Annotated in this window: 50 protein-coding genes and 3 pseudogenes; 31 read left to right on the top strand and 22 right to left on the bottom strand. The window is 67.1% G+C overall.

Features of this window, described 5'->3' with window-relative positions; genetic code table 11:
• Positions 1-95: 95 nt before the first annotated feature.
• Positions 96-1,010 (bottom strand): non-homologous end joining protein Ku, encoded by a 915-nt coding sequence (gene ku, locus CRM90_RS22335; RefSeq protein WP_102809120.1) that lies wholly within the window; start codon positions 1,008-1,010, stop codon positions 96-98.
• Positions 1,011-1,046: 36 nt separating this feature from the next.
• Positions 1,047-1,262, bottom strand: coding sequence for a hypothetical protein (locus tag CRM90_RS22330; protein WP_102809149.1), 216 nt, complete (start codon positions 1,260-1,262; stop codon positions 1,047-1,049).
• 44 nt (positions 1,263-1,306) lie between these two features.
• Here CRM90_RS22330 and CRM90_RS22325 point away from each other — a divergent pair, with 44 nt between their 5' ends.
• Entirely contained in the window at positions 1,307-3,595 is a 2,289-nt protein-coding gene (locus tag CRM90_RS22325; protein ID WP_502693302.1) for an ATP-dependent DNA ligase, read from the top strand.
• On the opposite strand, the gene CRM90_RS22320 is transcribed toward CRM90_RS22325, so the two are convergent.
• The 5 genes from CRM90_RS22320 to CRM90_RS22300 all read right to left on the bottom strand — a co-directional run bounded on the left by CRM90_RS22320 (position 3,592) and on the right by CRM90_RS22300 (position 8,547).
• Positions 3,592-4,959, bottom strand: a complete 1,368-nt coding sequence (locus tag CRM90_RS22320; RefSeq protein WP_102809118.1) for an HNH endonuclease signature motif containing protein — start codon at positions 4,957-4,959, stop codon at positions 3,592-3,594. The two genes, CRM90_RS22325 and CRM90_RS22320, sit on opposite strands and share 4 nt — an antisense overlap.
• A gap of 79 nt (positions 4,960-5,038) precedes the next feature.
• Entirely contained in the window at positions 5,039-5,512 is a 474-nt protein-coding gene (gene rnhA, locus CRM90_RS22315) for a ribonuclease HI (RefSeq protein WP_102809117.1), read from the bottom strand.
• Positions 5,509-6,135 carry a VOC family protein gene (locus CRM90_RS22310; RefSeq protein ID WP_102809116.1) on the bottom strand — a complete coding sequence of 209 codons (627 nt, stop codon included), beginning with the start codon at positions 6,133-6,135 and terminating at the stop codon, positions 5,509-5,511. Before CRM90_RS22310 ends, rnhA begins: the two co-directional genes overlap by 4 nt.
• Positions 6,132-8,003 (bottom strand): propionyl-CoA synthetase, encoded by a 1,872-nt coding sequence (locus CRM90_RS22305; protein WP_102809115.1) that lies wholly within the window; start codon positions 8,001-8,003, stop codon positions 6,132-6,134. The genes CRM90_RS22310 and CRM90_RS22305 overlap by 4 nt, the downstream gene beginning before the upstream one ends.
• Positions 8,004-8,118: 115 nt before the next feature.
• Entirely contained in the window at positions 8,119-8,547 is a 429-nt protein-coding gene (locus tag CRM90_RS22300) for a type II toxin-antitoxin system Rv0910 family toxin (RefSeq protein ID WP_102809114.1), read from the bottom strand.
• Positions 8,548-8,591: 44 nt separating this feature from the next.
• Here CRM90_RS22300 and CRM90_RS22295 point away from each other — a divergent pair, with 44 nt between their 5' ends.
• Positions 8,592-9,392, top strand: a complete 801-nt coding sequence (locus CRM90_RS22295; protein ID WP_102809113.1) for an enoyl-CoA hydratase/isomerase family protein — start codon at positions 8,592-8,594, stop codon at positions 9,390-9,392.
• On the opposite strand, the gene CRM90_RS22290 is transcribed toward CRM90_RS22295, so the two are convergent.
• Positions 9,389-10,261, bottom strand: coding sequence for an LLM class flavin-dependent oxidoreductase (locus tag CRM90_RS22290; RefSeq protein ID WP_102809112.1), 873 nt, complete (start codon positions 10,259-10,261; stop codon positions 9,389-9,391). The two genes, CRM90_RS22295 and CRM90_RS22290, sit on opposite strands and share 4 nt — an antisense overlap.
• A 125-nt stretch (positions 10,262-10,386) precedes the next feature.
• Here CRM90_RS22290 and CRM90_RS22285 point away from each other — a divergent pair, with 125 nt between their 5' ends.
• Complete coding sequence (locus CRM90_RS22285) at positions 10,387-10,764, top strand: hypothetical protein (protein ID WP_102809111.1); 378 nt, start codon at positions 10,387-10,389, stop codon at positions 10,762-10,764.
• 12 nt (positions 10,765-10,776) lie between these two features.
• Here the strand turns inward: CRM90_RS22285 and CRM90_RS22280 are convergent, their stop codons facing one another.
• The gene (locus tag CRM90_RS22280; RefSeq protein WP_102809110.1) at positions 10,777-11,235 is read right to left on the bottom strand and encodes a DUF2231 domain-containing protein; all 459 of its coding nucleotides are present in this window, start codon (positions 11,233-11,235) and stop codon (positions 10,777-10,779) included.
• Positions 11,236-11,276: 41 nt separating this feature from the next.
• Between CRM90_RS22280 and CRM90_RS22275 the strand changes: the two genes are divergently transcribed.
• The 6 genes and pseudogenes from CRM90_RS22275 (at position 11,277) to CRM90_RS22255 (ending at position 15,246) form a co-directional block, all read left to right on the top strand.
• Entirely contained in the window at positions 11,277-12,440 is a 1,164-nt protein-coding gene (locus CRM90_RS22275) for an MFS transporter (RefSeq protein ID WP_102809109.1), read from the top strand.
• Positions 12,441-12,449: 9 nt separating this feature from the next.
• Positions 12,450-13,184 carry a precorrin-6A synthase (deacetylating) gene (gene cobF / locus CRM90_RS22270; protein ID WP_102809108.1) on the top strand — a complete coding sequence of 245 codons (735 nt, stop codon included), beginning with the start codon at positions 12,450-12,452 and terminating at the stop codon, positions 13,182-13,184.
• 33 nt (positions 13,185-13,217) lie between these two features.
• Positions 13,218-13,610, top strand: a complete 393-nt coding sequence (locus CRM90_RS22265; RefSeq protein WP_102809107.1) for a phage holin family protein — start codon at positions 13,218-13,220, stop codon at positions 13,608-13,610.
• Positions 13,611-13,619: 9 nt separating this feature from the next.
• Positions 13,620-13,862, top strand: a pseudogene (locus CRM90_RS31050) (DNA-formamidopyrimidine glycosylase family protein); the annotation flags it as partial.
• Positions 13,863-14,015: 153 nt separating this feature from the next.
• Complete coding sequence (locus CRM90_RS31045) at positions 14,016-14,483, top strand: zinc finger domain-containing protein (RefSeq protein ID WP_233209459.1); 468 nt, start codon at positions 14,016-14,018, stop codon at positions 14,481-14,483.
• Between the two features lie 13 nt (positions 14,484-14,496).
• Positions 14,497-15,246, top strand: coding sequence for an SDR family oxidoreductase (locus CRM90_RS22255; protein WP_102809105.1), 750 nt, complete (start codon positions 14,497-14,499; stop codon positions 15,244-15,246).
• 10 nt (positions 15,247-15,256) lie between these two features.
• On the opposite strand, the gene pgi is transcribed toward CRM90_RS22255, so the two are convergent.
• Entirely contained in the window at positions 15,257-16,906 is a 1,650-nt protein-coding gene (pgi, locus tag CRM90_RS22250; protein ID WP_102809104.1) for a glucose-6-phosphate isomerase, read from the bottom strand.
• Between the two features lie 50 nt (positions 16,907-16,956).
• Here pgi and CRM90_RS22245 point away from each other — a divergent pair, with 50 nt between their 5' ends.
• From CRM90_RS22245 to CRM90_RS22240, 3 genes are all read left to right on the top strand, one after another.
• A complete protein-coding gene (locus CRM90_RS22245) occupies positions 16,957-18,414 on the top strand; it encodes an NAD-dependent succinate-semialdehyde dehydrogenase (protein ID WP_102809103.1) in 1,458 nt (485 codons plus the stop codon).
• 57 nt (positions 18,415-18,471) lie between these two features.
• Positions 18,472-18,636, top strand: a complete 165-nt coding sequence (locus CRM90_RS31040) for a hypothetical protein (protein WP_233209455.1) — start codon at positions 18,472-18,474, stop codon at positions 18,634-18,636.
• 180 nt (positions 18,637-18,816) lie between these two features.
• A complete protein-coding gene (locus CRM90_RS22240; RefSeq protein ID WP_102809102.1) occupies positions 18,817-20,841 on the top strand; it encodes an SGNH/GDSL hydrolase family protein in 2,025 nt (674 codons plus the stop codon).
• Here CRM90_RS22240 and CRM90_RS22235 read toward each other — a convergent pair.
• Positions 20,838-21,145: pseudogene (locus tag CRM90_RS22235) on the bottom strand (chorismate mutase). The gene CRM90_RS22240 and the pseudogene CRM90_RS22235 sit on opposite strands and share 4 nt — an antisense overlap.
• Before the next feature lie 209 nt (positions 21,146-21,354).
• On the opposite strand from CRM90_RS22235, the gene pcrA reads away from it, so the two are divergent.
• Together pcrA and CRM90_RS22220 are read left to right on the top strand one after the other, a co-directional pair.
• The gene (gene pcrA / locus CRM90_RS22225) at positions 21,355-23,709 is read left to right on the top strand and encodes a DNA helicase PcrA (protein ID WP_102809101.1); all 2,355 of its coding nucleotides are present in this window, start codon (positions 21,355-21,357) and stop codon (positions 23,707-23,709) included.
• Positions 23,710-23,725: 16 nt separating this feature from the next.
• Positions 23,726-24,589 carry a phosphatase PAP2 family protein gene (locus CRM90_RS22220; RefSeq protein ID WP_102809100.1) on the top strand — a complete coding sequence of 288 codons (864 nt, stop codon included), beginning with the start codon at positions 23,726-23,728 and terminating at the stop codon, positions 24,587-24,589.
• On the opposite strand, the gene CRM90_RS22215 is transcribed toward CRM90_RS22220, so the two are convergent.
• Both CRM90_RS22215 and CRM90_RS22210 read right to left on the bottom strand, forming a co-directional pair.
• Positions 24,560-25,168, bottom strand: a complete 609-nt coding sequence (locus CRM90_RS22215) for a hypothetical protein (protein WP_233209454.1) — start codon at positions 25,166-25,168, stop codon at positions 24,560-24,562. The two genes, CRM90_RS22220 and CRM90_RS22215, sit on opposite strands and share 30 nt — an antisense overlap.
• Before the next feature lie 4 nt (positions 25,169-25,172).
• A complete protein-coding gene (locus tag CRM90_RS22210; protein WP_102809098.1) occupies positions 25,173-26,231 on the bottom strand; it encodes a M23 family metallopeptidase in 1,059 nt (352 codons plus the stop codon).
• A 262-nt stretch (positions 26,232-26,493) separates the two neighbouring features.
• Between CRM90_RS22210 and sucC the strand changes: the two genes are divergently transcribed.
• From sucC to CRM90_RS22195, 3 genes are all read left to right on the top strand, one after another.
• A complete protein-coding gene (gene sucC, locus CRM90_RS22205; RefSeq protein ID WP_102809097.1) occupies positions 26,494-27,657 on the top strand; it encodes an ADP-forming succinate--CoA ligase subunit beta in 1,164 nt (387 codons plus the stop codon).
• Positions 27,658-27,670: 13 nt separating this feature from the next.
• Complete coding sequence (sucD, locus tag CRM90_RS22200) at positions 27,671-28,573, top strand: succinate--CoA ligase subunit alpha (RefSeq protein ID WP_102809096.1); 903 nt, start codon at positions 27,671-27,673, stop codon at positions 28,571-28,573.
• Between the two features lie 124 nt (positions 28,574-28,697).
• On the top strand, positions 28,698-30,230 hold the full coding sequence (locus tag CRM90_RS22195) for an acetyl-CoA acetyltransferase (protein WP_102809095.1): 1,533 nt from the start codon (positions 28,698-28,700) through the stop codon (positions 30,228-30,230).
• Here the strand turns inward: CRM90_RS22195 and CRM90_RS22190 are convergent.
• A complete protein-coding gene (locus CRM90_RS22190) occupies positions 30,227-31,078 on the bottom strand; it encodes an LLM class F420-dependent oxidoreductase (protein ID WP_102809094.1) in 852 nt (283 codons plus the stop codon). The two genes, CRM90_RS22195 and CRM90_RS22190, sit on opposite strands and share 4 nt — an antisense overlap.
• Positions 31,079-31,197: 119 nt before the next feature.
• On the opposite strand from CRM90_RS22190, the gene sfnG reads away from it, so the two are divergent.
• The 3 genes from sfnG to CRM90_RS22175 all read left to right on the top strand — a co-directional run bounded on the left by sfnG (position 31,198) and on the right by CRM90_RS22175 (position 34,772).
• Positions 31,198-32,328, top strand: a complete 1,131-nt coding sequence (gene sfnG, locus CRM90_RS22185) for a dimethylsulfone monooxygenase SfnG (protein ID WP_102809093.1) — start codon at positions 31,198-31,200, stop codon at positions 32,326-32,328.
• A gap of 169 nt (positions 32,329-32,497) precedes the next feature.
• Positions 32,498-33,307 (top strand): DUF5336 domain-containing protein, encoded by an 810-nt coding sequence (locus CRM90_RS22180; protein WP_102809148.1) that lies wholly within the window; start codon positions 32,498-32,500, stop codon positions 33,305-33,307.
• Positions 33,308-33,356: 49 nt separating this feature from the next.
• Positions 33,357-34,772 carry a cell division protein PerM gene (locus CRM90_RS22175; protein ID WP_102809092.1) on the top strand — a complete coding sequence of 472 codons (1,416 nt, stop codon included), beginning with the start codon at positions 33,357-33,359 and terminating at the stop codon, positions 34,770-34,772.
• Between the two features lie 29 nt (positions 34,773-34,801).
• On the opposite strand, the gene CRM90_RS22170 is transcribed toward CRM90_RS22175, so the two are convergent.
• A complete protein-coding gene (locus tag CRM90_RS22170; protein ID WP_142391420.1) occupies positions 34,802-35,350 on the bottom strand; it encodes a hypothetical protein in 549 nt (182 codons plus the stop codon).
• Positions 35,351-35,592: 242 nt separating this feature from the next.
• Here CRM90_RS22170 and purN point away from each other — a divergent pair, with 242 nt between their 5' ends.
• The 5 genes from purN (at position 35,593) to CRM90_RS22145 (ending at position 42,842) form a co-directional block, all read left to right on the top strand.
• On the top strand, positions 35,593-36,222 hold the full coding sequence (purN, locus tag CRM90_RS22165) for a phosphoribosylglycinamide formyltransferase (protein WP_102809090.1): 630 nt from the start codon (positions 35,593-35,595) through the stop codon (positions 36,220-36,222).
• Positions 36,219-37,808, top strand: coding sequence for a bifunctional phosphoribosylaminoimidazolecarboxamide formyltransferase/IMP cyclohydrolase (purH, locus tag CRM90_RS22160; RefSeq protein ID WP_102809089.1), 1,590 nt, complete (start codon positions 36,219-36,221; stop codon positions 37,806-37,808). The genes purN and purH overlap by 4 nt, the downstream gene beginning before the upstream one ends.
• Positions 37,809-37,891: 83 nt before the next feature.
• On the top strand, positions 37,892-39,274 hold the full coding sequence (locus CRM90_RS22155; protein ID WP_102809088.1) for a sigma 54-interacting transcriptional regulator: 1,383 nt from the start codon (positions 37,892-37,894) through the stop codon (positions 39,272-39,274).
• Positions 39,267-41,255 (top strand): vWA domain-containing protein, encoded by a 1,989-nt coding sequence (locus CRM90_RS22150; RefSeq protein WP_102809087.1) that lies wholly within the window; start codon positions 39,267-39,269, stop codon positions 41,253-41,255. The genes CRM90_RS22155 and CRM90_RS22150 overlap by 8 nt, the downstream gene beginning before the upstream one ends.
• A 375-nt stretch (positions 41,256-41,630) precedes the next feature.
• Positions 41,631-42,842: a hypothetical protein gene (locus tag CRM90_RS22145; RefSeq protein ID WP_142391419.1), complete on the top strand. Its 1,212-nt coding sequence runs from the start codon at positions 41,631-41,633 to the stop codon at positions 42,840-42,842.
• Between the two features lie 63 nt (positions 42,843-42,905).
• Here the strand turns inward: CRM90_RS22145 and CRM90_RS22140 are convergent, their stop codons facing one another.
• The 7 genes from CRM90_RS22140 to CRM90_RS22110 all read right to left on the bottom strand — a co-directional run bounded on the left by CRM90_RS22140 (position 42,906) and on the right by CRM90_RS22110 (position 51,958).
• Positions 42,906-43,502, bottom strand: a complete 597-nt coding sequence (locus CRM90_RS22140; RefSeq protein WP_102809085.1) for a DUF1707 SHOCT-like domain-containing protein — start codon at positions 43,500-43,502, stop codon at positions 42,906-42,908.
• 63 nt (positions 43,503-43,565) lie between these two features.
• Positions 43,566-44,333 (bottom strand): enoyl-CoA hydratase family protein, encoded by a 768-nt coding sequence (locus tag CRM90_RS22135; RefSeq protein ID WP_199190001.1) that lies wholly within the window; start codon positions 44,331-44,333, stop codon positions 43,566-43,568.
• A 39-nt stretch (positions 44,334-44,372) separates the two neighbouring features.
• Positions 44,373-45,539, bottom strand: coding sequence for an acyl-CoA dehydrogenase family protein (locus tag CRM90_RS22130; RefSeq protein ID WP_102809083.1), 1,167 nt, complete (start codon positions 45,537-45,539; stop codon positions 44,373-44,375).
• Positions 45,536-47,503 (bottom strand): acetyl/propionyl/methylcrotonyl-CoA carboxylase subunit alpha, encoded by a 1,968-nt coding sequence (locus CRM90_RS22125; protein ID WP_102809082.1) that lies wholly within the window; start codon positions 47,501-47,503, stop codon positions 45,536-45,538. The genes CRM90_RS22130 and CRM90_RS22125 overlap by 4 nt, the downstream gene beginning before the upstream one ends.
• A 5-nt stretch (positions 47,504-47,508) precedes the next feature.
• On the bottom strand, positions 47,509-49,104 hold the full coding sequence (locus CRM90_RS22120; RefSeq protein WP_102809081.1) for an acyl-CoA carboxylase subunit beta: 1,596 nt from the start codon (positions 49,102-49,104) through the stop codon (positions 47,509-47,511).
• On the bottom strand, positions 49,101-50,258 hold the full coding sequence (locus CRM90_RS22115; protein ID WP_102809147.1) for an acyl-CoA dehydrogenase family protein: 1,158 nt from the start codon (positions 50,256-50,258) through the stop codon (positions 49,101-49,103). The genes CRM90_RS22120 and CRM90_RS22115 overlap by 4 nt, the downstream gene beginning before the upstream one ends.
• 17 nt (positions 50,259-50,275) lie before the next feature.
• Entirely contained in the window at positions 50,276-51,958 is a 1,683-nt protein-coding gene (locus CRM90_RS22110) for an acyclic terpene utilization AtuA family protein (protein WP_102809146.1), read from the bottom strand.
• A 246-nt stretch (positions 51,959-52,204) separates the two neighbouring features.
• Here CRM90_RS22110 and rpmF point away from each other — a divergent pair, with 246 nt between their 5' ends.
• The 6 genes and pseudogenes from rpmF to CRM90_RS22080 form a co-directional block, all read left to right on the top strand.
• Complete coding sequence (rpmF, locus tag CRM90_RS22105; protein WP_005139771.1) at positions 52,205-52,378, top strand: 50S ribosomal protein L32; 174 nt, start codon at positions 52,205-52,207, stop codon at positions 52,376-52,378.
• Positions 52,379-52,459: 81 nt separating this feature from the next.
• Entirely contained in the window at positions 52,460-53,146 is a 687-nt protein-coding gene (locus CRM90_RS22100) for a response regulator transcription factor (protein WP_036346178.1), read from the top strand.
• Complete coding sequence (locus CRM90_RS22095) at positions 53,146-54,693, top strand: HAMP domain-containing sensor histidine kinase (protein ID WP_102809079.1); 1,548 nt, start codon at positions 53,146-53,148, stop codon at positions 54,691-54,693. The genes CRM90_RS22100 and CRM90_RS22095 overlap by 1 nt, the downstream gene beginning before the upstream one ends.
• A gap of 63 nt (positions 54,694-54,756) precedes the next feature.
• A complete protein-coding gene (locus CRM90_RS22090) occupies positions 54,757-56,223 on the top strand; it encodes a S1C family serine protease (RefSeq protein WP_102809078.1) in 1,467 nt (488 codons plus the stop codon).
• Between the two features lie 50 nt (positions 56,224-56,273).
• Positions 56,274-56,801, top strand: coding sequence for a MogA/MoaB family molybdenum cofactor biosynthesis protein (locus tag CRM90_RS22085; RefSeq protein WP_199190000.1), 528 nt, complete (start codon positions 56,274-56,276; stop codon positions 56,799-56,801).
• A gap of 680 nt (positions 56,802-57,481) precedes the next feature.
• Positions 57,482-57,671, top strand: a pseudogene (locus CRM90_RS22080) (MspA family porin); the annotation flags it as partial.

Genomic DNA, 57,671 nt, shown 5'->3' with positions numbered 1-57,671 from the left:
TCGGTTGATGACGCTCCTTTCGGAACGTAACTGAAACACGTTCTACTTTGGTGCCGAGTTCGAAGAATCGGCAGAAAATTCACATCCCGAACGGCTCAGGACTTCTTGGCGGCTTTCTTGGCGGGCGCCTTCTTCGCGGCGGTTTTCTTGGCGGGTGCTTTCTTCGCGGGAGCCTTCTTGGCCTGGCCGTCGTCGCCGCCGTCGTCGTCACCGGACCCACCGCGGCGACGTTTGACGCTGGCCTCCAGCTTGGCCAGCAGATCGGAGACGTCCTCCGTCTCGTCGAGTTCGGCGGGCTGGTCCTCGGTGGTGAACGCCTCTCCACCTTCGAGCTTGGCGGTGACGAGTTCCCGAAGCTGCTCCTGATAGGTGTCGCGGAACTCGTCGGGGCGGAAGTCGTCGGCCATCGACTCGACGACCTGGCCGGCCATCTTCAATTCGGCCGGTTTGATCTCGACCTCCTTGTCGAGCACCGGGAAGTCGGGGTCGCGGATCTCGTCGGGCCAGAGCAGCGTGTGGATGACCATCACGTCGCGCTTGGAGAAATCCTTGACCCGCAGTGCCGCCAGCCGCGTCTTGCTGCGCAACGCGAAATGCACGATGGCGACCCGGTCGGTATCGGCAAGCGTTTTGGCCAGCAGCACATAGGACTTCGACGATTTCCCGTCGGGCTCCAGGAAATAACTGCGGTCGTACATCAGTGGGTCGATCTCACTGGCGGGCACGAACTCCACCACTTCGATCTCGTGGCTGCGTTCCTCGGGCAGTGTGGCGATGTCCTCGTCGGTGATCACCACGGTCTGGCCGTCGTCGGATTCGAAGGCCTTGGCGATGTCGCGGTACTCGACGACCTCACCGCACACTTCGCAGACGCGCTTGTAGCGGATGCGGCCGTTGTCCTTGGCGTGCACCTGATGGAACTTCAGATCGTGGTCTTCGGTGGCGCTGTACACCTTGACAGGGACGTTCACCAGACCGAATGCGATCGAGCCTTTCCAGATGGAACGCATCTGTCCAGTATGCCGGGCCGATCGCCGATACCGAGGCTAGATGGCGGGTTCGTCCAGCGGCGTCAGCCCGAGCGGGGTATCGGGGTTCGCGCCCGGCGCACCGCTCATGTATCCCTGCTCGGGGGCGTACTGGCAGTTGTTGTTCATCGGGGTCTGATCACCCGAGCAGTACGGCACGTGATCCTCCGGATCGGCGGCCGCCTGCGGAGCACCGATCAACGCGGGCAGCACCAGAAGAGCGGCAGCCAGCATTTTGATCACTAGTCCACGGTAACAGCGGGTAATACCGTGGGATGGTGAATGACGTGTGGCCGCCGGGGGCGACGCGAGGACCGCGCGTGGTGCTCACCAACGCCGACAAGGTGCTCTACCCGGCCACCGGCACCACCAAGGCCGACGTGTTCGCCTATTACACGACCATCGCCGACGTGATGCTGCCGCACACCGCGGGCCGGGCCGTCACCCGGAAACGCTGGCCCAACGGCGTCGACGAACCCGCATTCTTCGAAAAGCAGCTGGCCAGTTCGGCGCCGGGATGGCTCGAGCGCGCGACCGTGGAGCACCGGTCCGGCAAGACCACCTACCCGATCATCGAGACTGCGACGGGGCTGGCGTGGATTGCGCAGCAGGCGTCGCTGGAAGTCCATGTGCCGCAATGGCGATTCACTGCGGACGGAAAGATAGGTCCGGCAACACGTTTGGTGTTCGATCTCGACCCGGGCGAAGGCGTGACCATGCCGCAGCTGTGCGAGGTGGCCAACGCCGTGCGCGAGCTGATGGACGACATCGGGTTGACGGTCTACCCACTCACCAGCGGCAGCAAGGGGCTGCATCTGTATGCCCCGCTTGCCGATCCGGTCAGCAGCAGCGGGGCGGTCGTGGTGGCGCGCCGGGTGGCCGAACAGCTCGAGAAGAGCATGCCCAAGCTCGTCACCGCGACAATGACGAAGAGTCTGCGGGCCGGCAAGATCTTCCTGGACTGGAGCCAGAACAACGGCTCCAAGACCACGATCGCGCCGTATTCGCTTCGCGGCCGGGATACTCCGACGGTGGCCGCCCCTCGGACGTGGGATGAGATCGGCGATCCCGCGCTGCGGCACCTGGAGTATCACGAGGTGCTGGCGCGGGTCGCCGAGCAGGGCGACCTGCTGGCCGGGCTGGACGACGACATGCCCAAACATGACCGGCTGACCACGTATCGCAGCATGCGCGATGCGACGAAGACACCGGAGCCGGTGCCCAAAGCGACGCCTGCGGTCGGGCAGAACAACACATTCGTCATCCAGGAACACCATGCGCGGCGGCTGCACTACGACTTCCGGTTGGAGCACGACGGTGTACTGGTGTCGTGGGCGGTGCCGAAGAATCTGCCGGACACCCCGGCCGTCAATCACCTCGCCGTGCACACCGAGGATCACCCGCTGGAGTACGGGACGTTCGAGGGTGACATTCCGAAAGGCGAGTACGGCGGCGGCAAGGTGATCATCTGGGATTCCGGGACGTATGAGGCCGAGAAGTTCCGGGACTCCGGCGCGGAGAAGGGCGGCGAGGTGATCGTCGACCTACACGGCCAACGAATCTCGGGACGCTACGCCCTGATTCAGACCAAGGGCGACCAATGGCTGGCGCACCGGATGAAAGAACAGCCGGCACCGCGGTTGCAGGACTACTCGCCGATGCTTGCCACGCTGGGGTCGGTGGAGAAGCTGACCGCCGCCCAGTACGCATTCGAGGGCAAGTTCGACGGGTATCGGTTGCTGGTCGAGATCGCCGACGGACAGCTACGGGCGCAATCGCGTAGCGGACGCGACCTGACCGCCGACTATCCGCAACTGCGCTCGCTGGCCAAGGATCTCGCCGATCACGACGTGATCCTCGACGGCGAGGTGGTGGCGCTGGACGCCGACGGGGTGCCGAACTTCGGCGAGATGCAGAACCGGGTGCGCGCCACCCGGATCGAGTTCTGGGCGTTCGACATTCTGCGGCTCGACGGGCGCTCACTGCTGAAGGCCAAATATCGCGATCGTCGCAAGATACTCGAAACCTTCGCCGAGGGAACGGGTCTCAGCGTGCCGCCGTTGCTCGACGGTGACGGTCCGCAGGCGCTGGAGTTCTCCCGCAAGAAGAAGTGGGAGGGTGTGGTCGCCAAAAAGTGGGATTCGACGTATCAGCCGGGCCGTCGGTCGGCGGCGTGGATCAAGGACAAGAACTGGAACACGCAGGAGGCCGTGATCGGCGGGTGGCGCGAGGGCAACGGCGGACGCTCCAGCGGTATCGGGGCACTGCTGTTGGGCATCCCCGACGACGGTGGATTGCGGTTCATCGGCCGGGTGGGCACCGGGTTCTCGGACAAGGAGCTGGCGCGCCTGAAGAAGATTCTGGCGCCGCTGCACACCGACGAATCACCCTTCGCCACAGCACTTCCCAGATTGGACGCCAAGGGTGTGACCTATGTGCGTCCCGAGCTGGTCGGTGAGGTGCGCTTCGGCGAGTGGACGTCCGACGGCCGGCTGCGTCACCCGAGCTGGCGTGGACTGCGGCCCGACAAGGAACCGGGCGACGTGGAGCTCGAGTCGCCGAGTTAGGCCGCGTCGTCGTCCGCCCCGTCGGGCGGCCGGTCGTCCCCCAACAGTCGCTCGGGGTGGTGGAAGTCGTTGACACCGCCGCGCAGCATCGGAAGTCCCGGTGGCGGTATCCATTCGGTGTCGCCGTTGGGCAGTTGCCGGGTGGTCCAGCCGCCGGATTCGACGAGTTCGTTGTCGGGTGGGCAAGCCAGCGTGAGGTCATCGATGTCGGTATTGCCGCCGGTCTTCCAGTCTTGGGCGGCGTGATGGACATCGCTGTGGTAGCCGGGTGCGTCGCAGCCCGGTCTGCTGCAGCCGCGATACTTGGCGTGCAACATGATTCGCTGGTCTGCCGTGGCGATCCGTTTGGTGCGGCCGAGCCACAGCGCGCGGCCATCGACACCGTCGAACAGAGCCAGATAATGGTAGGCGTGGCTGGCCATCCGGATTAGGTCTGGGATTGGCAGCAGCGTGCCTCCAGCGGTGATCGCGTGTCCACTTTGGGCTTGCAGGTCCTGGATGGTGGCGGTGGCGATCACAGTGACAGGAAGACCTTTGTGCTGACCGAGTCTCGGATCCCCGAGCTGTCCGCGCATCATTGCTTTGAGCGCGTCGTGTTGGCGCTGGCCCCGGGTGCGGGAATCCCGTTGCCGTGCGTAGTCGGTGGGCTCGTCGAGCACGGTGGGGGTCTCGTCGGCCGGGTTGCACATGCCCGGTGCGGCGAACTTGGCGAACGCGGCGTCGATCAATGCCCGTGTTTCGGGGTCGGCGACCAGCTTGCCTTCACTCATGCCGTCGGTGCGTTGTCGGCGGCTCCAGGTGAAGCTGCGTTGCCGTGCACGGTCTTCGTCGGAGAACAGGCCATCGGGATTCAGGTGCAGGGCAAGGCGTTCGGCAACGCTCTCCAACTGATCGGGCCGCAGCACTGCCGCCTTCTGGGCTAGCGACTTTTCCGCTGCTTCGACCACAGTCGGCGGCACGTGGCTCGGCAGCTGGCGGAAGAACTTCTGGATCACCTGCAGATGCTCACCGTCGAGTTCACCCGCTGCCCAGGCCTGCGCGGTCTGCGGCAGCACCGGCGGCAACGGGTCGCCGGTCAGGGTCCAGCGAGGCGCCAACTGCGCAGCATCGCGGATGCGGCGGCGCGACTCGGTAGGACTGACCCGTAACACATCCGCCAACGTGATATCGATCTTCGGGCAGCCCTCGAACCGCTCCAACTTGCTCACCAGCGCATACGACACCGCCACCTGACGACGCCGTGCGGTCTCCAGTCGCTCCATGACCACAAATCGCTCCGGCGGCGACAAGACATCGAGATCGATCGCGGCCAAGGCCCCGACAGCATCGTCGAGAGCCTCCAATACCACATCGATCGAACTCATGTTCGAAAGCCTACTCCGGCGCGCCGACAGAAAATCGGGGCTCACGTCGATCTGGGGATGAACCAGAGAGTGTTGATAACTAGATCGCCAACGCCGCCGCAGCGACCGCCTCTTCCAAGCCCCGCGTCGCCAACTGGTCCGCCAGCTCGTTGTCGGCGACGCCGGAATGGCCTTTCACCCAGAACCATTCGACTCGGTGCTGCGAACAGGCGACCTGCAGCCGCTGCCACAGGTCGACGTTCTTCACCGGCTGCTTCGCCGCCGTCATCCAGCCGTTGCGCTCCCAGCCGAGCACCCACTTGGTGATGCCGTTGCGGACGTACGTGCTGTCGGTGTAGAGGTGAACCGACACCGGCCGGGTCAGGGCCTCCAGCGCCATGATCGGCGCGGTCAGCTCCATCCGGTTGTTGCTCGTCGCGCCGGGCTCGCCGCCGCACATCTCGCGGACGTGTTCGCGCATGCGCAGCACCGCACCCCAGCCGCCGGGGCCGGGGTTGGGCCGGCAGCCGCCGTCGGTGTGGATGACAACCGTCTCGCTGACCTCCGAGCTCATGCGCCGAGAATAGGCGGCGAGATCATCGCGGTGCGCACCGACATGCCCAGATCGCGATGCTTCAGGGTGGTGATCCGGCGACCCGGCTGCACGGCATCTTTCACTCGCAGCGCGCGGTCGCCGAAGAACGCCGCCGCCGCGTCGATGTCCGTGACGACGTACGTGACGCCCCACAACGACGACGGACCGCCGGCGGTCGCACCGGGTGAGCCGACGACCTCCAGGATGACCGGCCCCAGCCGGAAGAAGATCTGCCGCATCGGCTGACCGCCGAGTTCGGCGTCGCGTTCTCGGCGTGGTTTCAGCCCGATGTCCGACAACGACGAGACGGTCCGGGAAAGGTTGGGAGACAACAGCACGACGTGGTCGATCCCGGTCACGCCGTTGGGGTGTGCGGCCGGCTCGGGAACATCGGTTCCGGACGACGTCGTCGGGATCCCGTCGACGTGGCCGTCCACCGGCAGGCCTCGCAAAGACCAACCGACGATGCCGGATCCCTGCCCGGCCAGGCGCACCCGCACGTCGCCGATTCGGGCGACCGAGTCCGGATCCACGCTGAACCCGGCGTCCCGCCACGCTGAGGCGGGGTCGCCGACGTGGATCTCATCGATGGTGACGGTCATGGCCCCTGAAGGATCGGCTTCAACGTCTCCAGCACTGCCGGGTCTTCAATGGTCGACGGCACCGGCTCGTCCTTGCCGTGCGCAATGCCGCGCATCGTCTTGCGCAGGATCTTGCCCGAGCGTGTCTTCGGCAGCGCCGGAACCACATCGACCAACCGGAAGCACGCCACCGCACCGATCTCCTCGCGGACCGCGGCCACCAACTCCTCGGCCAGCCCGTCGGCCGAAGCGCCCGCCTTCAGCACCACGAAACCGCGCGGCACCTGGCCCTTGATCTCGTCGGCCACCCCGATCACCGCGCATTCGGCCACCGCGGGATGCCCGGCCAGCACCGCTTCGATCGATCCGGTCGACAGCCGGTGTCCCGCAACGTTGATCACATCGTCGATGCGGCCCATCACGAACAGGTAGCCGTCCTCGTCGAGGTAGCCGCCGTCGCCGGTCAGGTAATAACCAGGGTGCTCGCACAGATACGACGCCTCGTACCGTGCGTCGTCACCCCACAGCGTGGGCAGCGTTCCCGGCGGAAGCGGCAGGCTGATGCAGATGGCGCCTTCCTCGTTCGGCTCGCACCGGCTGCCGTCCACCCGCAGGATCTGCACGTCGTAACCCGGCATCGGTACCGTGGGCGATCCCGCCTTGAGTGGAAGATGTTCCACCCCCATCGGATTGGCGGCGATCGCCCACCCCGTCTCGGTCTGCCACCAGTGATCGACAACGGGCACACCGAGTTTCGCCGATGCCCAGGCGTAGGTGTCCGGGTCCAGCCGTTCACCGGCCTGGAACAGATACTTCAGACACGACAGGTCGTAGCGATCTGCGTGCGAGGCCTGCGGATCCTCCTTGCGGATCGCACGGATCGCGGTCGGGGCGGTGAACAAGGCTTTCACCCCGTGCTCGGACACCACCCGCCAGAACGCGCCGGGATCCGGTGTGCCGATGGGCTTTCCCTCGTAGAGCACCGTCGTGGCGCCGGCCAGCAGCGGCCCGTACACGATGTAGGAGTGGCCAACCACCCACCCGACGTCGGAGGCCGCCCAGAACACGTCGCCGGGGTCGATGTCGTAGATGTGCCGCATGCTCCACAGCAGCGCGACGGCATGGCCGCCGTTGTCGCGGACGATCCCCTTGGGCTTGCCCGTCGTGCCGGAGGTGTAGAGCACGTACAACGGATCGGTCGCGGCCACCGGCACGGGATCGGCGGGAACAGCGGCCGCCATCGCGGCGGACCAGTCGACGTCGCGGCCGTCGACCAGATCGCAGGCGTGCTTGTCCCGCTGCACGATCACGCAGGCATCAGGCTTGTGCGACGCAAGCTCCAGCGCGTGGTCGAGCATCGGCTTGTACTGCACCACCCGGGTCGGCTCGACGCCGCACGACGCCGAGACGATCACGACGGGCGCTGCGTCGTCGATCCGGGTGGCCAACTCGTGCGCCGCGAACCCACCGAACACCACCGAGTGCACCGCACCCAGGCGGGCGCACGCCAGCATCGCGATCACCGCTTCGGGGATCATCGGCATGTAGAGCACCACGCGGTCACCCTTGCCGACCCCGAGGTTACGCAGCACGCCCGCGAATCGTGCTGTCTCGTCCAGCAATTCGCGGTAGGTGTAGACCCGCTGATTGCCGGTGACCGGGGAATCGTAGATCAGTGCGGCCTGGTCGCCACGCTCCGCGATGTGCCGGTCGAGTGCGTTGGCGCACGTGTTCAGCTCGGCGTCGGGGAACCACCGGTAGAACGGCGGGTTGCTGTCATCGAGAATGCGCTGCGGCGCGCGAGTCCACGTGACCGCACTCGCAGCCCGCGCCCAGAACTCTCCCGCGTCAGCCACGCTGGCGTCGAACAGTTGGCGATACCCGCCCATCCCGGCTTCCTCCCGTCATTGGGTGTAAGCACGGTAGCGCGGCAAGGTGACGCAGGCCTCACCTGTCAGGGGTTTGTCGCCGAACGCACCCGCATCTGCGCCGAGCGGTACGCGGTCAGGCCAGCTCGGCCAGATTCGACACCGATTTGCGTACATCGGACTCCAGCACGCGAGCCACCAGACGCCCGACCGCTCCATTGAGCACCCCGCCGGAGATGTCGGCGATCAGGTGAAAGCAGGTGCGCTGATCGATTTCGGCCACGTTCATGGTGATGCAGATCCGGACGGCGGGCCAGCCGGTGCCGCGCAGCTCGATCGTGCGCGGCTCGTCGTACTTCGTCACCCGCCAGTGAATGGTGTTGCGGAACCCCTTGACCTTGATCAGCGACGAGACCTCGGTGCCCTCGCCGATCTGTTCCGGGACCGACCCGCGCCAGCCCGCGAAGATCGTCATCCACTCGCCGAAGCGGTTCAGATCCGAGGCCAGCTTCCAGGCCTGCTGCGGTGCCACGTCGGAGGGCACGGATACGTCAACAGTCGCCATGGGGCGCCTGTACCCGCTCCTGCGGCACCGCTAACGTGCAGCACATGTCTGCGGTGGAATTCGACGAGCTCGAAGACGGAATTGCTCAGGTCACGCTGAACCGGCCGAACCTGCTCAACGCGATCGACGGTGCGCTGATGGACGGGGTGGACGACGCCCTCGACCAGCTGAGTTCGTGGAAGTACCGGGTTGCGATCCTGACCGGTGCGGGCCGCGGTTTCTGCGCGGGCGCCGACCTCAGCGGTACGGGGAAGCCGTGGACCGAGCCGGCCGCCGCGGAGTTCAAGACGACCTACGACGCCCAGGTGCGGCTGGCCGACCAGCTGACCCGGCTCTACGAGCTGCCCATCCCCGTGGTCGCGGCGGTCAACGGGGTGGCCGTGGGTGGGGGACTGGCCTACGCGCTGCACTGCGACATCCGGATCGCGTCGCAAACCGCGCGCTTCGGTTCGGTGTTCATCAAGGCCGGGTTTTCGTCGCTGGACATGGGCACCAGTTACCTGTTGCCGAAGATCGTCGGCGCGGGTGCGGCCCGGGAGATGATGCTCACCGGACGGATCATCGACGCCGACGAGGCCTACCGGATCGGGCTGGCGCACGAGGTGGTCGCCGACGACGCACTCGCCGACGCGGCACTGGCGATGGCCCGCAGCATCGCCGCCAACAACGCCTTCGGCGTCTGGCAGACGAAGACCGGCTTGAATGCAGCCCTGGATGCGCCAAGTCTGCGGCATGCCAAGGAGATCGAGAACCGGACGCAAATCCTGACCGGGTTCACCAACAACCCGCGTGAGGCCGCGATGGCGCACCGGGAGAAGCGGGCCCCGAACTGGGATGCGCTCTAGCCGTTGACTTTTGCGATCACTCGCTCGGCGAACATCTCGAGATTGCGGATCTTGTCGTCCAGCGGCTCGGTGTCGGGCCCCTTGGTGTAGGGCAGCCGGAATCCGACCATCACGTCGGTGATTCCCTTGTCCTCCAAGCGTTTCACACCGTCGACGGTGAAGGCGTCGAGTGAGATCACGTGGATTTCGAAAGGCCGGTCGGTCGTGCCTTCTTCCTGCCGGTACCGGTTGAGCTTGACCAGCAGGTCGTCGAGATCGTCGGTGCCGCCACCGTGCATCCAGCCGTCATTGCGGGCGGCCCGGCGCAGCGCGGCGTCGGCATGCCCGCCGATCAGGATGGGCAGCGGCTCGGACGGCGCAGGCGTCATCTTGGTCTTGGGGATGTCGTAGAACTCGCCGTGGAACTCGAAGTAGTCGCCGCTGGTGAGGCCACGGATGATCTCGATGCATTCGTCCATCCGCTTGCCCCGCTTGGCGAACGGCACCCCCATCAGTTCGTAGTCCTCCGGCCACGGACTGGTCCCCACCCCGAGGCCGACGCGGTTTCCGATCAGCGCGGCCAGCGACCCGGCTTGCTTGGCCACCAGGGCCGGCGGGCGGATCGGAAGTTTGAGCACGAAGAAGTTGAACTTGAGCCGTTCGGTGACCGCACCCAGGGCCGCGGTCAGCAGGAACGTCTCGATGAACGGCTTGCCGTCCAGGAACTCCCGGTTGCCGTCCGGGGTGTACGGATAGGTGGAGTCCGACTCGTACGGATAGGCCACGCTGTCCGGAATCGTCATCCCGTCGTACCCGGCGGCCTCGACGGCCTTCGCGAGCGGGATGTAGAAGGACGGATCGATCATCGCCTCGGCGTAGGTGAATCGCATGCGGCGATAGTAGAACGTGTTCTACCTGTCGTGGTCGAAGATCCTGATGGTCGGGAGCTCAACGTCGCCGATGTCGAGCCTGCTCCGAGTACCCTCGATTCCACGAGCTGAGCCCACGCTCATTCATGGTCATCCACAGCGTGCACCCCGCGAACTGCGGTTACCGTCTTGGTGGCTCAAGCGTTCGTCCGATCCGGATAGCGCGGTTGGAGATCGACCACGTCAGCGTCGCCGAGGCAGAGTTTCCGGGAGTCCTGCACTTCGACACCGACCAGTGGCCCTGCTATCTCGTGGCCGAGGTGAAGGCAGGCGCAGTGCGGATCGGCTCTGCAGCCCGGGGTGAGCGATGCACCGCTGGTGACGTGGCGCTCGCGGCGCGTCCGGGTCGATCGTGCTCGGCGGAGACCGAAGGCGCCCAGGTGTCCCTGACGGCGCTGCCGCCGGAGGCGCTGCAGCGGATCATCGGCGACCCTGCACGGCTGACCGGTGTCGGGCGCCGCTGAAATCCCGGTGAGTCAGGCTCTTTGGCTCCAGGTGGCCTGCGCCCCCGAGTCGCCGATGCGGTAGACCTGCACGATCGTCGCGACACCGACCACCACCACGAACACCGCGATGCCGGCTGTGAAGACCGTCGACAGCGACCGGCCACGGGCGGCGCTGACATGCACGACCGCCAACAGCACCGCCGCGACCAACAGCGCCAGCGAGAAGAAGATCATCGTGTCGCCCATCTCGGCGTGAGTGTGCACAAGGGGCGACCGGCCGACCTGGTGCTCGAGCCACTCGCCGGCCTCGGTGGTCAACGGGGTCAACACCGTGACGATCAGCGACAACGCGAGCACCAGCCACACCAGGCGTTGCCGGGCCGCGGGCCACACCGCGCACAGGATGGCCAAGACCGCGGTGAGCGGCGCGAGAACCACGATGAAATGGACAAACAGGACGTGAGCGGGCAAGCCGTTGAACGTCGACACGGGGCGAATACTACTGTGCGGGTGGTACATAATCGGCCGTAATGACTGCGTGGCTGACCCGCAATGTGCGGGTGCTCTCGGCGGTGTCGTTTCTGCAGGACGCCGCGAGCGAACTGCTCTATCCGCTGCTCCCGATCTATCTGACCGCGGTGCTGGGCGCGCCGCCTTCGGTCGTGGGTGCCATCGAGGGTGCCGCGGAGGGCGCCGCGTCGATGACCAAGCTCGCGGTGGGACCGCTCGGTGACCGGTTCGCCAAACGGCCTTTGATCGCAACGGGATACGGGATGGCCGCGCTCGGCAAGGTGATCATCGCCGTCGCCGGGGCCTGGCCCGGCGTGCTCGCCGGCCGTGTCGTCGACCGGCTCGGTAAAGGGATCCGAGGAGCGCCGCGGGATGCGCTCCTGGTCGACGGAATCGATAAACCATTGCGCGGCAGGGTGTTCGGCTTTCATCGCGCGATGGACACCCTGGGTGCGGTGGTCGGGCCGCTGCTCGGGCTGGCGGGCTACGAGCTACTCGATCATCACATCGCCCCGCTGCTGTACATCGCGATCGTGCCCGCGGTGCTGTCCGTGCTGTTGGTCCTGCTGGTCCGCGAACCCCGGCGCGCCGAGCCCCGAGTCGCACGGCCGCCGATCTTTGCGGGGTTGCGGGAACTGCCGCGCAGGTACTGGCGGGTCACCGCGCTGCTGGTCGGTTTTGGCGTGGTCAACTTCCCCGACGCATTACTGCTGTTGCGGCTCAACGAGATCGGCTTCGGGGTAGTGCAGGTAATCCTTGCCTATGTCGGCTACAACCTGGTCTACGCGCTCGGAAGCTTCCCGGCGGGCGTGCTGGCCGACCGGTTGCCGCGTTCGGCGGTGTTCGGTTTCGGGCTGGTCTTCTTCGCCGTCGGCTACATCGGGCTGGGGTTGACCACCAATTCCACTGCGGCGTGGCTGCTGATCGCGTCGTACGGGATGTTCACCGCATGCACCGACGGCGTCGGCAAGGCCTGGATCTCCTCGCTCGTCGGTGGGGACCGGCAGGGCAGCGCACAGGGGGTGTTTCAGGGCGCCACCGGATTCGCGGTGCTGGCCGCGGGGCTGTGGGCGGGGTTCCTGTGGGGCGGCGACGGCCGGCTGCCCCTGCTGATCTCGGGCGCGGTCGGCGCCTGCTTTGCGACTGTGCTGCTGGTGCCGCTGGCAGTGCGGCGCTTTCGTTAGGCTGCCCCGGTGCGCACCATCCACGTCATCGGTGTCGGAGCCGGCGACCCCGACTACGTGACAGCGCAGGCGATCCGCGCGCTCAACGACACCGACGTGTTCTTCGCGATGGACAAAGGCGAGGCGAAGAGCGACCTCGTCGCCCTGCGCCGCGAGATCTGTGCCCGGTTCATCGACGGGCCGGGCTACCGTTTCGTCGAACTGCCCGACCCGAAACGCGCGGCCGGCGGCGACTACACCCAGGCCGTCGCCGACTGGCATTCCGCCCGCGCCGAGCTGTGGGCCCGGGCCATCGACACCGAACTCGGGCCCGACGGCGTCGGCGCCTTCCTGGCGTGGGGGGACCCGTCGCTCTACGACAGCACCCTGCGGATCCTCGACGAGGTCGCCAGACACATCGAATTCGACTACGACGTCGTCCCCGGCATCACCGCGATCCAGGCGCTGACCGCGCGGCATCGGATCCCACTCAACGACGTGGGTGAACCCGTGTTGATCACCACCGGGCGGCAACTGCGCAAGACCGGCCTGAGCGGCTCGGCGGTGGTGATGCTCGACGGCGACTGCGCATTCCTCGGCTGCCCGCCGCAGACCCGGATGTGGTGGGGCGCCTACCTCGGTACCGCAGACGAACTGTTGATGTCGGGCACCGTTGGCGATGTGGGCGAGCGCATCGCCGCGCTGCGCGCCGAGGCCCGCGCGCAACACGGCTGGATCATGGACATCTATCTCTTGCGGGCGTAGTCCGGATTGCCCGGCTTCTGGGAGAATCCCCGCATGGGATCGTTTCTCCTCCGCGCCGCGGTGACCGGGCTTGCGCTGTGGGTTGTGACGCTGATCGTGCCCGGCATCAGCTTCGTGGGCGGTGACACCACGCTGCAGCGGGCCGGCATCATTCTGGTCGTCGCGATCGTCTTCGGCGTGGTGAACGCGATCATCAAACCCGTCGTGCAGATCTTGTCGATACCGCTGTACATCCTCACACTCGGGCTGTTTCACGTCGTGATCAATGCGCTGATGTTGTGGATTACTGCCTGGATCACCGACCACACCACGCACTGGGGACTGCAGATCGACCAGTTCTGGTGGACCGCCATCTGGGCGGCGATCGCGCTGTCGATCGTGGGATGGCTGTTCTCGCTGCCGTTGCGTGACGCCGACCGCCGCTAACCTGAACGCATGCCCGAACTGCCCGAAGTCGAGGCCTTGGCCGACCACCTGCGTCGGCACGCGGTCGGCCGGACGGTCGGGCGCATCGACGTCGCCGCGCTGTCGGTGCTCAAGACGTTCGACCCGCCGCCGACAGCGCTGCACGGCCAACCCGTGACGGGCGCGGCCCGCTGGGGCAAGTACCTCGGGATGCAAGCCGGTGGGCTGTGGCTGATCACCCATCTGTCCAGGGCAGGCTGGCTGAAGTGGAGCGACAAGCTCGCGGCCGCCCCGCTCAAGCCGGGTAAGGGCCCGATCGGCCTGCGGGTGCACCTCGGAACGCCCGGCGAGGCGCCCGGTTTCGACCTGACCGAGGCAGGCACCCAGAAGCGACTCGCGGTGTGGATCGTCGCCGACCCGGCCGCGGTGCCCGGCATCGCAACGCTGGGCCCCGACGCGCTGGAGATCGGCCCCGAACAACTCGCGGACATCCTCAAGCCGCACACCGGGCGGATCAAGACGGTGATCACCGACCAGAAGGTGATCGCCGGAATCGGCAACGCCTACAGCGACGAGATCCTGCACGTCGCGAAACTGTCGCCGTTCGCGACGGCCAACAAGCTCACCGCCGCACAACTCGGCGCCCTGCACGACGCGATGATCGCCGTGCTGACCGACGCCGTGCAGCGCTCGGTGGGGCAGCAGGCGGCAACCCTCAAGGGGGAGAAGCGATCCGGACTGCGGGTGCATGCCCGTACCGGGCTGCCCTGCCCGGTGTGCGGTGACACCGTGCGCGAGGTGTCCTTCGTCGACAAGTCGTTTCAGTACTGCCCGACGTGTCAGACCGGGGGCAAGGTGCTGGCCGACCGGCGGATGTCGAAGCTGCTCAAGTAGATAAGCTGCCCCGGTGAGACGCCAGAAGATCCTCATCACCGGGGCGAGTTCCGGACTCGGGGCCGGGATGGCCCGGGCGTTCGCGGCCAAAGGTCGCGATCTGGCGTTGTGCGCGCGCCGTCTGGACCGCCTCGACGAGCTGAAGGCCGAACTGGTCGGGCGACACCCGGACATCACGGTTGCCGTCGCCGCCCTCGACGTCGACGACCACGACCGGGTGCCCGCCGTGTTCGCCGAACTCTCCGATCAGCTCGGCGGCATCGACCGGGTCATCGTCAACGCCGGGATCGGCAAGGGCGCCCCACTCGGCGCCGGCAAAGTGTGGGCCAACAAGGCCACCATCGAAACCAACCTGGTGTCGGCGCTGGTGCAGATCGAAGCGGCGCTGGCGATGTTCAGGGCGGCGGGCTCGGGGCATCTGGTGTTGATGTCGAGCGTGATGGGCAACCGCGGGGTTCCCGGCGTCAAGGCCGCCTACGCGGCGAGCAAGGCCGGGCTCAGCTCGCTGGGTGAATCTCTGCGGGCCGAATATGCCTCTGGCCCAATCAGAGTCACCGTCATCGAACCCGGGTACATCGAGTCGGAGATGACCGCGAAATCGACAACCACGATGCTGATGGTCGACACCGACACCGGCGTGCGCCAGATCGTCGCCGCCATCGAGCGGGAACCCGGACGGGCGATCGTGCCCGGGTGGCCGTGGATTCCGCTGGTGGCGCTGATGAAGGTCGTGCCGACCCGATTCGCCAAGCTGTTCGCCTAGCGAACCCGGCTCAGCGAGTCCGGCCCCGTTCCGCCCGGTAGCGGCGCACCAGCTCGTCGGTCGAGCTGTCGGTCTGCTTGGGCGGCGAGCCGTCACTGGTGATCACCCCGAGCAGCGCCTTCGCCTGCGTCTTGCCCAGCTCGACGCCCCACTGGTCGAACGAGTCGATACCCCAGATCACGCCTTCGGTGAACACCTGATGTTCGTAGAGCGCGATCAGCTGGCCGACCACCGACGGGGTCAGCCGGTCCGCCAGGATCGACGTGCTCGGCCGGTTGCCCGGCATCACCTTGTGCGGAACGACATTGGCCGGGGTGCCTTCGGCCGCGATCTCCTCGGCGGTCTTGCCGAACGCCAGCACCTGGGTCTGGGCGAAGAAGTTGCTCATCAGCAGGTCGTGCATGCTGCCCGTGCCGTCGGCGGTCGGCAGGTCGTCGATGGGCTGGGAGAACCCGATGAAGTCGGCGGGCACCAACCGGGTGCCCTGGTGCAGCAGTTGGTAGAACGCGTGCTGGCCGTTGGTTCCCGGTTCGCCCCAGAAGATCTCGCCGGTCGGCGTCGTCACCGGGGAACCGTCGGCCTTCACCGACTTGCCGTTGGACTCCATCGTCAGCTGCTGCAGATACGCCGCGAACCGGGACAGGTCATTCGAGTACGGCAGCACCGCACGGGTCTCGGCGCCGAAGAAGTCGGAGTACCACAGGCCGATCAGCCCGAGCAGTGCCGGCGCGTTGGATTCCAAAGGGGCGGTGGCGAAGTGACGGTCGACGATGTGGAAACCGGACAGGAAGTCGGCGAACGCCTCCCGGCCGATCACCGCCATCACCGACAGGCCGATCGCTGAATCCACCGAGTAGCGGCCGCCCACCCAGTCCCAGAAGCCGAACATGTTGGCGGTGTTGATGCCGAAGCTGTCCACCAGCTTCTTGTTCGTCGACACCGCGACGAAGTGCTTCGACACCGCGGCGTCGCCGAGAGCGTCGGTGAGCCAGCGCCGGGCGGCGGTGGCGTTGGTCAGTGTCTCCAGCGTCGAGAACGTCTTGGAGGCGATGATGAAAAGCGTTGTGGCAGGGTCGAGTCCGTCGAGCTTGGCGACCAGGTCGGCAGGATCGACGTTGGAGACGAACCGCGCAGAGATGCCGGCGTCGGCATAGTGCCGCAACGCCTGATACACCATCACCGGGCCCAGATCCGAGCCGCCGATGCCGATGTTGACGACGGTCTTGATCCGCTCGCCGGTGGCGCCGGTCCACTCGCCGCTGCGCAGCCGGTCGGTGAAGTCGCCCATCGCGTCGAGCACCTGGTGCACGTCGGCGACCACGTTCTGGCCGTCGACCTCCAGCGTGGCGTCACGCGGCAGACGCAGTGCGGTGTGCAGCACTGCACGGTCCTCGGAGGTGTTGATGTGCTGGCCGGACAGCATGGCGTCGCGATGCTGTTCGAGGTTCGCGGCGCGGGCGAGATCCACCAGCAGAGACAGCGTCTCCCGGGTGACGCGGTGCTTGCTGTAGTCGATGTACAGGTCGCCGACGGTCAGCGTGAGCTCGCGGCCGCGGGCGGGATCTTCGTGGAAAAACTCGCGGAGGTGCTTCCCGGCGATCTGGTCGTGGTGGCGACTCAGCGCGTTCCATTCAGGCGTGGCGGAAATGTCTCCAGTCATTCGTTCGACCCTAGTGTGACGAGGTGACCAAAGGTGTACATGATGGAGGTATGAGCACCCCAGACATTGAACGGCTGTTGTCGTCGGTTCCCACAGGTTTGTGGATCGGCGGAGAAGAGCGGCCGGGGTCGTCCACCTTCGAGGTCTTCGACCCGTCGAACGACGAGGTCATCGCGACGGTGGCCGACGCCACCGCCGAGGACGCCGTCGCCGCCCTCGATGCCGCGTGCGCGGTGCAGGCGAAGTGGGCAGCCACCCCGGCGCGGGATCGTGGCGAGATCCTGCGTTCGGTGTTCGAGACGATCATCGACCGCGCCGACGATCTCGCCGCGCTGATGACCCTGGAGATGGGCAAGGTCGTCGCCGAGAGCATGGGTGAGGTCAAGTACGGCGCCGAGTTCTTCCGCTGGTTCGCCGAGGAGGCGGTGCGCATCGGCGGCCGCTACACCCCGTCGCCGGCCGGTACCGGCCGCATCATTGTCACCAAGCAACCCGTCGGCCCCTGTTACGCGATCACGCCGTGGAACTTCCCGCTGGCCATGGGAACCCGCAAGATCGGCCCCGCGTTCGCGGCCGGCTGCACCATGATCATCAAGCCGGCCCAGGAGACCCCGCTGACCATGCTGCTGCTGGCCAAGCTGATGGCCGAGGCCGGTCTGCCCAAGGGTGTGCTGTCGATCCTGCCCACGAGCCGGCCGGGCGAGGTCACCAAGGCGCTGATCGACGACGGCCGGCTGCGCAAGCTGACCTTCACCGGCTCCACCGGGGTCGGCAAGGCGCTCGTCGCGCAGTCCGCCGACAAGCTGCTGCGCACCTCGATGGAGCTGGGCGGCAACGCTCCGTTCGTGGTCTTCGACGACGCCGACGTCGATGCCGCGGTCGAGGGCGCGATGCTGGCCAAGATGCGCAACGGCGGCGAGGCGTGCACCGCGGCCAACCGCATCCACGTCGCCAACGCGGTGATCGAGGAATTCACCGACAAGTTCGTCAAGCGCATGGCCGAGGTGAACCTGGGCAACGGGCTGGACCCGTCGAGCAAGCTGGGGCCGCTGATCAACACCAAGCAGCTGAACAAGGTTCAGGAACTCGTCAACGACGCCGTCGAGAAGGGGGCGAAGGTCGCCCTCGGTGGCGAGGCCCCCGGCGGGCCGGGCAATTTCTACCCGGCCACCGTCCTCACCGACATCCCGCCGACCGCGCGGATCCTCACCGAGGAGGTGTTCGGGCCCGTCGCGCCGATCATCGGCTTCGACACCGAGGAGGACGGCGTCGCCGCCGCCAACAACACCGAATACGGGCTGGCGGCCTACATCTACACCGAGTCGCTGGACCGGGCGCTGCGGGTCGCCGAGGCGATCGAATCCGGCATGGTCGGGGTGAACCGGGGCGTGATCTCCGATCCGGCCGCGCCGTTCGGTGGCGTCAAGGAATCCGGCTTCGGTCGCGAGGGCGGCACCGAAGGCATCGACGAATACCTGGACACCAAGTACATCGCGCTGACCAAGTAGTGCTAACTGTGGCGCGCTTCACGCTTGCAATTGCAAGCGTGGGGTAACCAAAGCGCCATGAAGATCGGCCTTCCTCAGGCTCCTGCGCGTCGAGGGGTGTCTGAGCTCGTCACCGCGCAACTCTCCGGCGCCGTCGCCGGCCTGATGCTGACCCTCGACCAGTTGCTGCCCGAGGCTCCGCAGCGCCCCAAGATCGTCGACCGGGACCTGACGCGCTGCTGAATCTCAGCCGACCGGGCCACCCGGTCGGCCGCGTCCCCCCGCAACGCCCGAGGTGAACCCCCGGCCGACGTGTGTATGCCGGGTGCGGCAAGGAATTGACGTAAACGACCGCGCGCCTGCGCTGATCAGCGGTGCCTGCGAACTAGATTTCACAGCACCGAAGAACTAGGAGGGCATGGTGTGACGGCGCGCGTCTTTGCGCAAAGTCCCTGGGTTGATCCCGTCTCGCAACCGAGCCAACTGCGCAGGCCACGGCCCCGCGGCTCGGGCATTCCCGCGCTCAACGGGATCCGCGGGGTCGCCGTCGCACTCGTTCTGATCGGACACAGCGGAATCCCCGGTGTCGCAGGCGGATTCATCGGCGTCGACGTCTTCTTCGTGCTCAGCGGCTTCCTCATCACCTCGCTGCTGCTCGACGAGATCGGTCGCACCGGCCAGCTCGACCTCGGCGCGTTCTGGGTACGACGGGCCCGCAGGCTGCTACCCGCGCTGCTGTTGATGGTGCTGGCGGTGATCGCTGCGCGGCTGCTGTTCCCGCCCGACGCCGTCAGCGGCTTGCGCAACGATGCGGTCGCCGCGTTCCTGTGGATGGCGAACTGGGCGTTCGTGTCGCACCAGACCGACTACTTCAGCCAGGGCGCTCCGCCCTCACCGCTGCAACACACCTGGTCGCTGGGCGTCGAGGAGCAGTACTACCTGATCTGGCCGGTGCTCATCGCGGCGGTGGCGGTGTTGCTGGCCGTGATCGCCCGCCGTCGCAAGAAGACGCCGACCATCACCGCGGTCCGGTGGGCTGTGCTGGTCCTCGCCCTCGTCGGAACGGCGGCGTCGGCCACCGAGGCGATCCTGATGGCCGACGACGACTCGCTCAACCGCGTGTACTTCGGCACCGACACCCGTGCGCAGGCGCTGCTGATCGGGGCCGCGGCCGCCGCACTGCTGGTGCGGGACTGGCCGGCGATGATGGCGGGCTGGCCGCTGATCCGGTCGCGGTGGGGCCGCTGGCTGGCCGCGGGGGTGCCGGTTGCCGGAGTGGCGGTCCTTGCCGCGATCACGCACGTCGCGACCGGCAGCGCCGCCGAATTCCGCAACGGCCTGCTGATCGTCGTCGCCGTGGCCGCCGTCTCGGTGATCGCGGGTGTCGCGCTCGAACAGAACGGTCCGGTGGCGTGGGTGCTGGCCACCCCGCCGCTGGTGGCGCTCGGCGTCGTCTCCTACGGCGTGTACCTCTGGCACTGGCCGGTGTTCCTGGTGCTCACCGGGGAGCGCACCGGGTGGACCGGATACCCGCTGTTCGCCGCGCGCTGCGCGATCACGCTGCTCGCGGCGGTCGGGTCCTGGTGGCTCATCGAACGTCCCGTTCGGCGCTGGCGACCCGTGCACGTTCCCCAGCTTCGGCTGGCGGCGGCGACGATGGCCACGGCCGTCGCCGTCGCAGTCGTCGTCGTGCCGGTGGGAACCCGCATCGACGCGTCGAGCCCCGACGTCACCCAGGCCGCGCTGGTCTCCCCGGTGGAGACGGTGCGACTGGCCGCGCCGGTGCAGGTCGGGCCGCGCCCGCACACCGTGTCGGTGTTCGGTGACTCCATCGGGTGGACGATGATGCGGTATCTGCCGCCCACCCCCGGCATCAATTTCCTGGACCGCACCACCATCGGCTGCGGCCTGGTCCGAGGCGGCCCGTACCGCTACTCCGGGCAGAGCCTGGAACAGAAGCCGGAATGCGACGCCTGGCCGGAACGCTGGGCGCAGCGCATCGGCCACGACCGGCCCGATGTGGTGCTGATGATGGTCGGCCGCTGGGAGGTGGTGGACCGCAAGTGGAATGGCAAGTGGGCCCACATCGGCCAGCCCGATTTCGACAAGTACCTGGAGAGCGAACTGCGGCACGCGCTGGACATCCTCGGCTCCACGGGGGCGCTGGTGGTGGTGGCGACCGAGCCGTACAGCAGGCACGGTGAGCAGACGAACGGCAACCTGTACCCCGAGGATCAGCCCAGCCGGGTCGACCAGTGGAATGCCTTGCTGCGCAGAGTCGTAGCCGATCGCAAGAACGTGACCGTGCTCGATCTGAACAAGAAGCTCGCGCCGAACGGCGGCTACACCAACAAGATCAACGGTGTTCAGGTCCGCATCGACGGCGTGCACCCCACGCCGAACGCGGTCAAGTGGATGACGCCCTGGCTCTTGGACGCCGTGCGCTAGGAGTGCCCGAGCCGGCCGCGGCCCATGCGCAGCAGCAGCATCGCCAGATCCTTGCCGTCCTGGCCCAGCTCGCTGTAGCGCTCGATGACCTTCATCTCACGGCTGTGCACCAGCCGGGTGCCGCCGGACGCCATCCGGGCTCGGCCGATCGCCTGGGACACCTCGGTGCGGCGCTTGACCGCCGCCAGGATCTCGGCGTCGAGGCGGTCGATCTCGCCGCGCAGGCTGTCGATGTTGTTCTCGGCTTCAGGAACCATTTCCAGAGTCATCGCTTCGTTCTCCTCGTGTGTGGGTCTGGTCTCATTCGATCCCGGGCCTCACACAAGAGACGAGCCCCGGGTCCGGATGCGGACCGCGGGGCTCTCGGGTTGAGCAGCTAGATACCCACGGGCACCGCGGACCGGTACCCGTAGAAAAATCGACGCTGCGGAGAAAGCACGTTGACGAGTGTGCCACTCCGAAGCCCGGCTTCGCAAAAAAACTGTCGCCATACAGCGGTAAGTTGGGTCGGACATGAGTGTGCACGTGACAGATTTCAAACCCCCGGCCGATGCGGCCGAACTCCTCGAGGGCCTCAACCCCCAGCAGCGCCAGGCGGTGCTGCACGAGGGGCCCCCGCTGTTGATCGTGGCCGGCGCCGGGTCGGGCAAGACCGCGGTCCTCACCCGCCGGATCGCGTACCTGCTGGCCGCCCGCGACGTCGGCCCGGGCCAGGTGCTGGCGATCACGTTCACCAATAAGGCCGCCGCCGAGATGCGCGAGCGGGTGGTCGCGCTGGTGGGTCCGCGGGCGCGGAACATGTGGGTGTCCACGTTTCACTCCACCTGCGTGCGGATCCTGCGCAACCAGGCCTCGCTGCTGCCGGGGCTGAACTCGAACTTCTCGATCTACGACGCCGACGATTCGCGGCGCCTGCTGCTGATGATCGCCAAGGACATGGGTCTGGACACCAAGCGGTACACGCCGCGACTGCTGTCCAACGCGATCTCGAACCTGAAGAACGAACTGATCGTGCCGGAGGATGCGGTCGCCGCACTCGAGCCCGGATCCGACGACCTGGCCCGCACGGTGGCCAGCGTCTACGGCGAATACCAGCGACGGCTGCGCGCGGCCAACGCGCTGGACTTCGACGACCTGATCGGCGAGACCGTCGCCGTCCTGCAGAACTTCCCGCAGATCGCGCAGTACTACCGCAGGCGGTTCCGGCACGTACTGGTCGACGAGTATCAGGACACCAACCACGCCCAGTATGTGCTGGTGCGCGAACTCGTCGGAGTGGGCGCACCCGATACCGACACCGTGCCGCCCAGTGAGCTGTGCGTGGTCGGCGACGCCGACCAGTCGATCTATGCGTTCCGCGGCGCGACGATCCGCAATATCGAGGATTTCGAGCGTGACTTTCCCAACGCCACCACGATCCTGCTCGAGCAGAACTACCGGTCGACCCAGAACATCCTGACGGCGGCCAACTCCGTCATCTCGCGCAACGCCAACCGCCGTGAGAAGCGGCTGTGGACCGACGAAGGTGACGGGGAGCTGATCGTCGGCTATGTCGCCGACAACGAGCATGACGAGGCCAGGTTCGTCGCAAGCGAGATCGATGCACTCGCCGACGGTGCTCATGGGGCTGGCGGGTTCTCCTACAACGATTTCGCGGTGTTCTACCGGACCAACAACTCGTCGCGCTCGCTGGAAGAGGTGTTCATCCGGGCCGGCATCCCGTACAAGGTCGTCGGCGGCGTTCGGTTCTACGAGCGCAAGGAGATTCGCGACATCGTCGCCTACCTGCGCGTGCTGGACAACCCCGGTGACGCCGTCAGCCTGCGGCGCATCCTGAACACCCCGCGCCGCGGTATCGGCGACCGCGCCGAGGCCTGCGTGGCGGTGTACGCCGAGAACACCGGCAGCACCTTCGCCGACGCGCTGATCGCCGCGGCCGCCGGCAAGGTACCGATGCTGAACACCCGCTCGGAGAAGGCGATCGCGAGCTTCGTCAACCTGATCGACGACCTGCGCGGCAAGCTCGACGACGAGCTCGGGGACTTGGTCGAGGCCGTGCTGGACCGCACCGGCTACCGCAACGAGCTGGAATCCTCCAGCGACCCGCAGGACCTGGCCCGGCTGGACAACCTCAACGAATTGGTCAGCGTCGCACACGAATTCAGTATCGACCGGGCCAATGCCGCCGCACTGGCGGCAGAGCAGGACGACGCCGATGAGGACGTGCCACAGACCGGCATACTCGCCGAGTTCCTGGAGCGGGTGTCGCTGGTCGCCGACTCCGACGAGTTGCCCGAGCACGGCTCCGGGGTGGTCACGATGATGACCTTGCACACCGCCAAGGGCCTGGAGTTCCCGGTCGTCTTCGTCACCGGCTGGGAGGACGGCATGTTCCCGCACATGCGGGCGCTGGGGGATCCGGCCGAGCTCTCCGAAGAACGCCGGCTGGCCTATGTGGGCATAACCCGTGCGCGCCAACGGCTTTACCTCAGCCGCGCGAAGGTCCGCTCCTCGTGGGGGCAGCCGATGCTGAACCCCGAATCCCGGTTCCTGCGCGAGATTCCGGAGCATCTGCTCGACTGGCGCCGAACCGATCCCGCGCCGTCCTATAGTGCGCCGGGCCGATTTTCTCCTGGAGCGGGTGGGTTGGTCGGCACCCCGCGACCGTCACCGGCGCGTCCCGCAGGTGGCGGTAAGCGTGCGCTGGTGGTGCTCGCACCCGGTGACCGGGTCAACCACGACAAGTACGGTCTCGGCCGCGTCGAGGAGGTGTCCGGGATGGGGGAGTCGGCGATGTCGCTGATCGACTTCGGCAGCGCCGGCCGGGTGAAGCTGATGCACAACCACGCACCCATCCAGAAGCTCTGATCGCGACCGTGCGATCGTGACTGCCTTCGTGGTGGCCGCGCTCCTGGCCTGGTGCCTGGTGTGCATCTGGGTGGCGCGTCATCAGGGGTTCTTCCTGGCCGCGATGGCTCGCGTGCGGGAGACGCGCATCGCGGTCACCGTGCGGTCGTGGGCGGTCCGACGCCTCGGCGGATCCGCGACCAGGTTGGCGCAGTGGTTGTCGGTGGACGTGACCGCGGTCTTGGCGCTGGTGTCGGGCATCGTGTTGGTCGCGCTGTTGGCGGCGGGCTTCACCGAGTTGCTCGACGACGTCCTGGAGGGCGAGATCGACTCGTATGTCGATCAACCGGTCAGTCAATGGTTTGTCGGCCATCGTGACGCGGGGCTGACCGCGGTGTTGAAAGTGCTCACCCACGTTGCTGATCCGTTGTCATTGGTGGTGATCACCGTCATCGTCAGTGCATGGGTCTGCTGGCGGATCCGGTCCTGGTTGCCCGCGGTGCTCGGGTTGTCCGGGTTGATCGGCGTCGGGGTGGTGCTGGTGGTGGCCAAGTGGATGGTCGGGCGCAGTCGTCCGCCGTCGTGGACCGCCGTCATCGTCGAAGACGGTTTCTCGTTCCCCTCCGGTCACGCCACCGGCGGTGTCGCCGTCGCGGTGCTGCTCGCCTGGATGGCAGGCTGGGTCATCCGGGGTTGGACGGCTCGAGTGGCGCTGTGGGCGAGCGCATCAGCCGTCGCCGGGATGGTCGGCTTCTCCCGGGTCTATCTGGGTGTGCACTACGTCAGCGACGTCGTCGCCGGGGCTTTCCTTGGTGCGGCGTGGGCGATCGGCGTGATCGTCGTCGGGGCGTGGTGGGAAAGCCGGAGGCGCTCAGCGCAGCCGGCACCAGCGTCGGGTTGACGGATGCAACGCCAGGATCAGACTGGCCAGCGGTAACACTGGAATCACATACACCGCCAACGGAATTCGCGCTCCGGCGACGAACACACTGCCGAATGTCAGCAGCGCGATTACGGCGCCGAACGCGATCAGGTAGCGGCCGACGGAGCGGCGCAGCAGTAATGCGATCACCCCGGCGATACTGGTGACCGCGAACAGCAGGGTGAGGAATCCGACCGCAACGCAGAACAGTCGATCGGTGCCCCACCATCCGGTGATCAGGTCGGTGGCGACGACGCCGGTGGCCCAGCCGCTGACGATGCTGACGGCGCTGGCCGCGATCGCGGTTCGCCCGGTGGAGACGTCGACCGCGCCCGGCCGGGCCGGAACCGCGACCGGGGTTGCGCGCCGGATCAGTCCGGTCGGCGCCTCGTCGGCAGGCGGGCGAGGAATGTTGACGGTGCGATCGTCGGGCACCGCGGGGATCGGCCCGGTGGGCGCGCGCCGGATGATGCTGGTGCGCGGCTCGTCGGGTTGAGGAATCGGTCCGGACGGCTGGCGCCGGATGATGCGGGTGTGCGGCTCGTTCGGCTCGGACACCAGGTCAGCCGACGTAGGGGCCGACCGTAAGGCCCCGCTTCGCCAGCCAGGGCACGGGGTCGATGAAGTTGATGCCGTTCTGCAGCACGCTGAAATGCAAGTGCGGGCCGGTCGAATTGCCCCGGTTGCCCACAGTCGCGATCTGGTCGCCGGCGAAGACTCGCTGGCCGATCTGGACCGTCCAGGTGTTCACGTGGCCGTAGAGGGTGACCGTGCCGTCGGAATGGCGGATCTTCACCCAGGCGCCGTACCCGGCCGTCGGGCCGGCGTCGACAACGACGCCGTCGGAGGCGGCAACGATGGGCGTCCCGATCGGAGCCGCCAGGTCGATGCCGGCGTGCAGCGCGCCCCAGCGGTAACCGAAGCCGGAGGTGAAGACGCCTTTGGTCGGCATGACGAACAGTGGCCGCTGCAAGCGGGCTTCGCGCTCGGCGCGTTCCTGCGCGAAGGCCTGTCCGTTGGCCAGCTCTTCGCCGTGCACGACGGCGTCGGCGACCGGCTTCACCGCGATCAGCTGCACGCCGCGCGGGGTGGTCACCGAGCCGTCCATCGGGGTCTTGTCGGCGGCCAGCACGGTCTGGGTGGTGGTGTCGGTGGCGGGCTTGACCGCGGTGTAGGCCGCGGCCGCGGCGGCGCCCGCGGCCATGGCGGCGATCATCACGCGGCCCTTGACGGCGCCGGTGGGCTGCCTGCGGTGCTGCGGGGTGCGGGGCAGCACGTCGGTGTTGTCGTCGTTGACGTAGCGCGGGACCTCAGCGCGTTCGGGGCGGGACGGGGCGAACTCGGTGGGCACGGCCAGACGCAGCGGCTGGGCGTCGTCCGCGTCGTGCAGGTCGTCGAGTTCGGGGCAGCGCGCCACCTGAAGGCTGGCGAAAGCGGTGCTCTCGCGGAAATCGATATCGCAGAGATCGCCGAATTCGTTGAACGGGATGATGTCGGTGACGTCGAGCCGCTCCGGATCCAGGGCTCGCTTGCCGGGCGCTTGGCGATCGAAAGGCCTGGTCGAAGGCTGCGAGGCCGAAGAAGCTCCGATGGTGCTCGGTGCCGGCCGATGCTGCGTCAAAACTCGATGTCCCTTAGTCGTGACCAAAGCGTTATCTCAGACCCCGACGACGTTAACGAAGATCTAATACAGGTCGCAACCCAAGGCGTTATTCCACGGAGGATTGTGAGTTGAATCACTTCAACTCCGCGGTGAGATGTACCACATGAGCGGTACGCGAGGACGGAGTCCTCGGAGCGTCTAGATACAGTTCCTCCCCGGAGCGACTTCCTTAACACCACTTCGTCAACAAAACAGTCAGCGCCGACCAGACAGTGAGCTCATGGATCTTTTCGAATATCAGGCGAAAGAACTGTTCGCCAAGCACAACGTTCCCACCACTCCCGGCCGGGTCACCGACTCGCCGGAGGACGCCAAGGCCATTGCCGAGGAAATCGGTAAGCCCGTCATGGTCAAGGCCCAGGTGAAGGTAGGCGGCCGCGGAAAGGCCGGTGGCGTCAAGTACGCCGCGACCCCCGACGACGCCTACACCCACGCCAAGAACATCCTCGGCCTGGACATCAAGGGTCACGTCGTGAAGAAGCTGCTGGTCGCCGAGGCCAGCGACATCGCCGAGGAGTACTACATCTCCTTCCTGCTCGATCGTTCCAATCGCACCTACCTGGCCATGTGCTCGGTCGAGGGCGGCGTGGAGATCGAAGAGGTCGCCGCCACCAAGCCGGACCGGCTGGCCAAGGTGCCGGTCGACGCCGTCAAGGGTGTCGACCTGGCCTTCGCTCGCGAGATCGCCGAGAAGGGCCACCTGCCCGCCGAGGTGCTCGACGCCGCAGCGGTGACCATCCAGAAGCTGTGGGAGGTCTTCACCGGCGAGGACGCCACCCTGGTGGAGGTCAACCCGCTGGTGCGCACGCCCGACGATCAGATCCTGGCGCTGGACGGCAAGGTCACCCTGGACGCGAACGCCGACTTCCGCCAGCCCGGCCACGCCGAGTTCGAGGACAAGGACGCCACCGATCCGCTTGAGCTGAAGGCGAAGGAGAACGACCTCAACTACGTCAAGCTCGACGGCGAGGTCGGCATCATCGGCAACGGCGCGGGTCTGGTCATGTCGACCCTGGACGTCGTCGCGTACGCCGGTGAGAAGCACGGCGGCGTGAAGCCCGCCAACTTCCTCGACATCGGCGGTGGCGCCTCGGCCGAGGTGATGGCCAACGGTCTCGACGTCATCCTGGGCGACAGCCAGGTCAAGAGCGTGTTCGTCAACGTGTTCGGCGGCATCACCGCGTGCGACGCGGTCGCCAACGGCATCGTCGGCGCGTTGAAGAAGCTCGGCGACAGTGCGAACAAGCCCCTCGTCGTGCGTCTCGACGGCAACAACGTCGAAGAGGGTCGCCGCATCCTCAACGAAGCCAACCACCCCCTGGTGATCCAGGCCGACACCATGGACGCCGGCGCCGACAAGGCCGCCGAGCTGGCCAACAAGTAAGGGACTAGAACCAATGTCTATCTTCCTGAACAAGGACAACAAGGTCATCGTCCAGGGCATCACCGGCGGTGAGGGCACCAAGCACACCGCGCTGATGCTCAAGGCCGGCACCCAGGTGGTCGGCGGCGTGAACGCGCGCAAGGCCGGTACTACGGTGTCGCACAAGGACAAAGAGGGCAACGACATCGAATTGCCGGTGTTCGGTTCGGTGGCCGAGGCCATGAAGGCGACCGGCGCCGACGTGTCGATCGCCTTCGTGCCGCCGGCGTTCTCCAAGGACGCCATCATCGAGGCGATCGACGCCGAGATCCCGCTGCTGGTGGTCATCACCGAGGGAATCCCGGTGCAGGACAGCGCCTATGCGTGGGCCTATAACGTCGAGAAGGGCGAGAAGACCCGCATCATCGGGCCGAACTGCCCCGGCATCATCACCCCCGGTGAGGCGCTGGTCGGCATCACGCCGAACAACATCACCGGCAAGGGCCCGATCGGCCTGGTGTCCAAGTCCGGCACGCTGACCTACCAGATGATGTACGAGCTGCGCGATCTCGGCTTCTCGACCGCCATCGGCATCGGCGGCGACCCGGTCATCGGCACCACCCACATCGACGCCATCGAGGCGTTCGAGAAAGATCCCGAGACCAAGATCATCGTGATGATCGGCGAGATCGGCGGCGACGCCGAGGAGAAGGCCGGCGCCTACATCAAGGCCAACGTCTCCAAGCCGGTCGTCGGCTACGTCGCCGGGTTCACCGCGCCCGAAGGCAAGACCATGGGCCACGCCGGTGCGATCGTCTCGGACGGCGCAGGCACGGCTCAAGGCAAGAAGGAGGCACTCGAGGCCGCCGGGGTCAAGGTCGGCAAGACGCCGTCGGAGACCGCCAACCTGGCCAGGGAGATCCTGCAGGGGCTGTAATTCGTCATCGAGTCCGCCGTCAGGGCTGTGATCCACACCGGATCGCAGCCCTGATGTCGTTTTCGGGCGGTAGCCACGCCCCCGGTTGGCAAAACGGTAACACGTTCTATTAGCCTGTCGAACTATGGTCGATCCGCGTACCCCCGTCATCGTCGGCGTCGGGCAGTTCACCGAGCGCATTGACGACCCGGACTACCGGGGTATGTCGGCGGTCGAGCTGGCCACCGAGGCGGTTCGGGCCGCGCTTGCGGACACCGGCGCGGACGACGCTGCCGTCGCCGCGTCGATCGAGGTGTTCGCGGGCCTGCGGCAGTTCGAGATCTGCACGCCGTACGCGACAGCGCCGCTGGGGTGCTCGGACAACTACATCCGCTCGGTCGCCAACCGCGTCGGCGCCGACCCGAAGCGTGCCGTGCTCGAATCCATCGGCGGCAACGGCCCGCAGAAGCTGGTCACCGAGTTCGCCGGCGCCATCGCGGCCGGCGAGATCGAGGTGGCGTTGATCCTCGGCTCGGAGAACGGTTCGACGCTGAAGACGTTCGAGGGCAAGGACGACAAACCCGACCACAGCGAAACTGTTGGCGGCCAGCTCGAGGACCGCGGGTACGGCTTCGAGCAGTACATGAGCGAGTACACAGCCAACCACGGGCTGACCGGCGCACCGGTGCAGTACGGGTTGTTGGACAACGCGCGGCGTGCCCGGCTGGGTCTCGATGTCGACTCCTACCGGCGCACGATGGCCGAGCTGTTCTCGCCGTTCTCGAAAGTCGCTGCCAAGAATCCGTTTTCGTCGTCACCGGTGGAGCGCTCGGTCGACGAGATCGCCACGGTCACCGCTGAGAACCGGATGATCTGCGACCCGTATCCCCGGCTGCTGGTGGCCCGCGACACCGTGAACCAGGGCGCGGCCGCGCTGCTCATGTCGGTGTCCGCCGCCCGCGAACTCGGTGTGCCCGAAGAGAAGTGGGTGTACCTGCACGGTCACGCGGATCAGCGCGAGCAGGATCTGCTGGACCGTGCCGATGTCGGCGTCAGTTACTCGTCGAAACAGGCTGTGGCAGAGGCACTTCGGGTGGCCGGCATTGGCATCGACGACGTGGCCACCTTCGACCTCTACAGCTGCTTCCCGTTCCCGGTCTTCGCGGTGTGCGACGACTTCGGGCTGGCCGCCGACGATCCGCGCGGGCTCACCCTCACCGGGGGCCTGCCGTACTTCGGCGGACCGGGCAACAGCTATTCGCTGCACGGCATCGCCGAGACCGTCGCCGCGATGCGCGACAAGCCAGGTGCATTCGGACTGGTGGGCGCCAACGGCGGTGTGATGAGCAAGTACTCGGTGGGGGTCTACTCCACCACGCCGATCGAGTGGACGCCCGACCGCAGCACGGAACTGCAGGCGGACATCGCCGCCCTGCCGAAGGTGCCGGTCACCCGGAACGCCAACGGCAGCGGCGTGATCGAGACGTACTCGGTGCGCTACGACTGGCCCGAGCGCACCGGGGTCATCATCGGCCGCCTCGACGCCGACCTCAGCCGGTTCATGGCCATCACCACCGACCCAGCCCTGGTGGCGTTGATGAGCGACGGCGACCCGCTGGGCGCCGCGATCAACGTCACCGCGGGCGAGGACGGCAAGAACCGCGCAACGCTGGCTTAGAGCTCCAGTGCGCTGAGTTTTCCGGCCAGTCGCTCCACATAGGCGGCGACCTCGTCGCCGGACTTGTCCGGCAGGCCGAACAGCACCTCGGTGACGCCAATGTCCTTCCAGTGCGCCAACTTCTCGGGCACCGGCTTGAAGTCGAGAGCCACGATCTGCGGCGCACCGTCGCGGCCTGCCGCTGCCCAGGTGTCCTGGAGCAGCTTCACCGGCTCGTCGATGTCGAAGTCGCGCGGCGTCGTGATCCAGCCGTCGGCGCTGCGGGCGATCCACTTGAAGTTCTTCTCGGTACCCGCCGCGCCGACGAGCACCGGGATGTGCGACTGAACCGGCTTGGGCCAGGCCCAGCTCGGACCGAACTTGACGAACTCGCCGTCGTATTCGGCCTCCTCCTTGGTCCAGAGTTCGCGCATGGCCTCGATGTACTCACGCAGCATCGTGCGACGCCGACCCGGTGGCACGTTGTGGTCCATCAGCTCGTCGGTGTTCCAGCCGAACCCGACACCCAGGCTGACCCGGCCGCCGGACAAATGATCAAGGGTGGCAATTGATTTCGCCAGAGTGATGCAATCGTGCTCGACCGGCAGCGCCACCGCGGTGGACAGCCGCACCGTGGAGGTCACCGCGGCCGCGGTGCCGAGACTCACCCACGGATCCAGGGTGCGCATGTAGCGGTCGTCGGGCAGCGACTCGTCACCGGTGGTGGGGTGCGCGGCCTCGCGCTTGACCGGGATGTGCGTGTGCTCGGGCACGTAGAACGTCGTGAAGCCGTGCTCATCGGCGAGCTTGGCGGCCGCCGCAGGGGCGATGCCGCGGTCACTGGTGAACAGAACGAGCCCGTAATCCATGGGCTGCATTAGAACGAGTTGCCCAACCCCCGGCAAGGTGGCGTCTCAGTGGGCGACATCTGCACTCTCGGCGAGTAAAAGGGGTGACCCCGCCGACGGTCGTCGCAACGATGCAAAGCATGACGACCGAACGCATCGCCGACCACGTGAAATTCGCCTACTGGGTGCCCAACGTCAGTGGTGGCCTGGTCACCAGCACCATCGAGCAACGCACCGACTGGAACTATGAATACAACGTCAAACTCGCACAGACCGCCGAGAACAACGGCTTCGAATACGCGCTGTCGCAGGTCCGCTACGAGGCCAGCTACGGTGCTGAATTCCAGCACGAATCGACCAGCTTCTCGCTGGCGCTGTTGCTGGCCACCGAGCGGCTCACGCTCATCGCCGCCGTCCACCCCGGCCTGTGGCAACCCGGGGTGCTGGCCAAGCTCGGCGCGACCGCCGACCATCTGTCCGGCGGCCGGTTCGCCGTCAACGTGGTGTCCGGCTGGTTCAAGGACGAATTCACCCACCTGGGCGAACCATGGCTCGAGCACGACGAGCGCTACCGCCGGACAGCCGAATTCCTGCAGGTGCTGCGCAAGATCTGGACCGAGGACGACGTGGATTTCCGCGGTGACTTCTACCGCATCCACGACTTCACCCTGAAGCCCAAGCCGCTCAACACACCGCAACGGCCCAACCCGGAGATCTTCCAGGGCGGCAACTCCACCGCCGCACGGCGCAACGGCGGCCACTACGCCGACTGGTACTTCTCCAACGGCAAGGATTTCGACGGCGTCACCGAGCAACTCGTCGAGGTTCGCGACCACGCCCGCGACGCCCACCGGGAAGTCAAGTTCGGACTCAACGGCTTCATCATCGCCAGGGACACCGAAAAAGAAGCGAGGGAAGTCCTTAAAGAGATCATCGCCAAGGCCGACAAACCGGCGGTCGAAGGGTTTCACGCCGCCGTGCAGCAAGCCGGCGCCTCGACCGCGGACAAGCGCGGGATGTGGGCCGACTCGACCTATGAAGACCTCGTCCAATACAACGACGGCTTCCGTACCCAGTTGATCGGCACCCCCGAGCAGATCGCCGAGCGGATTTCCGCCTACCGCAAGCGCGGCGTGGACCTCATCCTCGGTGGCTTCCTGCATTTCCAGGAGGAGATCGAGTACTTCGGCGCGCGGGTGCTGCCGCTGGTGCGCGAAATCGAAGCGGCCGAGAGCGATTCGATCGCCGCGCCCCTTCAGGCCTCCGCCTGAGTCCTCACGGCCGGTTACCAACTGCCTGTGTGACACGCCGATGGTCGCGGCGGCCACGGCGCTGTGCGATAGCGTGGTGTGCGAACGCCGACCTGCGGGTCCGTTCGAGAGCCACAACCGACGCAGCGCCGCGGGGGATGCGCGGCGTGACAAGGCTGAAGGAGAGGCCATGACTTACCCGCCCACGAATCCGGGCTACCAACCGTCGCAGCCGAGCGGTCCCTATGGTGCGCCCACGTCGTCGTTCGCGCCGGCCGAGGCCGGACCGAGCAAGCTGCCGCAGTACCTGAACGTCGCCGCCATCGTGCTGGGCCTGGCGGCGTACCTCGCCAGCTTCGGGCCGATCCTCACCGTCCACGCCGACCTCGGCCCCTTCGGGGGCGCCGAGTTGACCGGCGGTGGCGGCGGTTACCCGGTGGTCGCGACGCTGATTGCCGCGCTGCTGGCGGCGGCAGCGCTGCTGCCCAAGGCCCGCGACTACGGCGGCGTCATCGCCACCGCATCGGTGATCGCGGTGCTGATGGCGATCGCTCAGGTCATCAGCAAGCCGACCGGCTTCTCCGTCGGCTGGGGGCTGTGGCTGCTGCTCGCGTTCACCCTGCTGCAGGCCATCGCCGCGGTGGCGGCGCTGCTGCTGGAGGCCGGCATCATCACCGCGCCGGCGCCCCGGCCCCGGTACGAACAGTTCGGTCAGTACGGTCCGCCTCCCGGCGGCTACTACGGCCAGCCCGGTCCGCAGGGCCCGCCGCAGGGAATCCCGCCGCGGCCGAATTACCCGTCCCAGTACGGCGGCGGCTACACGTCCGGTCCGTCGAACTTCGGCGGTGCGCAGAGCGGCCCGCCGACGCCGCCGACCGGATTCCCGAGCTTCAGCCCACCGCCGTCGAGCGGGTCGGGCCAGCAGCAGCCCGCCGGACAGCCGGAACAGCAGCAGCCCCAGGCGCCGTCATCGTCGCCGTCGGGTCAGAGCCCGTCCTAACCGGGCGCTCTTCGCGCACCACGCCTGACCGGCGCGTCGAGTGACACGGATGGAGGACAAGCGGCCAGTCGGCGCGCGCCAGGCGCGCGACCTGGTCCGGGTTGCGTTCGGGCCGTCGGTGGTCGCCCTGGTGGTGATCGCCGCGGTGACCCTGCTGCAGCTCGTCATCGCCAACAGCGACATGACGGGCACCCTGGGTGCGATCGCCAGCATGTGGCTGGCCGTGCACCAGGTGCCCATCTCGATCGCCGGCCACCAGCTCGCGGTGTTGCCGCTGCTGCCGGTGCTGCTGATGGTCGCGGGCACCGCACGCACGTGCGCGCACGCGACCTCACCGCGCGCCTCCTGGTTCGTCACCCGGTGGATCGTCGCCTCGGCCGTCGGCGGACCGCTGCTGTTCGCGGCGATCGCCTTGGCCGTTATCCACGACGCCTCCTCGGTGATCACCGAGTTGCAGACCCCGAGCGCGCTGCGCGCATTCTCCGGGGTGCTGGCCGTGCACGGCATCGGAGCGCTGATCGGGGTCGGCTCGCAGGTGGGGTGGCGGGCGCTTGCGGCCCTGCGGTTACCGCTGTGGCTCGGCGACACCGTGCGGGCCGCGCTGGCCGGGCTGCTGGCGCTGCTGGGACTGTCCGGTGCGGTCACCACGGTGTCGCTGGTCGTGCACTGGGGCACCATGCACGAGTTGTACGCGGTCACTGATTCGCTGTTCGGGCAGCTCAGCCTCACCTTGCTGTCCGCGCTGTACGTGCCCAACGTGATCGTCGGGACCTCGGCGATGGCGGTCGGCTCGAGCGCCCACATCGGGTTCGCCACATTTAGCTCGTTCACCGTCTTCGGCGGTGACATCCCCGCGGTTCCGATCCTGGCCGCGGTGCCGACGCCACCGCTCGGGCCGGTGTGGGTTGCGCTGCTGATCATCGGTGCGGCGTCCGGGGTCGCGGTCGGCCAGCAGTGTGCGCGCAGACCGCTGCCCTGGCCGACGGCTCTGGCGAAGGTGGCGGTCGCGTCGCTGCTCGCGGCCGTCACGATGGCCGCCCTGGGTTACGCCGGCGGTGGGCAGCTCGGCAATTTCGGCGACGTCGGGGTGGACCAGAGCACCTTCGGCCCGGCGGTCTTCTTCTGGTTCTTCGCGATCGGTGCGTTGACCGTGGTGCTGACCGGCGGCGTGCGCCGCCGTCCGAAACGGGTGAAGCCGCCGGCTCCGGTGGCACCGGTCGAGGAACCGCTCCTCGACGACCTTACTGACGACGCCCTCGCCGACGACCTCGCCGACGACGAGGCGCTCACCACGCCCATCCCGGACATGACGGCCGAGCCGGAGCCGGTACCGGAGGTCGAACCGGAACCCGAGCCCGACCCCGCGCCGCCGCCGCAGGCGGTCCGGCCGGCACCTGATCTCGAAGACGTCGAGGACCTGATGGTCGTCGACGACGACATCGACACCGGGCGGACTGAACGCTGAGGATCCGTCGCCCCGCGGGCGACGAGCTGCTATTGCTTCGGGCCGATGTTGTAGCTGATCCGGCCGTCCTCGATGTCGGTGACCGTCAAGGTGTACGTCTGCTTGTCGCTGTCGGCCAACACCGTGCAGTCGATGCTGCTGTCGATGACTCCGACGAGATCGCCGGAGCATTGCGCCCACGACTGGCCGGGGCCCGATGCGAGTTCGCTCACCAGTGATTGTTCTACGTTGGCCTTGGATACCCGGACCACCGCTGCTGCGGCCGCTCGGCCGGCGGGACTGGCGGCGGAGTTTCCCGGTACGCCGGGGCCCGCGAGCGGAGCGTTGCAGTTCAGCGCCAACAAGGCCTCTTGCCCGTCGGATGACTGGCGGTTCCCCTGTTGGGTCACGATGCAATCGGCACGCTCTGTTCGTCCACCGAACGTGGCGACGACGACCGCCGTGTACCCGGCCGATCGCAGTATCGAGTTCGCCTCATCGAACGTCCTGCCCACGATATCGGGAGCCGCATTGCTCACCGCGGAGGTAGCGGTCGCCATCGCAATGGCAACCAGGGGCGCCGCTGCTGCGGCTCGCATGTTGATCACGTCGTAACTTCCCGGGCGGCGTTGCCCTGAGTCCGAAAATTGGTCATCGCGAACACCGAATCGGGTTACCCGATACACCGCAGCCGTTGCCGCTGGCCGGCGTTGCTCACCCACAGACGCTGTAATCCACGGGCTCACAGCAAACTAGCAGCTTCCTGGAGGTGATGCCATTGCCTCGCGAGGGCAGGTCGGTGCCGCGTGCGCACAGAGCCGTTCCCGCTAGGCTCATCGCCGTGCAGCATCCGATCCACATCCCGCCGAGTGCGCCGGCGCGGCTCGTCGTCCTGGCCTCGGGAACCGGATCGCTGCTGCAGTCGCTGCTGAGCGCCGCCGTCGGCGACTATCCCGCGCGGGTCGCGGCGGTCGGGGTGGACCGGGACTGTCGCGCCGTCGAGATTGCGCAGGCCGCGTCGATCCCCACATTCTGCGTGCGTCTGAAGGACCACCCGAGCCGCGCCGACTGGGACACCGCGATCGCCGACGCCACCGAAGCGCACCGTCCGGACCTGATCGTATCGGCCGGGTTCATGAAAATACTTGGGCCGGAATTTCTTTCGCGATTCCCGGGTCGCGTCGTCAACACCCACCCGGCGCTGCTTCCGGCGTTTCCGGGCGCTCACGCGGTGCCCGACGCGCTGGCCTACGGGGTCAAGGTCACCGGGTGCACGGTGCATCTGGTGGACGCCGGAGTCGACACCGGCCCGATCCTGGCTCAGGAACCTATCGAGATTCTCGACGATGACGACGAAGACACGTTGCACGAACGCATCAAGGTCACCGAACGGCGGCTGTTGGTGGATGTGCTGGCCGCGCTGGCTCAGCGCGGCGTGACCTGGAGTGGCAGAAAGGCGACCATAGGATGACCGCGGGGACTGTAGGCAAGAGGCCGATCCGGCGCGCGCTGATCAGCGTGTACGACAAGAGCGGACTGATCCCGCTCGCGCAGGGTCTGCACGAGGCGGGCGTGGCCATCGTCTCCACCGGTTCGACCGCCAAAACTATTGCCGACAAAGGCATCCCGGTCACCCCGGTGGAGTTCGTCACCGGCTTTCCCGAGATTCTCGACGGCCGGGTCAAGACGCTGCACCCGCACATCCACGCCGGTCTGCTTGCCGACACCCGCAAGCCGGAGCACCTCGCGGCTCTCGGCGAGCTGAAGATCGAGCCGTTCGACCTCGTCGTGGTCAACCTCTATCCGTTCACCGAGACCGTCGATTCGGGTGCCGAGGTGCAGGAGTGCGTCGAGCAGATCGACATCGGCGGTCCCTCGATGGTGCGCGCCTCCGCCAAGAACCATGCCAGCGTGGCTGTCGTCGTCGATCCGCTCGGATACGACGGCGTTCTGGCCGCGGTCCGGTCCGGTGGCTTCACGCTCGCCGAGCGACAGAAGTTGGCGGCACTGGCTTTTCGGCACACCGCGGAGTACGACGTCGCGGTCGCCGGCTGGATGGGCTCGGTGCTGGCCCCCGAGGAGGGCCCGGAAGAAGATGCGGCGGCCCTCCTGCCGCCGTGGTTCGGCCGCACCTGGCGGCGCACCTCGCAGCTGCGCTACGGCGAGAACCCCCATCAGCAGGCCGCGCTCTACAGCGACGAGTCCGGCTGGCCGGGTCTGGCCCAGGCCGAGCAGCTGCACGGAAAAGAGATGTCCTACAACAACTTCACCGATGCCGATGCGGCATGGCGGGCCGCGTTCGATCACGAGGAGATCTGCGTCGCCATCATCAAGCACGCCAACCCGTGCGGCATCGCGATCTCGTCGGTGTCGGTGGCCGATGCGCACCGCAAGGCCCACGAATGCGATCCGCTGAGCGCGTTCGGCGGGGTGATCGCGGCCAACACCGAGATCACGGTGGAGATGGCCGAGTTCGTCTCGGAGATTTTCACCGAGGTCATCATCGCGCCGGCTTATCAGCCCGGTGCGGTGGAGATCTTGGCCCGCAAGAAGAACATTCGCGTGCTCGTGGCCGCCCAGCCACCGGTCGGTGGAGCGGAGTTGCGCCAGATCAGCGGAGGTCTGCTGATCCAGGAGCGCGATGCGCTGGACGCACCCGGCGACGACCCGGCGAACTGGACCCTGGCGACCGGCACCCCGGCGGACGCGGCGACGCTGACCGACCTGCGGTTCGCCTGGCGCACCTGCCGCGCGGTGAAGTCCAACGCGATCGTGGTGGCCGCCGATGGCGCCACGGTCGGGGTGGGCATGGGCCAGGTCAACCGTGTCGACGCGGCACGGCTGGCGGTGGAGCGTGGTGGCGAGCGGGTCCGCGGTGCGGTGGCGGCCAGCGACGCGTTCTTCCCGTTCCCGGACGGGCTGGAGACGCTGACGGCGGCGGGCGTCAAGGCCGTCGTGCACCCCGGCGGATCGATGCGCGACGAACTGGTGACCGAGGCCGCGGCGAAGGCCGGGATCACGCTCTACCTCACCGGGGCCCGGCACTTCGCGCACTGACCGCGGGTATTCCGGCCGGGCGAAATATGACTTTGCGCTGACCGCGTAATGCCCCGGTGGCGTGGCAGTCGTAGCGTGGAGAGGTGACTTCACCTGACAACCTTCCCCGCACTCTTGGCGAACTGCGCGCTTCCGGGCATCGGGAGCGCAGCGTCAAGCAGGAGATCCGGGAGAACCTCCTGACCGCGCTGGCCGAAGGAGATGAGGTCTGGCCTGGCATTTTCGGCTTCGAGGACACCGTCTTGCCGCAGCTGGAACGGGCGCTGATCGCCGGGCACGACTTCGTCCTGCTCGGCGAGCGCGGGCAGGGCAAGACCCGGCTGCTGCGCTCGTTGCAGAATCTGCTCGACGAGTGGACACCGGTGATCGCCGGGTCCGAACTCGGCGAGCATCCCTACACGCCGATCACCCCGGAGTCGATCCGGCGGGCAGGGGAGTCCGGTGACGATCTGCCCATCGAGTGGCGCCACCGCAGTGAGCGCTACACCGAGAAGCTGGCCACCCCGGATACCAGCGTGGCGGACCTGGTCGGTGACATCGACCCGATCAAGGTTGCCGAGGGTCGCAGTCTCGGTGACCCGGAGACCATCGCCTACGGCCTGATCCCGCGGGCGCATCGCGGCATCGTCGCGGTCAACGAGCTGCCCGATCTGGCCGAGCGCATCCAGGTCTCGATGCTCAATGTGATGGAGGAGCGCGACATCCAGGTGCGCGGCTACACGTTGCGGCTGCCGCTGGACGTGCTGGTGGTGGCCAGCGCCAACCCCGAGGACTACACCAACCGCGGGCGCATCATCACTCCGCTGAAGGACCGCTTCGGCGCCGAGATCCGCACGCACTACCCGCGTGAACTCGACGCCGAGGTCGGCGTGATCACCCAGGAGGCGCACCTGTCGGCGCAGGTTCCGACCTACCTGATGCAGATCATCGCCCGATTCGCGCGCTATCTGCGGGAGTCCAATTCGGTCGACCAGCGGTCCGGTGTGTCCGCGCGCTTCGCGATCGCCGCCGCCGAGACCGTTGCCGCCTCGGCCCGCCATCGCGGCGCGATCCTGGGCGAGGAGGAACCGGTGGCCCGCGTGGTCGACCTCGGCACGATCATCGACGTGCTGCGCGGAAAGCTGGAGTTCGAGTCCGGCGAGGAGGGGCGCGAGCAGGCGGTGCTCGAGCATCTGCTGCGTCGCGCCACCGCCGACACCGCACAGCGGGTGCTGGGCGGCATCGACGTCGGCACGCTGGTGGCGGCCGTCGAGGGTGGCTCTGCGGTGACCACCGGCGAGCAGGTCGCGGCCAAGGACGTGCTGGCGGCATTGCCGGACCTGCCGGTGATCGACGAGATCGCCAAGCGGCTGGACGCCGAAACCGAAGGGGAGCGGGCCGCAGCGCTCGAATTGGCCCTGGAGGCACTGTATCTCGCGAAGCGGATCGACAAGGTGACAGGAGAAGGCGAAACCGTCTATGGCTAAAGCGGATCGGGGACACTCACACGACTCCCGGTATTCGGCCTATACCGGGGGCCCTGATCCGCTTGCCCCGCCGGTGGATCTGCGCGACGCGCTCGAGCAGATCGGGCAGGACGTCATGGAGGGCACGTCGCCGCGGCGTGCCTTGTCCGAGCTGTTGCGACGCGGAACCAAGAACACCAAGGGTGCCGACAGGCTCGCCGCGGAGGTGAACCGTCGGCGCCGAGAGCTGTTGAACCGCAACAACCTTGACGGCACCCTGCAAGAGATCAAGAAGCTGCTCGACGACGCGGTGCTCTCTGAGCGCAAGGAACTGGCGCGCGCGCTGGACGACGACGCCCGATTCCAGGAGCTGCAGATCGAGTCGCTCTCGCCGTCGCCGGCCAAGGCCGTGCAAGAGCTGTCGGACTACAACTGGCGCAGCCCGGAGGCGCGCCAGAAGTACGAGCAGATCAAGGATCTGCTCGGCCGGGAGATGCTCGATCAGCGGTTCGCCGGCATGAAGCAGGCGCTCGAGAACGCCACCGATGAGGACCGGCAAGCGGTCAACGAGATGCTCGACGACCTGAACGACCTGCTGGACAAGCACTCTCGCGGCGAGGACAGCGCGCAAGATTTCGACGACTTCATGCGCAAGCACGGCCAGTACTTTCCGGAGAATCCCAAGAACGTCGAGGAACTACTCGATTCGCTGGCGCAGCGGGCTGCGGCCGCGCAGCGCTTCCGCAACAGTCTCACCCCGGACCAGCGCGCCGAGCTGGATGCGTTGGCGCAGCAGGCGTTCGGTTCACCGCAACTGATGAACGCGCTGAATCGGCTCGACTCGCACCTGCAGGCTGCCCGGCCGGGTGAGGACTGGACCGGTTCGTCGGAATTCTCCGGCGACAACCCGCTCGGTATGGGGGAGGGCGCCCAGGCGATGGCCGACATCGCCGAACTCGAGCAGCTTGCCGAGCAGCTGTCGCAGAGCTACGCCGGTGCCACCATGGATGACGTAGACCTCGACGCGCTGGCCCGTCAGCTCGGTGATCAGGCCGCCATCGATGCGCGGACGCTGGCCGAGCTGGAACGTGCGCTGATGAACCAGGGCTTCCTGGATCGCGGTTCCGACGGGCAGTGGCGGCTGTCGCCCAAGGCCATGCGCCAGCTCGGGCAGACCGCGCTTCGCGATGTCGCCCAACAGCTTTCGGGCCGGCACGGTGAGCGCGACACTCGTCGTGCCGGCGCGGCAGGCGAACTCACCGGCGCCACCCGGCCGTGGGCGTTCGGCGACACCGAGCCCTGGAACGTCACCCGCACCCTGACCAACGCGGTGCTGCGGCGGGCCGGCGGGCCGGCCGAAGGGCCGTTGCGGATCAGTGTCGACGACGTCGAGGTGTCGGAAACCGAGACTCGCACGCAGTCGGCGGTGGCGCTACTGGTCGACACCTCGTTCTCGATGGTGATGGAGAACCGGTGGCTGCCGATGAAGCAGACCGCGCTGGCGCTCAACCATCTGGTGAGCACCAGGTTCCGCTCGGATGCGCTGCAGATCATCGCCTTCGGCCGCTACGCCCGCACCGTGAGCGCGGCCGAGCTGACCGGGCTCGAGGGTGTCTACGAGCAGGGCACCAATCTGCACCACGCGCTGGCGCTGGCGGTACGGCATCTGCGCCGCCACCCCAACGCCCAACCGGTGGTACTGGTGGTCACCGACGGTGAGCCCACGGCGCACCTGGAGGATTTCGACGGTAGGGGTTCGTCGGTGTTCTTTGACTACCCGCCGCATCCGCGGACCATCGCGCACACTGTGCGCGGTTTCGACGAGGTCGCGCGACTCGGTGCGCAGGTGACGATCTTCCGACTCGGAAACGACCCCGGCCTGGCCCGATTCATCGATCAGGTCGCTCGCCGCGTCGAGGGCCGGGTGGTGGTGCCGGACCTGGACGGTCTGGGCGCGGCGGTCGTGGGCGACTACCTGCGGTCGCGCCGGCGCCGGCCATGAACTGAGAAGCTCTCAGGTATTCAGCAAATCTGGGACGCCCCTGCGTGGTGGCCCGGTTGATGGTGTGCTCAGCAAAGGGCGTGGCAAACGAGTTTGTTATTGACGTCAAGGTTCTCGGGCGTACGGAGGTAGCGAACACGTGCAACACGTCGGTAACCCGAATGTTTCTCCACCGTCAATTGGCTACCGGACGCCCGCCAGTCCTGCGTGATTGGTGTGAAAAAAGCGAAGTACTTAAGTCCCCGAATTCCGTGGTACCGCTTGCCGAGGGGCAAACAGCCCCTTAGTATCTATCAGGATCTTCTAAGATTCGTATCAGCAAAGCACCGAGTTCGTCACGACCCTGGCGAACCGCACCAACAAGGGGAATTAGCAATGGCGTCAAGGACTCGGCCTTTCCTGGTGACCGGCGCGGCACTGGCCAGTGCAGCTGCCATCGTCGCCGTCTCACCGGCGTACCTTCCGACTCACGACATCGCGCTGGGTGCCTCCACCCCCCTGCCGCTGTCGACGGCCAAGTACGAGCTGACGGCGATCACCGACATCACCATCCAGGGCATCAACGACGCCTACTGGTTCGGATGGGGCGGCTACATCCAGACCGACAACACCTACTACCCGGGCGTGAGCGACATCTACGTCAGCGGCGCCTCGGGTGTGCTGTACTACCTGGTCGACAACGCCGCCGAGACGTTCATCCCCGGCTTCGACCTCGACAACTACTACTTCGAGATCGGCGCTCCCTCGATTCCCTACGTGGGCGCCGGTGAGCTCTTCGGCACCAGCTCGCCGATCTTCCAGGCCGCGCAGGCGACGTTCTACTACGGCATCCCGAACGTCATCAATTCGATCGTCTCGTCGGCCGCACAGCTGGTCCCAACCTTCGATCTGGGCCCGGTGAAGCTCGGTGGCGGCATCCTGGCCAGCCTGTTCTTCTACGGGCAGACGCCGGACTACAACCCCACCACCGGCGCCGGCTTCAGCTACAGCACCAACGGCCTGTCGGCGATCTTGGCCTACGTGTCAACGTCGATCTCGGACAATCTGCCCGGTGCACCCTCGGGGGCAGCACTCAGCGGTGCCGTCAGTGCGGCAGCCGCGACCATTCAGAACGACATCAAGGGTCTCGAGACGGCCGTGAAGTCCGCGGCCGGCATCACCACAACCACCGCGTCGTCGGCGGCGTCGAAGTCGACCGCCAAGACGACGGCCGCCGAGGTCAAGACCGAGTCCGAGGGCACGACCGACAGCGGCGGCTCATCCACCGAGAGCGCCGGCTCGTCGACCGACACCACCACGTCGACCGACACCACTACGTCGACTGACACCACCACGTCGACCGACGACAGTGCCACCACCCCAGCGAAGTCGACCGGTGCGGTGGCCCCCAAGGCCCCGACGTCGTCGACCAAGCCGAGCACCAAGCCGGCCAAGCCGCAGAACCCGCTCGCCAAGATCGGCAAGCGGATCTCGGACGCCCTCGGCGGAGGCAAGAAGACCAAGTCGGACTCCAGCTCGTCGAGCGACTCGTCCTCGTCGTCGAGCTCGTCCTCGAGCAGCTCGGGCTCAGGCAAAAGCGCGAAGTAACACACCTGCACCAACAACGTCGGCCCCTTCCGATTGGAAGGGGCCGACGTTGTTGCGGCCAGGTCAGCGTGATTCGGGTGCGTTGGGCTTGCGGTTCTTGCGTTTGATGCCGACGCCGCCCCACAACGAGAAGCCGCGGATGGTGACTTTCGGTGCCCCCGGTGTACCCGGGCCGTCGACGTCGTGGTCGAACCCACCCATCACGCCCACTCCGTGGACCTCCACAGTGATCTCCGGCGGAAGCAGGATGGTCTGGCCACCCATGATCGAATACGCGTGAATCTCCACGTTCGCCGACGTGAAATCGGCGTAGCGCAAATCGATGACGCCGCCGCCTAACAGCGTGAAGGTCGTGATGCGGCCGGGAACGTTCCATCGGCCGCGGCGCTCGAACCCGCTGAGGATCGCCAACAAGAGCGTCTTGGGTGCCGGCTTCGAAGCGCCACGCCGGTTCGACGCGTCGGCAGCCTCCGGCAGGTCCTCGGTGAGCCGATCGAGGTCCTCATAGGTTTGCGCGGCGTATGCCTTCGCCAACCGTTGCTCGTATTCAGTGAGCGCCAGACGGCCCCGGGAGGCGGCCTCGGAGAGCAGTTGGGCAACCTGGATGCGGTCTGTATCAGCAGCCCGCGTCGATGCGTCCCGTGGTGTCAAGTTGCTCATCGCTTACGAGGGTACGACTCTGGTCGGCAACCGCAAGAGCGTTCGCTGTTCTCTCACGCTGTGTTATCGCACCCAGCGTGGCGGGCGTTTCTGCAGAAACGCGAGCATCCCTTCGTGAGCTTCCTCGGAGACGAACAGCCGGGCCGATTCCGTGGCCAAGTCCTCGGCGTCGCGGTCGAAGCGGGCTAGAACATCGGCTGTGGTCAGTGCTTTCGATGCCGCCAGCCCCTGCGGTGAGCCACGCCCCAGGTCGGTCACGATGCCCGCGACCGCAGCCTCCACGTCGTCGGCGGCCAGCGTGATCACGCCGATCTCGGCGGCTGTCGGTGCGGTGAACGTCTCACCCGTGAGGTAGTAGCGGGCCGCCGCGCGCGCCGTCATCTTCGGCAGCAATGTCAGAGAAATGACAGCAGGAGCCACCCCGATGCGCGCCTCGGTCAGTGCGAACGTGCTGCGCGGGCCTGCGACCGCGATGTCGCACGCCCCCACCAGCCCGAGACCGCCGGCCCGGACGTGACCGTCGATGGCCGCCACCACAGGCATCGGTGATTCGACAATCGCCCGCAGCAGCGCCGCCATCTCGCGACCCCGCGCGGCGGTCATCTCGAACGGGTCGCCGTCCGACGCTTCGCTCAGGTCGGCACCGGCACAGAACGTGCCGCCGGTGTGACCCAGCACCACGGTCCGTACCGCCGGGTCGGTCGCCGCCGCGCGCAGTCCGGCATGCAACTGCTCCACCAGTCGGGTGGACAGCGCGTTGCGGTTGTGCGGGGAGTCGAGCGTCAGCCGGGCTACGTGACCGTCGACGGCGTAGGAGACGAGCCGGTTCATCTCACTCCCCATGTCGCTTCGCTCCTGCCCGCCGCGTCATCAGTAAGACCGGGGCAGGCCGAGCGACGTCTGAGCGACGAAGTTGAGGATCATCTCCCGGCTGACCGGCGCGATACGCGCCAGCCGGGACGCGGTGAGCATCGACGCGACGCCGTACTCCTTGGTGAGCCCGTTGCCGCCGAGGGACTGCACAGCCTGGTCGACGGCCTTGGTGGACGCCTCGCCCGCGGCGTACTTGGCCATGTTGGCGGCTTCGGCGGCGCCGAAGTCGTCGCCGGCGTCATACAGCGCGGCAGCCTTCTGCATCATCAGCTTCGCGAGTTCGATCTCGATGTAGTTCTGCGCCAACGGATGCGCGATGCCCTGGTGCGCGCCGATCGGCGTCTTCCACACCTGGCGGGTCTTGACGTACTCGGCCGCCTTGCCGAGCACGTGGCGTCCCGCACCGATCGCGTTGGCCGCACCCATGATTCGTTCCGGGTTCAGGCCGGCGAACAGCTGCGCGATCGCGGCGTCCTCCGAACCGACCAGCGCATCCGCGGGCAGCCGGACATCGTCGATGAAGACCTGGAATTGGCTTTCCGGACTGACGATCTCCATGTCGATCTTGGTGAACGAGAAGCCCGGGGTGTCGGTCGGCACGATGAACAACGCCGGCTTGAGGTTGCCGGTCTTGGCTTCTTCGGTGCGGCCGACGACCAGCACCGCCTGGGCCTGGTCGACACCGGAGATGTAGACCTTCTGGCCGGACAGAACCCAGTCGCTGCCGTCGCGGCGTGCGGTGGTGGTGATCTTGTGGGAGTTCGAGCCCGCGTCGGGTTCGGTGATGGCGAAGGCCATGGTGATCGAACCGTCGGCAATACCGGGCAGCCAGCGCTTCTTCTGGTCGTCGGTGCCGAACTTGCTGATGATGGTCCCGTTGATCGCCGGTGACACCACCAGCATCAGCAGCGCGCAGCCGTGGGCGGCCATCTCCTCCATCACCAGGGACAGCTCGTACATGCCTGCGCCGCCGCCGCCGTACTCCTCCGGAAGGTTGACCCCGACGAAGCCGAGTTTGGCTGCCTCGGACCACAATTCGTCGGTGTGCTCGCCGGCGCGGGCCTTGGCCAGGTAGTAGTCCGAGCCGTAGCTCGCCGCCATCGCGCCGACGGCCTTACGCAGCTCCTGGCGTTCGGCACTCTCGATGAAGCCGGTGTCCGTCATGTGTCTCCCTCTCCGGTGTCCGGGCTCTCCACCCGGGCTAGGACGGTCCCCACATCGACCTGCTGGCCGACGCTGACCTCCAGTTGGGTCACCACGCCATCGGCTGGCGCGGTGATCGTGTGTTCCATCTTCATCGCCTCCAGCCACACCAGCGGCTGACCGAGTGTGACCGTGTCACCCAGGCCCGCGCCCAGCCGGATCACCGCGCCCGGCATGGGAGCCAGCAACGATCCCTTCTCGACCCCTCTGCCCGGTTCGGGGAATCTGGGCACGGCAGTCAACGCGACCGGTCCCCGTGGCGAGTCCACGAATACCTCTGTGCCATAACGGCTCACACTGAAAGCGGTGGCGACCCCCGCGTCGTCGGCCAGCACGACCTGGCCGGGCTGCGCCGACAACACGGTCACCCCGGGATCGTCGGGCAGGACCACCCCGGCGCGGGTGAACCGATAGCTGACCCGGTGCTCCTGCTCGCCGGCCGAGTAGCTCTTGAGCTGATTGCCGGACACGACGTTGCGCCAGCCGCTGGGAATCTCGCCCAATACCCGTGCGCCGGCGCGGTTGCCTGCGGCATCGGCCAGTGCGGCGGCGACAGCGGAAAGCCGTGTCGCACGGTCGTCGGCGAGCGGCCGGGCCAGATCGGGCAGGCCGTGGGTGTCGAAGAACGCGGTGTCGGTGGCTCCGTCCAGGAAGCTCTGGTGGCGAAGGACATTGACGAGCAGGTCGCGGTTGGTGCGGATGCCGTGCAGCCGGGCACCGGCAAGTGCGGCGGCGAGCACCCGGGCGGCGCGTTGCCGGGTGTGGGCGTACGAGATCACCTTGGCCAGCATGGGGTCGTAGTGGATCGACACCGTCGCCCGGTCGTCGATGCCGGAGTCCAGCCGGATACCGGTGTCGGCGATGAGGCCGAAAGTGGTTGTCACGCCGGGCACCTCGAACTGGTGAACCCGCCCGGCCTGGGGTTGCCAGTTCTTGGCGGGATCTTCGGCATAGATGCGGGCCTCGATCGAGTGGCCGCGGGCGGCCGGGGGTTGTGCGCCGAGCTGCTCGCCGTCGGCCACCGCCAGCTGAAGCTCGACGAGGTCCAGGCCGGTGGTGAGTTCGGTGACGGGATGTTCGACCTGAAGCCGGGTGTTCATCTCCAGGAAGTAGAACTCACCCTCGTCGTCGGCCAGGAACTCCACGGTGCCCGCACCGGTGTAGCCGATAGCGCCGGCCGCCAGCCGGGCGGCGTCGAACAACCTCTCCCGCATACCCGCAATGCGTTCGACCAACGGGGAGGGCGCTTCCTCGATGATCTTCTGGTGCCTGCGCTGGATGGAGCATTCCCGCTCGCCGACCGCCCAGACCGTGCCGTGCCGATCGGCGAGGACCTGCACTTCGACGTGGTGGCCTCCTGCCAGGTATCGCTCGCAGAACACCGTCGGATCGCCGAACGCCGACTGCGCCTCGCGCTGGGCCGCTTCCACCTGACCTGGCAGTTCGGCGAGGCCGGTCACCACCCGCATGCCGCGGCCGCCGCCGCCTGCCGACGCCTTCACCAGCACGGGCAGTTGTGCTGCGGTGACCGTCGACGGGTCGAGCTCCTCGAGAACCGGCACTCCCGCGGCGGCCATCATCTTCTTCGCCTCGATCTTCGAGCCCATCGACGCGACGGCGGCCACCGGCGGACCGATCCACGTCAACCCGGCGTCGATGACGGACTTCGCGAAATCAGCGTTCTCGGACAGGAACCCGTAGCCGGGGTGGATCGCGTCGGCGCCCGAGGTCTGCGCGGCCGCGATGATCTGCGCGGCGTGGAGGTAACCGTCGAGTCGCACCCGGGCGTCGGCTTCGGCGACGTGGGGCGCGTCGACGTCCGGGTCCGTGTAGACGGCCACCGTGCCGACGCCGAGCCGGCGGCAGGTGGCGAACACCCGGCGGGCGATTTCGCCGCGGTTGGCAACGAGAACTCGAGTGATCATGGGGCTCACATCCGGAAGACGCCGAAGTTCGACGTCCCCTCGATCGGTGCATTGGCTATGGCGGACAGACACATTCCCAAGACGGTGCGGGTGTCCCGCGGATCGATCACCCCGTCGTCGTAGATGCGGCCGGACAGGAACATCGGCAGCGACTCGGCTTCGATCTGCGCCTCGACCGCGGCCCGTAACGCGGCATCGGCGGCCTCGTCAACGACGCCGCCGCGGGCCTCGGTGGCCGCACGGTTCACGATGGACAGGACGCCGGCCAGCTGGGCACCGCCCATCACCGCGGATTTGGCGCTGGGCCAGGCGAACAGGAAGCGCGGGTCGTAGGCGCGGCCGCACATGCCGTAGTGGCCGGCCCCGTAGGAGGCGCCGATCAGCAGCGAGATGTGCGGGACGCGCGAGTTGGACACGGCGTTGATCATCATCGAGCCGTGCTTGATCATCCCGCCTTCCTCGTACGCCTTGCCGACCATGTACCCGGTTGTGTTGTGCAGGAACAGCAGTGGCGTGTTGGACCGGTTGGCCAGCTGGATGAACTGGGTGGCTTTCTGCGACTCCTCGCTGAACAGCACGCCGCGCGCGTTGGCCAGGATGCCCACCGGGTAGCCGTGCAGGGTTGCCCAGCCGGTCACCAGTGACGGGCCGTACATGGCTTTGAACTCGTCGAAGTCCGAGCCGTCGACGATGCGCGCGATCACCTCGCGCGGATCGAACGGGATTCGCAGATCGGCGGACACGATGCCCAGCAGTTCGTCGGGGTCGGCGAGCGGCGGGGTGACCGGGCGCGGTGCCGGGCCCTGCTTGGTCCAGTTCAGCCGGGCGACGATGAGCCGGCCGATCCGGATGGCATCGACTTCGTCGACGGCAAGGTAATCACCCAAACCCGATACCCTGGCGTGCATTTCGGCGCCACCGAGCGACTCATCGTCGGACTCCTCGCCGGTGGCCATCTTGACCAGCGGCGGCCCGGCCAGGAACACCTTCGAGCGTTCCTTGATCATCACCACGTGATCGGACATGCCGGGGATGTAGGCGCCGCCGGCGGTGGAGTTGCCGAACACCAGCGCGATCGTCGGGATGCCCGCCGCGGACAGCCGGGTCAGGTCGCGGAACATCTGACCGCCCGGGATGAAGATCTCTTTCTGCGTCGGTAGATCCGCGCCGCCGGACTCCACCAGGGAGATCACCGGCAGCCGGTTCTCGAAGGCCACCTGGTTGGCCCGCAGGATCTTCTTCAGCGTCCAGGGGTTACTGGTGCCACCTTTGACGGTGGGATCGTTGGCGACCAGCAGACACTCGACACCTTCCACCACGCCGATGCCGGTCACCAGGCTGGCGCCGACCTGAAAGTCGCTGCCGTATGCGGCCAGTGGGCACAGTTCGAGGAACGGCGAATCAGGGTCGACCAGTAACTCGATGCGCTCGCGGGCGGTGAGCTTCCCGCGCGCGTGGTGCCGGTCGACATACTTGGGACCGCCACCGGACAGTGCTTTCGCCAGCTCGCCGTCGATCTCGGCGAGCTTCGCGGTCATCGCCTCGGCTGCCTCCAGGTAGGTGGGTGCCGTCGGGTCGAGGGTGGAGTACAGGACGGTCATGCCTGGTATCCAAGTGCCTTGGCGGCCAGGCCGGTGAGGATTTCGGTGGTTCCACCGCCGATACCCAGGATTCGCATGTCCCGGTATTGGCGTTCGACCTCGCACTCGGTCATGTACCCCATCCCTCCGAAGAGCTGAACGGCTTGGTGGGCCACCCATTCGCCGGCCTCCACCGCGGTGTTCTTCGCGAAACACACTTCAGCGATGAGATTGGCCTCCCCGGCCAGTTGCCGTTCCACCACATGGCGCGAATACACCCGCGCCACGTCGATACGCCGTGCCATCTCGGCCAGGGTGTTCTGCACGGCCTGCCGGGAGATCAGCGGCCTGCCGAACGTCTCGCGGTCCCGGCACCATTGCAGAGTCAGGTCCAGGCAACGTTGCGCCGACGAATAGGCCTGAGCCGCAAGGCCGATGCGCTCGGAGACGAAGGCCTGTGCGATCTGTGCGAAGCCGGTGTTCTCGGCGCCGACGAGGTTGGCCGCCGCGACCCGGGCGTCGGTATACGACAGCTCGGCAGTGTCGGAGGAGCGCCAGCCCATCTTGTCCAGCCGCCGGGTTACGTCGAAACCTGGTGTGCCCTTGTCCACGACCAGAAGAGAAACCCCTGCCGCTCCCGGAAGTTCCGGCCCGCCGGTGCGGACGGCGGTGACGACGTAATCGGCCCGCACTCCGGAGGTGATGTAGGTCTTCGCGCCGTTGACCACGTATTCGTCACCGGTCCGACTGGCCGTTGTCCGCAAGTGGCCGACATCGGAGCCGCCGCCGGGTTCGGTGATCGCCAGCGAGCCGATCAACTCGCCGCGCAGGGTCGGGCGCACGTACGCCTCGATCAGCCGCTCATCGCCGGTGGCGGCCATGTGCGGAACGGCGATACCGCAGGTGAACAGCGAGGCGAAAACGCCTCCGGGAGTGCCGGATTCGTGTAGTTGCTCGCAAATGATCAGCGAGTCCGCGGCGTCTCCACCGCCGCCGCCGACCGACTCCGGGAGGTCGGCGCCCAGCAGACCCGCAGCCGCGGCGCGTCGGTGCAGGTCGCGGGGAAGTTCCCCGGCGCGCTCCCATTCCTCGATGTGCGGCAGGATCTCGCGTTCGGCAAAGCTGCGTACGGTTTTCCGCAGCTGCTGACGTTCGGGGGTGTTCCAGATGTTCACAGAAGCTCTTCCGGTGTTCACAGAAGCTCTTCCGGGATGTCGATGTGCCGGCTTCGCAGCCACTCGCCGAGACCTTTCGCTTGCGGGTCGAATCGTGCTTGATAGGCGACGCCCTGCCCGAGGATGCCGTCGATGACGAAGTTCACCGCCCGCAGGTTCGTCAGCAGGTGCCGGGCAATCGGGAGATCTTTTGTCTCCGGGAGCAGTTCGCGCAGCCTGTCGACGGTCAGCGTGTGCGCCAGCCAGCGCCACTGCTCGTCGGTGCGTACCCACACACCGACATTGGCCGCGCCGCCCTTGTCGCCGCTGCGCGCCCCGGCGATCGCGCCGAGCGGCACCCGCCGGGTCGGTCCCGGTGCCGGTGGCTCAGGCAGCGGCGGAGTGTCGACGGCGGCCAGTTCCACGGTGGTCGCGGCGGGGGCGATGCCGGCGCGGCCGCCATCCGGTCGCACCGCAACCTGCTCGACCTCGGTCGCAGGCACGTAGCCGGCGGTGAACACGCCGTAGACCTGCCCGTCGCCCGGGGGCGCGGTCGAGGTGAAGCCCGGATAGGACGCGAGTGCGAGTTCGACTGCGGCCGAGGAGAATTGACGACCGACTGCCGTGGGGTCCGGGTCGCGCACGACACAACTCAGCAGCGCGCTGGCCGCCTCCTCGGTGTCGGCGTCGACATGGTCGGTGCGGGCCAGCGTCCAGCCCATCTCGGCTGGCTTCACGCGCAGGGCCGACTCCAGTTGGCTGCGCACCAGGGCGGCCTTGGCCTCGATGTCCAGCCCGGTGAGCACGAACGTCACCGCGTTGCGGAACCCGCCGATGCTGTTCAGCGAGACCTTCAGCGACGGGGGCGGCGGCTCGCCGCGGACGCCGCTGATTCGGACGCGGTCGGGGCCGTCGCCGGACAGCGCGATCGTGTCGAACCGGGCCGTGACGTCGGGGTTGGCGTAGCGGGCACCGCCGATTTCGTAGAGCAGCTGCGCGGTGACGGTGCCGACGCTGACCTGCCCGCCGGTCCTGGAGTGTTTGGTGATCACCGAGGACCCGTCGGCGTGGACTTCGGCCAGCGGGAAACCGGCATGACCCAGGTCGGCGATCTCGGTGAAGAACGAGTAGTTGCCGCCGGTGGCCTGCGCTCCGCATTCGATGACGTGGCCCGCCACCACCGCGCCGGCCAGCCGGTCGTAGTCGGCGCGGCCCCAGCCGAAATGTGCCGCGGCCGGACCCACCACCACCGAGGCGTCGGTGACCCGGCCGGTCACCACGATGTCGGCCCCCGCGTGCAGGCAGTCGACGATGCCCCAGGCCCCCAGATAGGCGTTGGCGGTCAATGGCGAGCCCAGCCCCAGATCGCCGGCACGGGGGAGAAGATCGTCGCCTTCGACGTGGGCGACCTTTGCCTGAATGCCCAGCCGCTCGGCCAGCCCGCGAACTGCGTCGGCCAGTCCGGCCGGGTTGAGGCCGCCGGCGTTGGCGACGATGCGGACCCCGCGTTCGATGGCGAGTCCGAGGCATTCCTCGAGCTGGGTCAGGAAGGTCTTGGCGTAGCCACGATCGGGATTCTTCATCTTGTCCCGGCCGAGAATGAGCATCGTGAGCTCGGCCAGGTAGTCGCCGGTCAGGTAGTCGAGTTCGCCGCCGGTGAGCATCTCGCGCATGGCGCCGATGCGGTCACCATAGAAGCCCGAACAGTTACCGATCCGCACCGCATCTGCCACGCGCGCTGTCTTCCCTTCACTGGCACCCGATTCCGGGTCGCTCCGCTCCTACCCGCCGAACCAACCAACCGGTAGGTTACTTGGGACCGCCGGTTCCCCGTCAAGGGTTCAGAGCACTCGTCCCGGGTGTTTTGGAGCCGACGCAGGTGAGCGGCTATCCTGAGATGTAATTGTTGGCCGTCGGCATGTCAGAGTCTCTGCGCGGCGACACCCCTGATCAAGGAGAAGCACGTCATGGCTGTGCCCAAGCGCAGAATGTCGCGCGCGAACACCCGCAGTCGGCGCGCGCAGTGGAAGGCCGAGGCCACCGGTCTGGTCAACGTTTCCGTCGGCGGTCGCCAGCACAAGGTTCCCCGCCGGTTGCTCAAGGCCGCGCGCCTCGGACTGATCGATCTCGACAAGCGCTGACGCCGTTCGCCGGCCGCGAATTGCCTGCTCGCGCGGCGTGCCTCTCAGGCCAATCTCAGGCGTTGGGTTGAGACTGTGGCTGTGCGAATACTTGTCGTTGATGATGATCGCGCTGTGCGCGAGTCGCTCCGCCGGTCTCTTTCCTTCAATGGATATTCGGTAGACCTGGCGCAGGACGGCGTCGAAGCTCTCGACGCGATCGCCAATGACCGGCCCGATGCGCTCGTGCTCGACGTGATGATGCCCCGGCTGGACGGCCTCGAGGTTTGTCGCCAGCTGCGCAGCACGGGCGACGATCTTCCGATCCTGGTTCTGACCGCTCGTGACTCGGTGTCCGAGCGGGTGGCCGGCCTGGACGCCGGTGCCGATGACTATCTGCCCAAGCCGTTCGCCCTCGAAGAGTTGCTGGCCCGGATGCGTGCGCTGCTGCGCCGGACCGGTCCCGAGGAGCAGTCCGATTCCGCGGTGATGACGTTCGGCGATCTGACGCTCGACCCGGTGACCCGCGAGGTGCATCGCGGCAAACGCGCCATCAGCTTGACCCGCACCGAGTTCGCGTTGCTGGAGATGTTGATCGCCAATCCGCGTCGGGTGCTCACCCGCAGCCGCATTCTCGAGGAGGTGTGGGGTTTCGACTTCCCGACCTCGGGCAATGCGCTGGAGGTATACGTCGGCTACCTACGCCGAAAGACTGAAGCGGAAGGAGAGCCGCGGCTGATCCACACCGTGCGGGGTGTGGGCTACGTGCTGCGTGAGACACCGCCCTGATGTCACCACTGAGGCGGCGCGCGCGGGCTGAGCGGGCGCCGGAAGAGCCGACGTCATCGTTGTCATTGCGATGGCGGGTGATGCTGCTGGCCATGTCCATGGTGGCGATGGTCGTGGTGCTGATGGCGGTCGCGGTGTACGCCGTGGTGTCCGCCGCGCTCTATACCGACATCGACAACCAGCTGCAGAGCCGCGCGAGCCTTCTGATCGCCAGCGGTTCCCTGCAAGCCGACCCCGGTAAGGCCATCGAAGGCACCGCGTATTCCGACGTCAACGCGATGCTGGTCAACCCGGGGCGTTCGACGTACACCGCGAATCAGCAGGGCCAGAAGCTGCCCGTCGGCGAGCCGGAGAAATCCGTCATCGACGGCGAGCTGTTGATGTCTCGCCGCACCGTCGGCAACCAGCGGGTGCTGGCGGTTCACTTGCCCGACAACAGATCACTGCTCATCTCCAAGAGCCTGGCTCCCACCAATGCGGTGATGACCAAACTGAAATGGGTCCTGCTGGCGGTGGGCGGCATCGGCGTCGTGGTCGCCGCGATCGCCGGCGGGATGGTGGCGCGCACCGGTCTGCGGCCGGTGGCCCGGCTCACCGAGGCCGCCGAACGGGTGGCGCGCACCGATGACCTGCGTCCCATCCCGGTGTTCGGCAGTGACGAACTCGCCAGGCTCACCGAGACGTTCAACACGATGCTGCGCGCGCTGACCGAATCCCGCGAGCGGCAGGCCCGGCTGGTTGCGGACGCCGGCCACGAGCTGCGCACACCGCTGACCTCACTGCGAACCAACGTCGAGCTGCTGATGGCATCGATGAAACCGGGTGCCCCGCGGCTGCCGGAGAGCGAGATGGCCGACCTGCGCACCGATGTGATCGGGCAGATCGAGGAGCTGTCCACTCTGGTAGGCGATCTCGTCGACCTGACCCGTGAGGATGCCGGCGGACTGGTCCACGAGGCGGTCGATCTCAGTGACATCGTCGATCGCAGTCTGGAAAGGGCGCGCAGGCGCCGCAACGATGTCCAGTTCGACGTCGACGTCGTCGGATGGCAGGTCTATGGCGATCCGGCCGGACTGTCCCGGGCGGTGGTCAATCTGCTTGACAACGCGGCGAAGTGGAGCCCGTCGGGTGCGCACGTCGGCGTGCGGCTTCGTCAGGTGGACGCCGCCCACGCCGAACTCGTGGTGTCCGATTACGGGCCGGGAATCCCCCCGCATGAACGCGGCCTGGTCTTCGAGCGGTTCTACCGGTCGGCGTCGGCGCGGGCGATGCCCGGGTCCGGGCTGGGCCTGGCGATCGTCAAACAGGTCGTGGTCAAGCACGGGGGCATGATCCGCATCGGAGAAACGGTTCCCGGCAGACAGCCGCCGGGCACGTCGTTCTTCGTCCTGCTGCCGGGTCTGCCAATCTCCGCGGAAGCCTACCGAGACGACGATTCAGCCGAAAGCGAAAACACGGCCACAATCGCCAGGACCAATGGTGATCGCCGCTTTCATGAGAAAAAACCCAACGTTGGACCGAGTGTTATCTCAGTCGATTCTCAGTAGTGCAAGGCAAGCTGTGGTGAGCATTTGTGAGCATTCTGCGAACAGGAAGAGCGACCTGACGACATGACCGACCACTCGAGGTACTCGCCGCCGCAGCAGCCCGGGCCCCCGGGGCCGAATCAGCCTGCGGCGCCGGGGTATTCACCCCAGCCGAGGACAGCCGGTTATCAGCAGCCGTATGACTGGCGCTACGCCACCGCGCAACAGCATCAGCAATACCGGCAACCGTACGACCCGTATCAGGCTGCGCGGCAAGGAAATACGCCGACGGCGGCGGGTTACGCTCCGATGCCCCCGCGCCCTCGCTCGCGCGCAGGCGCATTGGTGGCAGGCGCGCTGGCGATCGCGATCGTTTCGGCGGGAGTCGGTGGCGGTGTGGTGCTGCTCGCACATCCGGACCATCAGACGGTGGGCTCCGGGCTCGGAGGTTCGCCCGTCGGGGCAACCAACGTGCCTGCGGCGAACCTGCCGGTGGGATCGGTCGAGCAGGTGGCGGCCAAGGTGGTACCCAGCGTCGTCAAGCTCGAGACCGAGTTCGGTCGCCAGTCCGAGGAGGGTTCGGGGATCATCCTGTCTTCGGATGGGCTGATCCTGACCAACAACCATGTCGTTTCCGGGGCCAAGGGCGATCCGGCTTCTGTCCCGCCCGCGATCCCGGGTCTGCCAGGTGCGCCGGGTCTGCCCGGAGCCCCGGGTATGCCCGGGAGTCCCGGCGGGCCCGGCGGCCAAGGTGGTGCCGGCGGCCAGGGTGGCGCGGGTGGCGGGGCGCCGACGACCACGGTGACGTTCGCCGACGGTCGCACCGCACCCTTCACTGTGGTGGGTACCGACCCGGCCAGTGACATCGCCGTCGTTCGGGCTCAGGGAGTGTCCGGCCTGACGCCCATCAGCCTGGGGTCGTCGGCCAACCTGCGGGTCGGCCAGGACGTGGTGGCGGTCGGTTCGCCGCTCGGCCTGGAGGGCACCGTCACCACCGGCATCGTCAGCGCACTGAACCGTCCGGTCGCCACCGGCGGTGACACCAACAACCAGAACACGGTGCTCGACGCCATCCAGACCGACGCCGCGATCAATCCGGGTAACTCGGGTGGTGCGCTGGTGAATATGAGCGGCGAGCTGGTGGGCGTGAACTCCGCGATCGCGACGATGGGTGGCGATTCCCCTGACGCCCAGAGCGGTTCGATCGGCCTTGGCTTCGCGATCCCGGTCGCCCAGGCCAAACGGATCGCCGACGAGCTGATCAGCACCGGCACCGCCACGCACGCGTCGCTGGGTGTCCAGGTCAGCAATGACACCACGACACATGGAGCGAAGATCGTCGATGTCACCAAGGGGGGCGCTGCCGCAGCCGCCGGGCTGCCCAACGGCGTGGTGGTGACCAAGGTCGACGACCGGGTGATCGGTAGCGCCGACGCACTGGTGGCCGCGGTCCGGTCACGGGCGCCCGGCGATCAGGTGACGCTGACGTACAAGGACCCGTCGGGCTCGGATCGCACCGTGCAGGTCACGCTCGGAAAGGCTGCCCAATGATCCGGGTGGTGGGTGAACATCCCATGACAGCCGGTGGTGCGGCTGCCGGGATGTCACCGGGCAGATATACGGTGACATCCATGGAACAGCCAGGGGAGCTGGTGGGGCGCGCGCTCGTCGTCGTCGTCGACGACCGCACGGCCCACGGCGATGAGGAGGACCACAGCGGGCCGTTGGTCACCGAGCTGCTCGCCGAGGCGGGTTTCGTGGTGGACGGCGTTGTGGCGGTGTCCGCCGACGAGGTCGAGATCCGGAACGCGCTGAACACGGCTGTGATCGGTGGTGTCGACCTCGTGGTGTCGGTGGGCGGTACGGGTGTGACTCCGCGCGACGTGACGCCGGAAGCCACCAGGACGATCCTCGACCGTGAACTGCTGGGGATCTCGGAGGCGTTGCGCGCCTCCGGGCTGTCCGCGGGAATCACCGACGCGGGCTTGTCCCGCGGTCTGGCCGGGATTTCCGGCAGCACATTGGTCGTCAACATCGCCGGCTCGCGGTACGCGGTCCGCGACGGTATGGCGACGCTGAACCCGCTGGCGACCCATGTCATCGGTGAGCTGTCCAGCCTCGAGATCTAAGCAAGCTTCACCCGGAGCGCCGGCGAGGAATTATTTCCGCGGCGTAACGTCAATTATCACCATCACCACCGGGGTCGGAGGCGTTGTGTTAACACCCTGTGAACTGCACAAATATCAAGATTGTGATCTTTATCACAATCTGCGGTTCCTGTGATGGGCAGTCCCCGCGAGAACCGAATCGCAGTTAACAAGATTTTCGGTTCCGAGTTGCCCCAGGAGTCCTCCGACGAGCGCGATCCGGAGCCAAATCGCGACCGCGAAGACCGGGACGAGTGGTTGCGGGAGAACGTCCCGCCGCACCACGGCGGATGATCAGCAGGTGGTGATCGGCAGGTCCGGGTGCGCCGCGACGTTGGCCGCCGGTTCCGGTCAGATGGCCGACCCGCCCGGTTCGCGCCCGTTTCCGCTCGACGGAATCAGTTCCCGGTTAACCGGGGCTATCTTCCCAGCAAACTTCCCCGCGCAAACACCGGTTCGGCGCACCGCGACGCTATGCGTTGCCGCCCCGATGTCATCCCGTTATGTTCCTCGTGTCAACGATGAGCAGAGCGTAAGAGCGGTGTGTGAGGGACTCTCATTGAACTGCTGTGCGCCGTGGGCGGTGTCAGCATCTTGTGACCCGAGCACGAAAACACACTCGGTTAGCCCTCGGGTCAGCCGTCGACATAGCTAGGGAGAACATGAAGGTAATCGGTCGGGTACTGGTGGCGATGATCGCTGCCGTCGCGGCGTTGTTCGTCGGGACAGGTACCTCGCACGCGGGTTTGGATAATGAGCTGAGTCTGGTCGACGGCGGTGGCCGGACGATGACGGTGCAGCAGTGGGACACCTTCCTCAACGGTGTGTTCCCGTTGGACCGCAACCGGCTGA

Origin of the sequence: Mycobacterium sp. ENV421 (assembly GCF_002887815.1) — a bacterium.
In the GTDB taxonomy this organism is placed as follows: domain Bacteria; phylum Actinomycetota; class Actinomycetes; order Mycobacteriales; family Mycobacteriaceae; genus Mycobacterium.
Note: the sequence above shows the minus strand (reverse complement) of the source record. Positions and strands in the feature narration are given on the sequence as shown.

Coding starts and splice junctions, on each gene's coding strand:
- ku (WP_102809120.1), bottom strand. CDS start 1,010: ATGCGTTCCATCTGGAAAGGCTCGATCGCATTCGGTCTGGTGAACGTC.
- CRM90_RS22330 (WP_102809149.1), bottom strand. CDS start 1,262: ATGCTGGCTGCCGCTCTTCTGGTGCTGCCCGCGTTGATCGGTGCTCCG.
- CRM90_RS22320 (WP_102809118.1), bottom strand. CDS start 4,959: ATGAGTTCGATCGATGTGGTATTGGAGGCTCTCGACGATGCTGTCGGG.
- rnhA (WP_102809117.1), bottom strand. CDS start 5,512: ATGAGCTCGGAGGTCAGCGAGACGGTTGTCATCCACACCGACGGCGGC.
- CRM90_RS22310 (WP_102809116.1), bottom strand. CDS start 6,135: ATGACCGTCACCATCGATGAGATCCACGTCGGCGACCCCGCCTCAGCG.
- CRM90_RS22305 (WP_102809115.1), bottom strand. CDS start 8,003: ATGGGCGGGTATCGCCAACTGTTCGACGCCAGCGTGGCTGACGCGGGA.
- CRM90_RS22300 (WP_102809114.1), bottom strand. CDS start 8,547: ATGGCGACTGTTGACGTATCCGTGCCCTCCGACGTGGCACCGCAGCAG.
- CRM90_RS22295 (WP_102809113.1), top strand. CDS start 8,592: ATGTCTGCGGTGGAATTCGACGAGCTCGAAGACGGAATTGCTCAGGTC.
- CRM90_RS22290 (WP_102809112.1), bottom strand. CDS start 10,261: ATGCGATTCACCTACGCCGAGGCGATGATCGATCCGTCCTTCTACATC.
- CRM90_RS22285 (WP_102809111.1), top strand. CDS start 10,387: ATGGTCATCCACAGCGTGCACCCCGCGAACTGCGGTTACCGTCTTGGT.
- CRM90_RS22275 (WP_102809109.1), top strand. CDS start 11,277: ATGACTGCGTGGCTGACCCGCAATGTGCGGGTGCTCTCGGCGGTGTCG.
- CRM90_RS22265 (WP_102809107.1), top strand. CDS start 13,218: ATGGGATCGTTTCTCCTCCGCGCCGCGGTGACCGGGCTTGCGCTGTGG.
- pgi (WP_102809104.1), bottom strand. CDS start 16,906: ATGACTGGAGACATTTCCGCCACGCCTGAATGGAACGCGCTGAGTCGC.
- CRM90_RS22245 (WP_102809103.1), top strand. CDS start 16,957: ATGAGCACCCCAGACATTGAACGGCTGTTGTCGTCGGTTCCCACAGGT.
- CRM90_RS31040 (WP_233209455.1), top strand. CDS start 18,472: ATGAAGATCGGCCTTCCTCAGGCTCCTGCGCGTCGAGGGGTGTCTGAG.
- pcrA (WP_102809101.1), top strand. CDS start 21,355: ATGAGTGTGCACGTGACAGATTTCAAACCCCCGGCCGATGCGGCCGAA.
- sucC (WP_102809097.1), top strand. CDS start 26,494: ATGGATCTTTTCGAATATCAGGCGAAAGAACTGTTCGCCAAGCACAAC.
- sucD (WP_102809096.1), top strand. CDS start 27,671: ATGTCTATCTTCCTGAACAAGGACAACAAGGTCATCGTCCAGGGCATC.
- CRM90_RS22195 (WP_102809095.1), top strand. CDS start 28,698: ATGGTCGATCCGCGTACCCCCGTCATCGTCGGCGTCGGGCAGTTCACC.
- CRM90_RS22190 (WP_102809094.1), bottom strand. CDS start 31,078: ATGGATTACGGGCTCGTTCTGTTCACCAGTGACCGCGGCATCGCCCCT.
- sfnG (WP_102809093.1), top strand. CDS start 31,198: ATGACGACCGAACGCATCGCCGACCACGTGAAATTCGCCTACTGGGTG.
- CRM90_RS22180 (WP_102809148.1), top strand. CDS start 32,498: ATGACTTACCCGCCCACGAATCCGGGCTACCAACCGTCGCAGCCGAGC.
- CRM90_RS22175 (WP_102809092.1), top strand. CDS start 33,357: ATGGAGGACAAGCGGCCAGTCGGCGCGCGCCAGGCGCGCGACCTGGTC.
- CRM90_RS22170 (WP_142391420.1), bottom strand. CDS start 35,350: ATGCGAGCCGCAGCAGCGGCGCCCCTGGTTGCCATTGCGATGGCGACC.
- purH (WP_102809089.1), top strand. CDS start 36,219: ATGACCGCGGGGACTGTAGGCAAGAGGCCGATCCGGCGCGCGCTGATC.
- CRM90_RS22150 (WP_102809087.1), top strand. CDS start 39,267: ATGGCTAAAGCGGATCGGGGACACTCACACGACTCCCGGTATTCGGCC.
- CRM90_RS22145 (WP_142391419.1), top strand. CDS start 41,631: ATGGCGTCAAGGACTCGGCCTTTCCTGGTGACCGGCGCGGCACTGGCC.
- CRM90_RS22140 (WP_102809085.1), bottom strand. CDS start 43,502: ATGAGCAACTTGACACCACGGGACGCATCGACGCGGGCTGCTGATACA.
- CRM90_RS22135 (WP_199190001.1), bottom strand. CDS start 44,333: ATGAACCGGCTCGTCTCCTACGCCGTCGACGGTCACGTAGCCCGGCTG.
- CRM90_RS22130 (WP_102809083.1), bottom strand. CDS start 45,539: ATGACGGACACCGGCTTCATCGAGAGTGCCGAACGCCAGGAGCTGCGT.
- CRM90_RS22125 (WP_102809082.1), bottom strand. CDS start 47,503: ATGATCACTCGAGTTCTCGTTGCCAACCGCGGCGAAATCGCCCGCCGG.
- CRM90_RS22120 (WP_102809081.1), bottom strand. CDS start 49,104: ATGACCGTCCTGTACTCCACCCTCGACCCGACGGCACCCACCTACCTG.
- rpmF (WP_005139771.1), top strand. CDS start 52,205: ATGGCTGTGCCCAAGCGCAGAATGTCGCGCGCGAACACCCGCAGTCGG.
- CRM90_RS22095 (WP_102809079.1), top strand. CDS start 53,146: ATGTCACCACTGAGGCGGCGCGCGCGGGCTGAGCGGGCGCCGGAAGAG.
- CRM90_RS22090 (WP_102809078.1), top strand. CDS start 54,757: ATGACCGACCACTCGAGGTACTCGCCGCCGCAGCAGCCCGGGCCCCCG.
- CRM90_RS22085 (WP_199190000.1), top strand. CDS start 56,274: ATGTCACCGGGCAGATATACGGTGACATCCATGGAACAGCCAGGGGAG.